We start from the raw sequence: 56,850 nt of genomic DNA, 5'->3' as shown, positions 1-56,850 counted from the left end.
CAGAATGAGAGGCAGGGCCGTCGGCGCGTGGGGGATTTCTTCGTAGATACCGAAAAAGTAGGGCAGATTGTTGACGAGCGGCAGGGTAAAAACCAGGGCTGTCAGGCCGCGCTCCAATCCCGACACAGCCAGCAGAAACACGGCCGCCAGGACCGGGGCCAAAAAAGCCTGGAAACCGGGGACGAGCGGAACGTACTTATAATAAAAAAACGCGAAGGCCGCCGCCCCGATCACGGCCACCGTCCCGGCCGCGACCCGTTTCCGGAGGCCGCCGCCCCCTCTGTCCGGCCGGTTCACGTCAAAACGCCCCCTCGCGACGCAGGATGGCTCTGACTGTCTGGAACAGAATGACGACATCCAGCCACAGCGACCAGTTCCGGACGTAGAACTCGTCCAGGGCCATGCGCTCCTCGAAGGTCAGCGTATTTCTCCCCCGAACCTGCCACAAACCGGTCAGGCCCGGCTTGACCTGACAGATGATGGCGGCCATGGGCCCGAGCTTCCGGAGCTCCCGCGGCAGGTAGGGGCGCGGGCCGACCAAACTCATGTCGCCCTTGAGGACGTTCAGGATCTGGGGCATCTCGTCCAGGCTCCAGGTCCGGAGGATTTTCCCGATCCGCGTCACCCGGGGATCGTCGCCTCGAAGCTTCTGGAAGGTCTCCCATTCCGCGCGGGCTTCGGGATTGTCCCGGAGATAGCGCTCGAGCCGCGCATCGCCGTCCAGATACATGGACCGGAACTTATAGATTTTGAATTCCTTCCGGCCCCGGCCCAGCCGTTTCTGGGAAAAGATGACCGGTCCCCGGGAGTCGATCTTCAGGGCCGCCACAATGACCAGCCACAGGGGCGCAAGCAGAATCAGAAGCGCCAGACAGATCAAATGCTCGAAAGTCCTCTTGCCGGCCGTATTCCAGGGCTTGGCCAGATTCCGCGGCACGGACAGGGCCAGGACGTCGCCGAGTTCGTCGATTCTCACGCCGGCCGTAAAGACGTTGCCGATCGAAGGGACGATCTTGATCGTCTCGACGAAAGGTTCGCAGGCCTTGACGACCTGGAGCAATTCGTTCTGGCGGTTGTTGGAGAGAGCGATGACAGCGTCTTTCACATCGTACTCCCGGACGATGATCTCGAAATCGTCAATATGTCCGAGAACGGGCAAGTCCCCGCTCAGCTTTTCATCAATATTGCCTCCGGCCTCAGACAAAAATCCGGCGATCTTATATCCCAGTATTTCGTTTTTCAGAATTTCTCCGGCCACCCTCTGGGCCGACCGGCCCGTGCCCAGGATGACGACATTTTTCCGCCAGAGTCCGCTCCGGGCCAGGATTTTTTTGACCAGAAGCCGGGTTATGGGAAAAAGCCCAAGGCTCAGAAGCCAGGCCAGAATGATGACCGTCCTGGAAAACTTAGCATACGTCTGGAAGATGAAAACCGTGGTCATGATCAGAATGAAAGCCAGTGTCGCGCCTTCGATCAGGCGTCGCGTCTCGTCCCAGAAAGACAGCCTCCGCGTGTAGAGCTTCTCGAAGGCGAAGATCACGACCAAAAACACCGCGCCTTTGAAAAACCCCATTTGGAGCTGAACACCCAGGGGGACGGCCTCGAAATCGAAGGCGGGCAGCGCCGTCAAAACGCGGTCTCTCAGGAAGAAGCCGGCGATGAAGGAGACAAACAAAGCCAGGATGTCGCCCGTGACGATCACGGCCAGGCAGGCCATCTTGCGCAGAAGGGTTGCGGCCTGAGTCATCTGTTCACTTCCGGGGCCGCCCTTCGATCATCCAACGGACGAGAAAGACCAGAAATTCAGCATTGCCGAGGATATACCGCCGCCACATTCTCCGCGGCTCCTGGATCAACCTGAAAAACCATTCGAGCCCGGCTTTCTGCATCCACTGGGGAGCCCGCCTCAGACGGCCGGTGATGAAATCGAAGGCCGCCCCGACGCAAATCGTCGCCGGAACCCCCATGGCCTCCAGGTTTTGGGAGGCCCAGATTTCGCCCTTCGGCGACCCCAGCCCGATAAACAGCGCATCCGGGCAGGCCGACCGCACGGCCGCGATCGTCTTCCGGCATTCTTCCGCACTTTGCTCGAAATCCAGGGGAGGGGAAAAGACGCCGGCCATCGTCAAACCGGGATTGGCTTTCTCCAGAATCTCCGCGGCCCGGGCCGCGACACCGGGCATCGACCCCATAAGAAACGGCCGGTACCCCTTGGCTGCGGCCAGAGGGCAGAATGCCGGCAGGATGTCGGACCCGGCCACCCGGGCTTTCAGGCGCCGGCCGAGTAGCCTCGACAGCCAGATCAAAGGCACACTGTCGGGAAGAACGAGAGAGGCCGAGGCGTAGGCGGCACGGAAGTCGGCATCCTTGCGGATCAGGTTGATGTGCTGGACATTGGGCGTCACCACAAGAGCCGGGCCGCCTCCGGCCATGAGACGTTCGATCTCGGCCAGGGCACCCGCCATGTCCAGGTTGTCGATGGACACGCCCGGAAGATCGGCCCGGTTTCGGCGGGTCGGGAGAGGCTGTTCCGTCCTCCGACGCTTCCCGGCCGCAAGCTCGGCGAAAATCGTGCGAACATTTTCGACCATTCGCTCGGCCCGGAATCGGGTTTGGACGCCGGCCCGGCCCGCCGCCGCCAGTCTCGCCGCCAAACCGGGATCGTCGAGAAGCCGGCCGACGGCCGCCGCCAGGGCCGCGGGATCGCCCGGCGGCACGAGCAGGCCGTTTTCCAAGTGGACGACGATCTCCAGGACACCCCCCACGGAGGTCGCCACCACCGGTTTCCCCAGAGACATGGCTTCCAGGCTGGAGACGGAACTGCCTTCGGTGTAGGAATGCAGGAAGAAAACATCCAGCAAATGGACGGCGGGAATCGGATCCGTCCGCTCGCCGAGAAAAAGAACATTCCCGGCGACGCCGTTCTTCTCCGACAGCGCTTTCAACTCGTCCTCTTTTTCCCCCTTCCCGATGATCAGGAACCGGCACTCCGGATGATCCCTGAGAATGAGGGGAACGGCGGAGATCAGAATATCGAATCCCTTCTCCTTGACAAGCCTCCCGGCCGTTCCGATCAGAGGTCCGGTCCAACCCTCGCCGAAAAACGACCGGATGGCCTTCCTCTCCCTCTCGACATCCCTGTCCCGGCAAACCGGGTCGGGAACGGCATTGGAGACGGTGCGGATGCGGTCCGGACGAACATGGAAGTCGTCGATCAAATAGCGGCGCAGATCCTCGCTCACGGCGATGACTTGATCGCCCCAGGATGTCAGGCGCTTTTTCCCCTGGATCCGGCTGTGACAATGAAAGACCAGGGGAATGTTCAGGGATTTCGCCGCGAATCCGGCTAAAAACGTCGTCCAGCGGTGGTGGGAGTGGATGATCTCAATCTCCCGCTCCCGGCAGATCCGTCTCAGCCGGGCCATGAGCCCGGGAACCTGGAAAAGGTTTTTCCTATCCTGGTCGAGGGGGAGACGGACCAAGTCCGCTCCGGCTTCCCGGAAATCCTGATCGAAGGTGCCGCTTTCGGCCGCGACGACGACCCGGTCTCCCGCTTCCCTGAATCCCCGGCTTAAAGTGAGCATGATTCTCTCGGCGCCGCCGACGGACATTTTGGGATTGACCATCAGAATATTCATGGCGAAGCGATCCCAATCGTCCTGTAGACGTCGAGATAAGCGGCGCCGATCTCCGACCAGCGGAAGGCGGAAACCGTTTCCAGTCCCCCCTGCCTGAGGCGACGCCGGAGATCGGGATCGGCCGCAAGGCGCCTCACGGACGCGGCCAAAGCCGAAGCGTCGCCGGGAGGAACCAGGAGTCCGTTTTTTTCGTGAATGACGATATCGGGGATGCCGCCCGCGGCCGCGGCGACGACGGGCACTCCGACCGTCATGGCTTCGAGAAGGGCCGTGGGCAACCCCTCCATCCGGGAGGGTTGGACAAAAATATCGGCCTCGGCCAGGAGCCGGGGCACATCTTCGCGGATTCCGGTGAAAACAACTCGTCCGGTCAGTCCCGCCGCCTCACAGTCACGGACATAGCGGGCCGTGCTCCGGGCCGGACCGTCTCCGACGATTTTCAGATGGAAATCGAAATCCCCGGTCTTCGCCCATGTCTCCGCCGCCCGGATCAGCAGATCGACGCCCTTGACTGCGTTGACGTGGCCCACAAAAATGATTTGCGCCGGCGAGGCGCCCGTATCGAGACGCCGGTTGGATCCGGCATATTTTTCCAAGAAAGCGTCGTCGATCCCGTTCGGAACGTAAAACCCCTTCGCGTTGTCGCGGCTCATATAGTCCAGGTTTCCCCTGCAGACCGAAGTCACGGCGGCGGCTCGGACAATGATCGATCTTATCAACTTTTTGAATATCTTACCGCGAGCGTTGTGAAGGGTCAACTCGGCGCCGTGGGACGTGTAAATATACGGAACGTTCAGGAGCCGGCTCAGAATGCAGGCCAGAAGAGCCTGGGGGATGGCGCCGTGGGCATGGATCAGGCAGATCTTTTCTCTTGAGACGAGGGCGATCCCCGGTCCGATTCCCATAAGGACATAGAGCACGGCCCGGACGAACGGGATACTGTCCGGCCGGACAAGAGTCGGCAGATGCCGGGCCTCGAAGCCCGTTTTTCGAAAATAATCCCCCCGGCCGCATTCCCAATAAGTCAGGGCCACGGGCCGAAAACCCCGGCCGGCCAGAAATCGCCCCAAACTGTGGGCGTGACGGGAGACGCCGCATCTCTGGGGAGGCAAAGGGGCCAGGATCAGAACGGCCGGCGACGTCATGAGATGTTCCTCTCCAGCCGGAAATTTCGGACCGCCAGACCCCCGATCAACCAGAGATGGGTTTGAAAGAGCGGCAGGAGAAGCAGGTTTTCCGTGAACAGTCCGACGGCGGCCGTGACAACGGCCGCGAACAGGACTTTGCCGGCGGCCCGGCCTTGCTCCGTGCCGGCGGTCAAAATGCCGTTGGCCGTGTCCAGAAGCCATTTCAAATGAAAGATGATCAGGACCACGGCCGCGGCCAGCCCCGCCCCGCTCCAGATCATGAGATAGTCGTTGTGGGCGGCAAACCCCGGAAAGTGGCCGTAGAAGTGAAACGTTCCCACTCCCCGTCCGGAATACAGATTGGGGAGAGACGAGATCAGGTCTCCGGCCGTCTCCCGCCAGTGGATCCATCGCCATTGCAGAGATCCGGCCACCCGGGGCTCCTGGATCAGGGAAACGATTTTCTCCCTTAGGGGAGCGGCCAGGACGGCCAGGGCCAGGATCCCGGCCAGACCGAGGCTCAGTTTTTTGAGGTGCGACACCTTGATGCCGAAGAGAAGAAACGTCATACCGAAAGACAGGACCAGGCAGATCCAGGCGCCCCGCGTGAAGGTGAATGCCAGGCAGATAAGCGAAAGGGCAAGCGAGGAGACAACCAGGCGTTTTTTCCATCCGGTAAAAACGGGAAGGAAAAACCAGCCGGCGGCGATGAGCAGCACAAGGTAATAGGCGAAAACATTGGGATGAACATACAGGCTGTTGATCCGGTGGGGAACCTCGAGCCGGCTCAGGCGCGTCAACTGAAACAAGCCGACGGCCAGGGGTAAAAACGAAACCGCAAGCATCGTGAAGAAGGCTTTTATGATTTCCTCGCGGGCCAGGGCGAGGTTGACGACGACGAGCAGGATCAGAAACCAGAAGGCCAGTTTGGCAAAGGAGCTGACGGTGAGGGAGACATGCTCGGTCGTGAACACGGAGGCGCCGGCTGCAAGGAGAAAAAGAAGATACCAGAGAAAGGCGCCGCCCGGCAGCACGATTCTTTCCTTCTCCAGGACGAATTTCCGGAACATAAAAAGAACGAAGGCCGTGATGAAGAGATTGTTGATGAAAATGGGCAGCTTGAAGACGATGGAAAAGACGGCAATATTCGTATAGTAAAATCCGCCGATCAAAGGCTGGGCGACGATGAAGGCCCAGAGGAGCTGCTTGGGATCCTTCCAGGTCAGGATGAAGAAAGCCGCAACGGCGGCGAGAAGCGGCGCAAAGGTCCAGACGTTCCCAATCGCGATGGTCGATATCGCCGCGTCGTTCATGATCCCTCAGGTTACCGGGACGATCCCAAACCCCAGCGGATGAGAGCTCGGCAGGCCTCCCTTTCGCTTGCGGCCCGGCGCCTCATTCGAGGTTCGGCCGCAAGGCTTGAAACCGTCCAGACGGAAAATCTCAGCATAGAGGATACCACAATCAACACCCGTGCTGCAGCTGCAATCGGCGGCGTCCGGTGCTTGCGCAGGAAGGCGTAAAGCGACAGACGGGACCGCACCTCGGACGAGACGGGCGTCAACCCGGCGCTGCGGCCGCCCAGATGAACGATCCGGCAGCCGGGCAGGCAATAAAGCGTCCGGCCCTGCGCCGCAATCCGCCGGCACAGATCGATGTCCTCGGCATAGAAAGGGAGGTCTTCGTCGAGAAGTCCGACGCCGTCGAGCACGCGGCGCGGAATCATCATGGCCGCTCCCGGAAATCCGGGGACTTCGAGGACCTCTTTCCCGGCCCGCCCCCGGATCCTGTCTCTCCATCCCCGAACGGCCGCGGTCCAGCCGTCGGAGAAAAAACCCTTGACGAAAACGCCGCCGAGTCCGGGCAGGCTCCGGCCGAGGGATTGGACGGTTCCGTCCGCATTCACGACCATCGGACAGACCCCGCCCGCTTCGGGGCGGCCGTCGAGAAAACGGACCATGGCGCCGAGCGCGTCGCCGATCGTGCGCGTGTCGGGATTGAGAAACAGAACGTGGCGGCCCCGCGACTCCCGGACGCCCCGGTTGTTGGCGGGGGCGAATCCCTGATTGGCGGCGTTGCGGATGAGCCGGACGGCGGGGAAATCGCCGGAAACCATGTCCGGACTGCCGTCCGTCGAGGCGTTGTCGACCACAATGACCTCGACCTCAAAAGCAGCCCGGGGCGTCTCCCGGAAAATCGACGCCAGGCAGTCCCGCAGGAGATCCCGCGTGTTCCAGCTGACGACGATCACCGAGAGGTCGATGCCGCTCATTCCGCGAAGCCTCCCGCTTTCCGGAAACTCGCGACATATTGCAGGGCGAGGATATTTCTGAAAAGCCCGCCCGTCAAGACGTCGAACGGACTGCGTTTTTCGGCCGTCATCCGGAAAAAGCGGGACCGGGATCCGCTGACGGCGGCCAGGCGTTCCGTCGTGAAGCCGGCCTCCTCGAACATGCGGATGATGTCCTTCCGGGCGAAAAAGCGCAGGTGGTCCCGATCGAGAACCCCGCTGTCTTCGTAGGCCCATGTCCCGGAAACGACCAGGCTTTTGAGGACCCGCCAGTGGCGCACATTGGGCAGTCCGGCCACGAGACTGCCGCCGGGTCTCAAATAGCCGCGGAGCTTTCGCACGACCGCCCACGGGTCGCGCAGATGCTCCAGAACATCGGCACAGACGACGCAGTCGAAAGTTGCCTCGAACGGCAAATCCGCCGTTTCGACATCCGCGTGAAGAACCTTGTCGAGCCGGCTCTCGGCCCGGGCGGCGCGGCCGGCGTCGATTTCCACGCCGACGATCTCGCAGGACCGCCTCAATTTCAGCTCTCGGCCCGTCGCTCCGGCCCCGCAGCCGACGTCCAGAATCCGGACGGCGTCGCCGGGGATGAGGGCCAGGATATCGTCCTTCGGCGTGTCGCGGTATTTGTCGCCGACTTTCGTTTTTTCGGCCGTATTTCTCATGCTTTTTTCTTCCGGCTGAACATCTCTTCGACCAGGACGGCCGGCCTCATGCCGCGGAAAAAGCCGATGCCGCGCGACGACAGGACGGCCATCATCGCGGCGGCGACGCAGCATTCGGCGAGGAGATAGGAAAGGGCCGCTCCGACATGCCTGAAGGCCGGGATCAGGATGATGCCCAGAACCAGGCTGACGGCGCCGCCGGCCAGGATGGAAAACGCGTACTCCCGGGCCATGTTGAAGGTCAGCAGGGTCTGGACGCCGAACACGTTGCTCATGCCGATAATGATGAAAGCGAAGGAAAAGATTTTCAGGACGACGGCGGCGCCCGTGAATTCAGGACCGTAGATGAGCCGGATCAGGGGACCGGAAAGAAGGAAGGCGGCCAGAGCCGCCGGGACGGCGACGGCCATGGTGACGAGGAAGGCCTTGTGGACGAGCCGCAAGGTTTTTTGCCGGTCGGCGTTTCGGGCGGCCTCGCGGGAGATGTGGGGATAGAGGGTCTGGCCGACCTGGCCCTGAAGCCCGATTCCGGCGTAATAGAGCTTTTCGGCCGCCGCATAAAACCCGACATAGAGATCGCCCGCGAAAAAGCCGAGGAGGATCGGCGGGACCTTGGTGTAGAGGCCTGAGGAGATGTTCGACAGAAACAGGACGAACGACCGGCTCAGCACCCGGCGGATTTCCGGCAGATCCGGAAGCCGGAAGGCGACTTTGAACGTGAGGAGGACGACGCCGACGCCGGCCAGGCCAATCATGATCTGGGAGAGTGAATGGAGAAGGGGGACATAGACATAGTGGGACGGCTCGCGGATGAGAGTGAAGACCGCGGCCGTGTAGAGAATGCGGACGGCAAAATGGCTGAGGGCGATGTAGCCCATTCTTTCGACGCCCTGGAAAAACCACAGGGGAAGCAGGATGTCCCCGACGACATATCCGAAAGTAAAGGCCAGGAGAAGGATTTCGGCTTGGAATCTGGGAACCGCGGCTAAAAGCAACGCGAACAGGACAAGGGCGACAAGACCCAGAAAGATCCGGGCGTAAAAAATGGACCAGAAGACGCGGCGAAGACGTTCGGGTTCCTCGCGGGCTGCGGCGATTTCCCTGGGGCCGTAGAGATTGAAACCGAAAACGCTGAGCATGATGAAATAGGCGACGACCGCCTGGGCGAAGGCGACGGCCCCGAATTTTTCGACACCGATGACCCGGGCCAGATAGGGCAGGACGATCAGGGGGAGGATGTAGTTGGCAACCTGGACGGAGGCCAGGGAAAAGAAATTCTTGATCAGGCGTTGCTTGGCCACATCCAAACCCTCATGCTTTGTCTTCGCGTGTCATATCCCCGAGGCGGCCGTAAGGTCCGGATTCAGCCTTGAGCCGCGCGCTTTCCGATCTCGATGAAAACGGCCGGAAAAAACGACAGAAGAAACCCCAGCGCCGCACCCAGGATGACGGAGGCCGGACTCCGATGGCTCACGGGTCGCGAGAGCGTGGACGGCGACGTGAGGAGATGGGCGCGGATGGCGCCGGCTTCAATATCCGCCTGCCGAGCCCGGGTGGCCGAGATCTTCGACAGTTCGTTGCGGAGCGATGCGACGCGGGATTCGAGTCGGCCGCGCTGATCGACGATTTCGGCGATTTTGCGGTTCAGGTCTTCGCGCAGCATTCTTTCGGACTTGACGCTTTCGGCATGGGTGCCAGCCATCATGGCGTGGGCCAGAATCAGGTTGGAGACGGTTTGTTCTTCGCGTGCGGCATCGGGGTCGCTCCGGCCGGTCAGGGCCGTCTGCCGCTCTTCGAGTCCGGCGATTTTTCCCTCGATCCCGCGGATCTTTTGAGACAGAGTGTTTTCCTCGTCGAGTGAGACCCGGGCACGGCTTTCGGCATCACGCCGCTCCCGCTCCAGGGCCAGGATGTCGCGTTCGGTTTTGCGGATCCGAGCCTCCAGGGTGGAAGCCTTGGTGTCGAGCTCGAAAAACACGGACTCGGCGGCCGCCAACTTCGCATCCAGCATGTTGTTCTGGTCGGTCTCCAGGATTTGGAGAAGTGCGGTCAGGGCGAGTTTGGAATTCTTAATGTCCGTGTCCTGGAGGTGAAACCGCACCTGGTTCGTTCCTTTGATTCGGGCGACGTGAAACCGGGGGATGCGTTCTATGGGCAGGCCGCCTTTTTTGGAGACATAGGGATCGAACTCGCGGTTTTCGAGCTGGTTGACCAGACTCGGGAAGGAGTGGACCATGGTGTTTATGATTTCGCCTTTTTCGTTGGCAGCCGTAATGCGCGCCGGATAGAAGACCGCCTCGATCTCCCAGGTGCGGGGACGGGCGAATAAGAAAACGGCGGCGGCCAGGGCACCGATGAGGGTCGCGGCGGCAATCGGCTTTTTATTCTTGCGGAGGACGGCCGCAAGATCGACGATTCCGATTTCATAATCGTTCATGGGGTTTCATGGTCATACCACACATGCCGCAAATCTGTCAATTTTACGGTGGCCGCGGGGGGGCCCCGGGGCGGACCTTGCGATCCCGGGAAGGTCTGATTATAATACCGGGACATCGATACTGCGGAAAAAACAGGAGACGCCATGAATATTCTCATCACCGGCATCACGGGTTTCGCCGGAAGCCATCTGGCCGAATACATCCTCGAACACCACCCGGAGGCCGGGGTTCACGGCATCGTGCGCTGGCGGAGCCGCATGGACAACATCCTCGGCATCCGCAACCGCATCCGGCTTCACGAGGCGGATATCAAGGATCTCGTCTCGCTGACCGCGGTGCTGTCCGAAGTCCGGCCGGAGCGCATCTTTCACCTGGCGGCGCAGAGCTTTGTGCCGGCGTCCTGGAAACTTCCGGCCGAGACCTTCGCCATCAACGCCGTGGGGCAGATCAACCTGCTCGAGGCCATGCGGACGGCGGCGCCGGAAGCGCGCATCCAGATCGCCGGGTCCAGCGAGGAGTACGGACACGTCAATGAGAACGAAACCCCGATGAAGGAAACCAACCCGCTGCGGCCGCTGAGCCCGTATGCGGTGAGCAAGGTGGCCCAGGATCTTCTCGGCTATCAATATTTCAAGAGTTACGGGCTGCACGTCGTCCGGACGCGGGGCTTCAACCACACCGGACCGCGGCGGGGCGATGTCTTCGTGACGTCGAGTTTCGCGAAACAGGTCGCCGAGGCGGAGAATGGGCGGCGCGAGCCCGTGATTCACGTCGGGAACCTCGATGCCCGGCGCGATTTCACGGACGTCCGGGACATGGTGCGGGCTTACTGGCTGGGGCTTGAGAAATGCGAGGCGGGAGAGGTCTATAACATCGGATCGGAACGGGCCTGGACCGTGCGGCAGGTTCTGGACATCCTGCTCGGGTTGACGAAGACCAAGCTCGAAGTCCGGACCGACCCGGACAGGCTGCGGCCGTCGGACGTTCCCATTCTGCTTGCGGATGCCTCGAAATTCCAGGCAGCGACCGGTTGGAAGCCGATCATTCCCTTCGAGAAAACGCTGGAGGATCTGCTCGATTACTGGCGGGGGATCGTTTGAAGCGAAGGCACATGCCCTCTAGCGCCGGGACGAGGTGACGTCGTGGCGGCGACAACGAAAACGCGCGTTCTCATGACCGGAGCGACCGGGTTTGTCGGCCGCCATTTGATGAGGGAGCTGGACGGCGGGACGTTCGAGATGGCGGGGACGTCCTTTCCCGAGGCGCCGGCGGAGGGTGTCGGGAACATCGTCCGGCTGGATTTGAGAGACCGGCGCGATCTCGACGGCTTTGTGCGGGAGGTCAAGCCCGAGTGGGTCTTCCATCTGGCGGCGGTTTCCAATGTGGGGGCATCGTGGGAGCGGCGCGAGGAGACCTTCGACACGAATCTGACCGGGACCTTCAACCTGTTCGAATCAGTCCGGCGGCATGTGCCGGAATGCCGGGTGCTTTATGTGAGCTCATCGGACGTTTACGGCATCGTCACGGAGAAGGGCAAGATACTGACGGAGGACGAGCCGGCCCATGCGGTCAACCCCTACGCTTATACGAAAGCGGCCGGGGAAATGCTGGCCCGGTTTTACGCCGAGGCGGATCGGATCGGTGCCGTCATCGTGCGGCCGTTTCCCCATACCGGGCCGGGTCAGACCGAGGACTTTGTGTGCTCGGATTGGGCAAGGCAGATCGTCCGGATCGAGAGGGGGGAAAGCGAGCCGGTGATCGCCGTCGGCAACCTGGATGTACGGCGCGATTTCAGCGATGTGCGCGACATCGTCCGGGCTTATCGGATGCTTTTGGAAAAAGGGCGGGCCGGGGAGATCTATAACGTGTGCTCGGGACGGGCGGTTGCGCTGCGCGAGATCATGGAGATGCTGCTGCGGCAGGCCGCACTGCCGGGTCCCGGGATGACGATCGGCGTCGAGGTCGATTCGGCGAAACTCCGGAAAATCGATGTTCCTCTACTGGTTGGATCAAACGCCAAGATCCGCCGCGAGACGGGTTGGGGGCCGGAAATCCCCCTGGAGCGCACCCTCTCCAACCTCCTCTCCTTCTGGCGCTCTGCTTTGGCTGCTGGATATTACAGATAACAAAAGAATTACAGCTAAAAAGGGTCTTTTTGGGGGGAGTTTTTTTGTATTTTATTTATAATCAGTAATATCCAGCAGCCAAAGCAGCGTTCCAAGAGACGGCGAGGGCGCGGTCGCCTTCGGGGGTGGGGTGAACGTCAGCCGGGCGCAGGAGCTCGGGGCGCTCGGCGAACACGGCGTGATTGTCGACAAGCGTCAGGCCCCGCTCGACGGCCAGGGCGCGCAGGGCCGGGTTGATCTCTCCCTCGACCCGGGGCCCGGATTCCGATGTGAACGGCCAGGACGTGCCTTCGGGAACATGCGGAATCGTTCCCAAAAAGATCGCCGGCGGCCTCCCCGCTCTCGACCGGAACTCGGCGAAGAGGTCGAGGATGGCCCTCATGTTGCGTTCGAAAGCCTCAAGCGGCGTGTGATCGCCGTCCATCCGGATGTCGTTCGTTCCGAGTTGAAGGAGGACGACATCCGGACGCACGGCTTTGAGGCGGGGAAGCTCTCGGCGCATGAAGGCCAGGTATTCGCCGCTCGTGTGCCCGCTTTTTCCCTCGTTGATGACGCGCACCGTTTTCCCCTCGGATCTCAACATGCGATTCAGAAAACGCGGATAGCCGTGCTCGGTGATGCTATCCCCGGCGCAAAGGATGATCGTCCCGGCGGGCCGCCTGGCGCAGGACGTGCCGAGCGTCACCAGAAGAGCAATTGCGAAAAGCGCTGATATTGAAATTGCTTTCATCTTGAGGGTCTCCCGAATTTCATTTCTATAATACCAATCCTGCCCCATTTTGTCTCTTTCATTAAAGCCAAGCAACCTCATCAAAGGCCCATAGAAAGACAGATTATTCTAAACTGATGAATTTTTCTAATTTATTTATTATCTTTGGTTTTCCAAAGCCAAGCAGCCTCATAAACAAGAGGGAGGACGAGGAGTGTCACGAGGGTTGAGGTCGCAAGCCCCCCGACGACCACGGTGGCCAGTGGCCGCTGAATCTCGGCGCCGACGCCCGTCGCTACAAGAAGCGGCAGCAGCCCGAAAATCGTGGTCAGCGTGGTCATCAGCACCGGACGGATCCTGGCCTCGACGCCCCGCAGCACGGCCTCGCTCCGGCGCATCCGCCCCTCCAGATGCTTGAAGTGCGACATCAAAACCAGCCCGTCCTGCAGGGCGATGCCGAAGACGGCGATGAAGCCGATCGATGCGGGAACACTGAGATACGCCCCCGCGATCTTCAGCGCGAGCACCCCGCCCGTCAGCGCCAACGGGATGTTGATCATGATCACCAGAACCTCGCGGAACGACGAAAAGGCCGCAAACAAAAGAAGCGCCACGAGAGCCAGCGTGATCGGCATGACGACCATCAGCCTGCGGTTGGCCTTCTGCTGCAGCTCGAACTGCCCTCCCCAGGCCACCGCATATCCGGGCGGCGTCTTGACCCGGTCCTCGACCAGCCGCTGCGCCTCGGCCACGAACCGGCCGATGTCCCGGCCCCGGACGTTGGCCTGCACCGTGATGAACCGGCGGTTGTTTTCGCGCTGGATCTGGCGCGGTCCCACGCCCTCCCGGATCTCGGCCAGCGCCCTCAGGGGAATTCGCCCTCCCCCTTCCCCCGGCAGACCGATAAGCAGCCCGCCGATGCTTTCGACATCGCTCCGATAGCGGTCGGCATAGCGCAGGAAAATGTCGAATTTCCTCTGCTCCTCGTAGACATGGCCGAGCACGACGCCGCCGACCGCCGCCTCGACGGTCTCCTGAATCTCCCGGATATTGAGGCCGTAGCGGGCCACCGCCTCCCGGTCCAGAACAACGCTGATATGATTCTGCCCCGTAAACTGCTCCACCTGGACATCCCGGCCGCCCGGGACGTGCTCGAGAATCTCCTGGATCTGCGCCGCCGCCTGCCGGAGCACATCGAAGTCCTCGCCGTAGATCTTGACCGCAACCTGCGCTTTGACCCCGGTCACGAGCTCGTCAAGATTATGAGCGATGGGCTGGGTCAGGTTGACCGCAACCCCGGGAAAACGCTCGAGGCGCCACCCGATCTCCTCGGACAGCTCCTCGCGGCTTCGCGCCTTTCCCCTTTCCGCCGCGATATACATCTTCACGTCGTTCACGAAATGGGCGTGTGACCCGACATCCCCCCGCCCGATCTGCGTCAGCACTCCGCCGACGCCAGGAACGGTCAGGATTTCCTTCTCCATGGCCGTCGCCAGTTCCACCGATTGTTCGAGACTGATATTCGGATCCAGGGTAGCCATCAGAAGCAGCGTGCCCTCCTCGAGGGTCGGGATATACTCCCGCCCCAGAAAAGGAAACAACACCGCCCCCGCCGCGAAAACCGCCGCCGTCACAACAAAGACCATCCGTTTCCGCCGCCGGCAGGATTCGAAAAACGGCATGTAGGCCTTCTTCACCGCCCTCAAAACGGCCGGCTCCCGCACCTCGCCCCGCTTCCTCTTCAGAATGATGAACGCCAGCGCCGGCGCAACGGCCAGCGTGAAAAGAAGTGATCCGGCCATGGCCGTCGATACCGTGACCCCCATCGGCCGGAACATCACGCCCTCGACCCCCGTCAGCGTAAAGATCGGCAGAAAAACGAGGATGATGATGGCCACGGCGAAAAAGAGCGGCCGGGCCACTTCGCGCCCGGCGTCCAGAATGACCGCGGCCCGGTCGCCCGTCTCCGACTGCAGGCGGCTGTGGGCGTTTTCGACGAAGATGATGGCCGCATCGACAAGCAGGCCGATGGCCACGGCCAGACCCCCGAAAGACATGAGGTCGGCCGGCAGGCGCAACAAATGCATCCCGATGAAGGCGAAGAGAATGGAAAACGGCAGGGCCAATACGGCCGTGACCGCCGTCCTCAGCTCGCCCATGAACACGAACAGTACGACAACGACGAGCAGCATGCCCAGGATGAGATTGTTCGAAACCGTCTCGAAACATTTCCGGACCAGGCCGGCCTGATTGTAGAACGGCACGATTTCCATGCCGGGGGGAAGGATGCGGTTGATTTCGGCCACCCGGTTTTCGATGCTTTCGATGAGGCGGGCCGTGTTGGCGCCGAAGAGCTTGAGGACCATGCCCGTCACGCGCGGGCCCTTGCCGTCGACGAGCGCCTCGCCCCTTTTTATGGCCGGGAGAATCCGGACCTCGGCGACGTCGCGGAGATAGACGGGCGTCCCGCCCTCGGCCGAAACGACGATCCGGCCGAGATCGTCCAATCCGCCGACGAGGCCCAGGCTGCGGACGACGTACTCCTCGGGCCCGCGGGTGATGAAGCTCGCCCCCACGTTCCGGTTGTTGCTCCGGACGGCATCAGCGACCTCGGACAACTGCAGGCCGTATTTCAGCAGAGCGTCGGGATCGACGAGAATGTGGAACTGCTTGACATCACCGCCGAAGCTCAAAACTTCTGTGACTTCGGGCACGGCCTTGAGCTCGAAGCGGACGATCCAGTCCTGGGACGTGCGGACGTCGATGAGCGGGGCGTCTCCGCCCTCCAGGTAATAGAGATAGACCAGCCCAAGCCCGGTGGCGATAGGCCCGAGCACGGGCCGCCCGGCCTGATCGGGCAGATCCTCGACGGCTTCGAGGAGCCTCTGAGAGACGAGTTGGCGGGCCCAGTAGATGTCGGCGCCGTCCTCGAAATAGACGCTGACGATGGACAGCGCGAAGGTCGAAACCGAGCGGATGGTTTGAACCCGGGGCAGGCCGGACATGACCGACTCCATTGGGTAGGAAATGAAGCGCTCCACCTCCTCGGGGGCCATGCCCTCGGCCTCGGTGAAGACCTGGACGAGGGTCGGCGAGGCGTCGGGGAAAACATCGATGGACAGGCGCCGGTAAGAGGCATAGCCGAGGGCCAGGACGGCCAGCGCGGCCGGCACGACAAACAGCCTGTGCTCCAGTGAGAAACGGATGATCCGGGCGATCATGATGCCTCAGTGGACGTGGCCGTGCTCGGCGAACGAGGCCTTGGCCGCCTCGGTTTTCAGGGCGAAGGCGCCGCGGACCGCAATCCGCGTTCCCGGCTTCAAGCCCTTGCGGATTTCGGTCCAGCCGCCTCCCGACTCGCCGGCCTCGACGTGCCGGACCGCGAACGTGACGTCGTTTTCGGCGACGAATACGACCCTTTCGCCGTCCAGATTCTGGACGGCCTCCGAGGGCACGGCCGTGACTCTCTCCCCGCCCTCCACGTCGACTTCGCCCTGGACATACATGTTGGGCCGGAGGAGGCCCTCGTTGTTCACGACCTCGGCCCGCACCTTGGCCGTCCTGAGCTTTTCGTCGATGACGTCGGCGACGATGCGGACGACGCCGGCGAATTCCCGGCCGGGGAAAACCGCCGACCGGACGGCAACCCGGGCGCCGGGTTGCAGATGGCGCAGGTCGGTTTCGTAGGCGTCAAGAAGGACCCAGAGCATCCGGAGATCGGAGACCGTAAATAAAACCTTATCGGGTCCGATCCGCTCGCCGACGACGGCGTCGCGAAAAATGACGCGACCGGCAACGGGGGATGTGACGGACAGGTTGGGATCGACGAGTTCGCAGAGCCAGTCGTCGCGGTCCAGGTCGTCGCACTCCTTGAGCCAGGCTTCTATGTCCTTATGTTCCAGGCCGTAGGAATGGAGCTTCGAACCCAGGACGCCGAATTCCGTGGCCGCATCCTCGAATTCCGCCTCTCGCCGCAGAAACTCCCTCTGCTCAATGGCGTTGTCGGCGACAAGCAGGCGGGCCCGCTCGACCTCGAGCCGGGCCAGGTTGAACCGGGCCCGGGCCCGCAGAAAGTCCGAGCGGTCGCGGGCGAATTCGGGGGAATTGACGACGGCCAGGGTCTGGCCCCTGCGGACGTCGCGGCCCAGGTCGGTCGCGACGGAGACGATCGTTCCGGCGGCGAGCGAGGACACCTGGGCGGTGCGGTTGAGATCCAGCCCGACCGTTCCGGTCATGCGGACCGCGACGGGGATTGTCATCTCGGAGGCAACGCCGATTTCGATTCCCCATTCCTTCTGTTTTTCGAGCGGGACATCGACGTGAATGTGGTCGTGCTTCGCCTCCTCATGGGCGGGATCGCCGGCCGGAGCGGCGGCCCGGCGTTCGCCCGGACCGCAGCCGGCCAGACTCAGCGCTGCGGCGAGTATCCATATGCTTTTCATGTTTTTCATGGTCGGGTTTCTCCTCGTGCCGTGCGGATTCCCAGGGTTTTTTCAAGCCCGGCTTTGTCGGCCTGCCACTGGAGCAGAGCCTCCTCGTAGTCGCGGAGGATGGAGAGATGCGTCCGTCGCGAATCGAGATAATCGAGAAGAGAGAGCTCCCCCTGCCGGTAGCTCACCTCGGCGATGCGCAGGCTTTCGTCGGCCTGCGTCAAAAGGCCGCCGAGAAAAAGGCCCAGGGTGCGGGCCGTAAGCCTCAAGCCGGCGACCCGGGTCCGGATGTCGGCGGCGACCCGGATCTTGACGGCCTGCAGGGCGTTTTCGGCGGCCAGGACGAGCCCGGCCGCTTCGGCGGTTTCGCGCGATCCGAAATTCCAGAGCGGGATTTCGAACGACAGACCGAAACCAGCTTTCCGGCCGTCCATCTCTTCGCCGGCGAAACCGGACAAGACGGGATCGGGCAGCCGTTGCCAGCGGACCGCGCTCCAGCGATTGCGGGCGGCCGCGGTTTCGCTTTCCTTGACCAGGACAAGCGGGTGGGAGAGAACGGCGCCGGTCAGAAGCGCCGCCTCATCGACATCTTCGGGTTCATAGACCAGGTCACCTGCCGTTTCGTACTCCGGAGGGAGGACGCCGCCGAGAAAATCGTTCAGGGCCTCGCGGGCCAGTTGGAGGTCGACTTCGACGCGATGAAGGACGTTCTTGGCGCGAAGCGCCTCGACTTCGATCTTGAGGGCTTCGAGTTCCCGGCTTTCGCCGAGATCGACGCGGCGACGGATGAGCGACAGCATGTCGTCGAGGGAGGCGGCGTCGCTTCGGGCGATGTCCATCAAGCGGCGAAAATGGAGGATGCGGGCGAACAATATTTTGATTTCGGAGACCAGAGCGGCCTCCTCGGCGTGAAGGTCGTGTTCGGCGGCCAGCCAGTCGCTTTCCATGGCCCGGATGCGGTGCGTTCTTTTGACCGGGTTTTCGAGGGGCTGGCTCAGGGAGACTCCGCCGATGCGAACAGACTCCGTCGAAGATCGGGGCCGTCCTTCTCCGGTCTCGACTCCGAGCGTCGGATTGTGCAGGAGACGGGAGGCCTCATAGGCCGCTTTGCGGGACTTGACGGCCTCGCGTTTGGATTGAAGGTCCGGGTTGTTTTCGAGGCCCGCGGCGACGACGGCATCGAGAGTGAAGATGCCGCGGACGGACGGGGCATCGCCGGACTTGAGGTGCGCGGGTGCGAGAGCGGCCAGACTCAAGACCGCCGCCAGAATCGGGATCTCTTTTCTCATCGCAGCCTCCTGAATGCCGTATTATAACATCCCTGCGCCCCGCTGAAGCCTCCTTGCTGAGGATAATAAGGTGCAACGAAGCCGACGCGGTAAGATCGGCACGCCCGAAGGGGTCCGCACAGCTTCCGAGCCGGGGCTGTACGCGAGTCGAACCGGCTGCAGATGCAAGGCGCGATCTTGACATCGTTCAAGTGAGAGGTATGATTCTCCGTAAGGGCCGAAAGGTTTTCATGTTGTCATTTGTACCGGGTTTTTTAAGAAGCAAAAGATGATCCATTGGACCATAAAAAAATTCCTTGAGAAAGTATTTTTAAGTCGGAGAGGGGGTTACATTGACAAACGTTTTTTGGAAAAAATCAATAAACAGCATGTCAAAACGATATTTGAGGTAGGGGCACGATTTGGAGATGAATCTATAAATCTTTCAAATGCTTACCCGAATGCCGCCATTTACTGTTTCGACCCGAACCCGTTAACTCATCAACAGTGTGAAAAAAATCTTGTCGGATTTAAGAATATTCATTTCTATAAGTATGCCCTTGGATCAGAAGAGAAATCACAAATATTTTATCCCTATCTTGTCGATAACAACCCAGGCGCAAGCAGTTTTTTAAAGAGAATTGACTTCGAGAAAACGCAACACCTTGAGGGCTTGGAAGTTCAAATACGGACAGCAAAAAATGTCATGCAAGAGTTAGGTATCGTCGAGGTTTCTCTGTTATGTATGGATGTCCAAGGCTTCGAGCTGGAGGTCTTAAAAGGATTCGGAGATTGCCTAAGGAAAATTCAATACATCATCATGGAAGAACCGGCACTAAAACCGTCGGAACGTTACCTTGAAAAAGGTTTGCACTCTAAATATATTGGGGCGCCAAGCCAAGAGGAAATTAGGCAATATATGAATCAAAATGATTTTTTTGAGGTTGTGAGACTCAAAGAAAACAAAATTGAAGATAATGTTCTCTATGAGCACAGAGAATCAATTCGTTAAAACTCACATCGGCGTTATGACGGGCAGCTTTCGAGCCGGGGCTGTGCGGAAAAAGCGCACAGTTCCGGCGCCAGACGGAGGCTGGCTTATTCACGAGTCGAGACGGCTGTAGATGCAAGGCGCGCAGGGTGAAGCGTGTGATGCGGCCCGATCGGCGCATATAAGGGGGACGCGGAAGCTGTGCGCGTGTCGAGGTTGCCGTAGCGATGAGGAGCGGACTGCGCAGGCGTAGTTGAGCTACGTCGAGCAGGCCGCGGTGAAATCGATGCGGTAAGATCGGCACGCCCGAAGGGGAAAAAGCGCCCAGTTCCGGCGCTAGACGGAGGCTGGCTTATTCACGAGTCGAGACGGCTGCAGATGCAAGGCGCGCAGGGTGAAGCTGTACTCCCGGTACTGCGAACCCTGCGCAACGCAGCAGATGCAGCTGGATCGGCTCGCCCGGAGGGTAAAAATACCGGAATTCAGAAAGAGTTAATAAACCGGTATTTTTATGAATAAGTCAGACTCGCCACCAGTAGGAGAACTTGATGAAATAATACTTCCCCCCGCTTCTGAACATCCCCTGTTCGTCGCGCGAGCGGGAGTCGTCGATGCCGAGGTAGAAGACCGTGCCGGGATTGATTTCGTAGCTGACCAGGCCACTCAGAAAAATCTGTCTGTAATAGTCGTTGTAGTCGGTGATGACCCGCAGGGAAAGCGGCCGGGACATTTGCCAGCTGAGGCGCTGGCTGATGATGTTGATGGAATAGACCCGTTCGCCTCCGCGACCCAGGGTGAAATTGTTGTTTTGAAAATTGTAAGACAAGGCGATGTTGGAGCGGGGTTGAAGAGTCATCCGGAGACTCTTCGAGGTTTTCCAACCCAGGTAGGGATCATCGCTGTAATAAATGCCGTCGCCGAAACTGAAGGAGACATGTCCGCGGATCCAGGCGAACGGATCGGAGAACAGGCTGGCCCGGAACTGGTTGGGCCGGAAATCCACGCCGTTGTATTTCTCAAAACCTTGTTCATAGTTGACCATGACAAAGGATTGCCGCCAGCCGCTGGCGAAAAGGGACAAGGTCACCTCATCGTCGGTCAAAATCCCTTTGTAGTCGTAAATCCGGCGATACGAAAGAGACGGCGTCAGTGAAACGATCAGAGGCGTCTGGGGCAGGAAGGAATAGCCGACCCGGGTGTGGAGGCTGTGGATGTCCTTGCGCCGGAAATAGCCGCCCGCGGCTTCGAACTCGGGGTGGATGCTTGTCCAGTCGGCCGTGATCTGGAGATGGCGGGACTGGCTGTTCAGCCCGACGTGCCAGGCGGGAACAAAGTCCGTCGTCCGCCCTTCGGCCCGGCTCTGCGACGTCAGGGCCTGGAAGGCCAGGCGATTGTAGCGCCCGAGTTTGAACTGGCCGTCGACGCCCGCCACCCTGTTGAATTCCGTTGAGATCGAAGACCCGGTTTCGCCCATTTCCTTGTCGGTCACGATGAAGCCCAAAAAGGACTCGGCGTAGAGATCCTGCCTCATCCGGAGGACGTGAAACAGGGAGCGGGACGGTTCGATTTCGGCGTAGGGATCGACACCGGGGATTTCGATGACCGGCGGATTATCGTCGAGGGCGCTCAGGAAGCCGAGCGTCGTGCCGCCCGTTTTACCGGAGAGCTTGGCGCCCCACTGGGGTTGGACGATTTTTCGGGTATAAAGGACCTCCAGGGGGGTGTCGTAGAAATCCTTGCCCTCAAGGAAGAAGGGCCGTTTTTCCTGGAAATAGAGGGCGTATCGCTGGTTGACGTCCACCTGGGGCATGTCCGCCTCGACCTGGCTGAAATCCGGGTTGAGGGCGATGTCGGCCGTCATGTCCGACGTGATGCCGTATTTGAGGTTGAGACCGGCCTGGGCGCCGAAGGATTCGCCCGGCGCCTGGGCACCGGTCAGGACGGGCATGATCTCGATGTTGCGGCCTTTTTCGATATCACCGGGAATATGAAGCTGCCCCGCCTGGAGGAGAAACCCGTTGACGCTGCGCGAGCGCGGATACCAGTAGATCTCTTCGTTTTTGCGCGGGATGGTCCGCATGATCTGGAGTCCCCAGACCTGTTCCGGACTGTTGGGAAAGCGCAGGCTTTTGAAGGGAATGGCCATCTCGACGGTGTAGCCCTCGTCATCCACGGTGGCGGCGGACCGGAAATAGGTGTCCCAACTTTTATCGACCCGGTCGAAGCCCATGCCCCGGCCCATGCGCCGGATCTCGGTGTAAATTCCGTCGGTTTGGACGCCGCAGGGGTTGACCTTGAAGACGAAGGCCCGCTTTTTGTCGTTGAAGGTGTCGAGATAGATGGTCACTTCGTCGTCGCCCTGAACCCTGTCGCGCTGCGTCAGGCAGGCCCGGATGCCCCGGGCGTTGGAATCGAAACAGCGGACGGCGATGTAAAGATACTTGGGGTCGTAGCCGATATAGGCGATGGTTCGCTCCGTCGGCGCCGCACCCTCGATGGGCTCGTACTGCGTGAAGGAGTCCAACGCCAGAGCGCCGTCCCAATGGGGATTGTCCAGGATGCCGTCGATAACGGGCGGAGTTTCCAAGGCGGGGATCCGGATGGCATAGTCCTCGGGATTGGGAAGGGCTCGGGAATCGCGCGGCTTGGAAGCCGAAACGGGCGACGCGGAAAAAACCACGGCCGTAAAAACAAGAGCCAACAAAGCCGCAAGTTTCTTTATTTTCACATCTGCGCTCTCTATCACCACTCAAGACATCCCTTGGCAAAATCCCGACCGGCCAGAATAGGCCGTCTTTCCATCCGGAAGTAAGCGTGTATTATATCACATATCAGAAGTTCTTTTCGTCTTTTTTGCATGACCGGACTCATCGGGATCGATCCATGCTTAGACGGATTTTTTGCGTTAATTGACTTTGACGTTTCGGGTCTCGAGGCTTACGCCGAGGGCCCGGTCGATGTTGGCCAGGGACAGGTTGTAGTCGATGACGGCCTTGAGCTCGGAGGTTCGGGCATTGGCCAGTTCCCTCTGGTACGTGAGGACGAGGAAGTTGGTGCTCAAACCGACCCGGAGCTTCTCCTCCTCGGCGGCCAGCTTCTGTTCGGCCAGCTCGCGGGCCACACGGTAGGCCTGGACCCGCTGAAAATCCGTATCCAGCGACCGGACGGCGTTGCGGATTTCGACCAGGATTTGCTGTTCCTGATTCTGGAGGTTCAGCGCAGCCTGTTCAAATCCGATTTTCGCCTGGGCATAGGCGGCGCGGGACAGGACATTGCTCAAGGGAACGCTGAGGCTCAGGCTGAGCGACCAGTTTTCATATCGGAAGCCGAAGGCATCTTTGAGGGCATCGGAAAAACCGCCGGGGATGACCCCGACAATGATCCCCGACAAGGGATTCCCGCCCTGGTAGAGGATCCTGTCGCCCGATATCCCCGGGCTCCAATAGCCGGCCGAAAGACTCAGGTCGGGAAGGAGCTGGTTGCGCGCGTAGGACACATTGAACCGCTCGGTATCGAGGCCGATGCGGGTGGCCTCGAGGTCGGGCCGCCGGGCCAGGGCCGTCGCGACGGCTTCCTCCAGGCTGATTGTCCGCTCCTGGAAGGTCGGCGTGTCGGCCGGGACGATGACGGCACCCCCCTTGTCCTTGTCATGAATGATGTTGAGGAGCGCTTTCAACCGGTCCTCGGCGCTTTTGACCTGGGCTTCGGCCTGCAGGATGTCCGCCTCGCGCGTGGCCACCTCGGCCTGGGCGCTCAGGACTTCGATGGGCGCCATGGTGCCGATCTCGACCGACCGCCGGTTCTTCTCCAAAAGGTCGCGGGCCAGGTCGAGCGACTGTTGCCGGACCTTGAGCGTCTCGATCGTGTAGACCAGATTCCAATAGGCATCCTCGACCGAATAGATCACATCCATGATGTTTTTCTTGAACTGATTGGTCGAGACGTCCAGGTTGTTGCGGGCCACGATGATGTCGCGGCGGCTGATGTCGCGGCCGAAGTTCCGCAGAAGAGGCTGGCTGAAGTTCAGGCGCAGGGTGCTGCCGTAGCGGGGATTGATGGTCTGGAAGCTGCGGTTCGAATCGCTGACATAATTGGTCAGGATCGCGTTCAGTTGTCCGCCGTACGGCAGGGTCTGGCCAATCTGGAAAGAATAATCGTCGTACTGATCGAGAACGGCGTCCGCCGCCTCAAGAAATGAGTACGAGGGGCTGTTCGTGTTTCTCTTTCCGGCGCTGAAGGACAGGCTCGGATAGTATTTTTCCCGGCTCCGCGTGAGGGCCGCCCCGGCCGCTTCGGGTCCGAGAACCTGGATCCGGACGTTGAGGTTGTTTTCCATGGCCCGGACGATGCATTCCTCGAGTGTCAGGGTGAGCGTTTCCTTCGCATCCTGACTCCAGGCCGGTATCAGACCCATGGCCAGACAGAGGATAAAGATGGCCGCCGTTTGCAGTCGTTTCATGGCGCGTCTCCTTGTTTGCATTCCTATTCTATCGACGTTTTTTTTGCCGTCTTTCGATCACTCGTACCGAAGCGCCTCGATGGGATCGAGCTTGGACGCCTTGCGGGCCGGGTAGAAGCCGAAGAAGATGCCGACGGCCGCGGCGAAGGCGAAGGCCAGAAAGATCGAATCCATGGAGACGACCGTATTCCACTGGGCGAAGGCGGGAACTTTCTGGACCAGCTTCGACCCGGCGATTCCGATGCCGATGCCGATCAGCCCGCCGATCACGCACAAGACGACGGCCTCGATCAGGAACTGGAGCAGGATGTCCCGTTCCTTCGCGCCGACGGCCATGCGGATGCCGATCTCCCGCGTCCGTTCGGTGACGGAGACGAGCATGATGTTCATGATGCCGATGCCGCCGACGAGAAGGGAGATCGAGGCGATGCTGCCCAGCAGGAGCGTCATGATCTTGGTCGACTCCGCGGCGCTTTCGGCGATTTCGGACATGTTGCGGACGGTGAAATCGTCGTCCGCGCCCGGGGCGATCCGGCGCCGGATGCGCAGAAGCTCCTCGATCTGGGCGCGGGCGGCGTCGGTCTGGGCCGCCGAGACGGCCGAAACATCCATGGATTGGATGTTGTCGGTGCCGATCAGGCTGCGCATGGCCGTTGTGTAGGGAACGGCAATCATGTCGTCGCGGTTGAAGAAGCCGCCCTGCTCGCCCTTGGATTCGAGGACGCCGATGACCCGGAAGGGGATGCGCTTGATCCGGATGATCCGGCCGATGGGGTCCTCGTCTTCGAAAAGGCTCTTGCGGACTTCGCTGCCCAGCACGCAGACTTTGGCGCCGGAGCGGACCATGGCCTCATCGAAGAAAACGCCGTCCTGGACAGGCCATTTGCGGACCTCGGGATAAGCGTGGCCCGTCCCCTGAATGGATGTGTTCCAGTTCTTGTTGCCGTAGATGACCTGGGTCCGGGTGTTGACGTTGGGCGAGATCTGGAGGACGGCGCCCAACTGCTGGATGGCCTCGGCGTCGGCCTCCTTGAGAGGGTTGGCCGATCCGGCGCCGAAATGGCGGCCGCCCACGGCCCGGCTGCCCGGGCTGACGAAGAGGAGATTCGTTCCCATGGACTCGAAGCGATCCTCGATGCCGCGCTTGGCGCCTTCGCCGATGCTGACCATGGCGATCACGGCACCGACGCCGATGATGATGCCGAGTGTCGTCAGGAAGGACCGCATCTTGTTCCGGCCCAGGGCCCTGACGGCGACCCGGATGGTTTTCAGTATATTCATGTCCGCCTCTCTTCGCCCGTGCTCAGGCCGGGCACTGCCCTTCGCTCGTCTCCTCCCGGATGATCTCGCCGTCCTTGATGTAAATCCGCTTCCGGGCGAAGGCGGCGATGTCCGGCTCGTGGGTGACCATGATGAGGGTGATGCCCTTATCCCGATTGAGCCGGCAGAAGATGTCCATGACTTCGGTACTCGTCACGCTGTCCAGGTTGCCGGTGGGCTCGTCGGCCAGGATCAGGGAGGGATTATTGAGCAGGGCCCGGGCGATGGCCACCCGCTGCTGCTCGCCGCCCGAGAGCTGGTTGGTCTTGTGGGATTCGCGGCCGGCCAGGCCGACCAAGGCCAGGGCTTCGCGGGCCCGGCGCGTCCTTTCCTTTCCGGTCACGTTCGAATAAAGGAGAGGCAGCTCGACGTTCTCGAGGGCCGTCGTTCGCGAGAGAAGATTGAAGGTCTGGAAGACGAAGCCGATCTTTGTGTTCCGGATTCCGGCCAGCTTGTCGCGGCTGAAGGTCGAGACTTCCTGCCCTTCGAGATAGTATTGCCCCGACGTCGGACGATCCAGACAGCCGATAATGTTCATCAGGGTGGACTTGCCCGATCCCGAGGCACCCATGATGGCCAGGAAGCCGCCGGCTTCGAGTTTGTAACTCACGCCGCGGAGGGCCCGGACTTGGGTTTCGCCCATGTCGTAGGTCTTGGTCAGGTCCGCAAGCTCGATGATGTTGCCGTTGGTGGTCATGAGATGTCTCCCGGGTCGGTCTCGCGGCCTCAACGGCCGATGAACATCACGTTGCCTCTTCCCGGGCCGCCCATCGTGGGGGTTGCGGCCCGGGCCGTCGCCGAGCCGGATTCATATCCGATGACGACCTCGTCGCCCTCCTTGAGTTCGCTCTGGAGGATCTCAGTGTAGGAGTTGTCGGTGACGCCTGTCCGAAGAAACATCATGGACAGCTTGCCGTCGGCGCCCAGGATCCAGACCCGGGAAGCCTGGCGGGCTCGGCCGCCGGGTCCGCCTCCGGCGCCCGCTTTCATCATGGCGCCGGGAACGCCCGAGCCGTCGCCGCGCTGGAAAACCCTTTGGGTCTGAGCGGAGGCGTCGGCGGAGGGACCGGAGCCCGGAGCGGCGCCTGTGTCTTTGCGCTGGGCCATCATCCGTTCCTGGGTTTCCTTGACGAGTTTCTGGAGTTCCTCGGGCGACAGGTTCGGAGTGAAGCGCAGGGCGGCGTTCGGGACGCGCAAAACGCCCCGGGCTTCGCCGACGATGATGGACACCGTGGCCGTCATGCCGGGCCTGAGCTTCATGCCGGGATTGTCGACGTCGACGATCGTCGTGTAGGTGACGACGTTCTGGGTGACGACGGGGGAATAGCGGACCTGGCGGACAAGGCCGCTGAAATTGTCGTTGGGGAAGGCGTCCACGGTGAAGCGGACTTTCTGGCCTTCCTGGACGCGGCCGATGTCGGCCTCGTCGACGCTGCATTCGACCTGCATCTTGGTCAGATCGTTGGCGATCTCGAAGAGCTTGGGAGCCTGGAAGCTGGCCGCCACGGTCTGGCCCTGGTTGATGTTTCGGGAAATGACGACGCCGTCGATGGGCGAGCGGATGATGGCATAGTCGAGGTCGACCCGGCTCGTTTCGAGCTGGGACTTGGCCTGTTCGAGGCGGGCCTCCGCCGATTGGACGTCGGTTTTGGCCGCCAGGTAGTTGGACTCGGCCGCGTCTTTTTCCTCGAAAGAAATGAGCTTCTTTTCGAAGAGACTCGTTGCGCGCTCGTATCGTCTTTTCAGGTTCTCTGTTGTCACTTTCGACCGCTCGAGAGATGCCTGGGCGCTCATGTAGTTGGCCTGGTTCTGCTCGACACGGGTCCGCAGCATGGATTGGTCGATCTCGGCGATGACCTGCCCCGCCTTGACCTGGGAGTTAAAATCCACATAGAGCTTTTCGATCTGGCCGGAGACCTGGCTTCCGACCTCGACAACGGTCACGGGGTTCAGGGTGCCCGAGGTGAGAACCATGGCCTCGATGTCGCCGCTTGTCAGGGCTTCCATACGGTACTTGACGGCGTTGTTTTTGCCGTTTTTGAGGGCGCCGAAGACAATGACGGCTCCGGCCACGATCAAAACGGCCGCGATGATTCCAATGGTGCGTTTTCTCATGGTGATTCTCCTGGGCCCGGGTTACGGGCTATAACGGCCGCCCGGAGGTTCCGGAAAAATCGGGAGAACGGGGGACCGCTTGGGGTTCGAGCCTCCCGAAGAGCCCCGGGGGGCCGGACGGGATTTTCTCATTTTTTCATCATAGGCCTTGCGGGCCTCGGTGTATTCGTCGATCAGGGCCTGGAATTTTTCGCGCTGCCCGGCATCGAGAACATCGTCGATTTCCGTCTTGAGCAGGGCGCGGATTTCACCGAACTGCCTGTGGAGGCCGGTCCGGACGTCCTTCATCCGCTCCTCGTTCCTGCGAAAGACCTCGCGAATGGCTTCGATCTGATCTTCGCTCAGGCTCATTTGTGTGGCCATGTAATCCAGGGTCAGGAATTGGGGGCGGTCTTTTTCCCGGCGCTCCCATTTCTTGCGCATGGAGTATTTGTCAAAACAGATCCCGGCGGCGAAACCGGCGGCAAACACGGCGATCAGGGAAAAGGCGATCCAGATTTTGGCTTTCAGAATTCTCATGGGCGATCTCTTCGTGCGGGGGGAACCTCGTCGATCGAGGCGACGAGAAGCATGAGCCCCCGGGTTTCGGGTTTTTCCTGCTCGAAAATGGTCCGCGCCTCCTCCATGGGGTTGATGTTCTGGAGAAGGAGAATTTCCGTGGAGGTCAGCGGTTCGTCGAATACCGGAACGACAAGAGCCAGGGCCAGGCCGACGACGGCGACCGCGGTCATGAGGACCGGGACGGTCCGCAGGCTCCACCTTTCCCAAAGGAGGAGAGGCGCGGGCGTGACGGGGCGCGGTTCGAGCCGGGGCATAATTCTTTGGGCCAGGCCGGGAACCGGGTCAGGCACCGGTGTGGGTCGAAGGGTCCGGGCGATCCGGGCATGCTGGGCGGCGCGACGCGCGCAGGCGGCACATGTCCGGAGATGGTCATCCAGAGCCGGCGCCAAGGTCTCATCCAGGCGGCCGTCCAGACGGCGGAAAAACAGGCGCTCCGCTTTTTTACAACGCATGAACCTCTCCTTCGCTCTCCAGGCCGGGCTCCAGAATCGTGCGCAGGCGGCGGCGGGCCCGGTGAATCCGGGAATCGACGGTCCCGGGGGAAATGCCGAGAATCCCGGCGATGTCCTCGTAGGACAGACCCTGGATGTCCCGGAGTGTCAGAATGACTCTGTGCTTTTCGGGAAGAGCCGCCAGCCCGCGCCGCACGAAGTCCCGGGTGGCCCGGGCCTCTTTCTCGCGCTCGCCGGCTTCGACGTTTCCGTCCACGGCCAGGGTCGCATCACCGACGTCCTGGAGAGGGACTTCCCGGACCTTCTTGTTTTTTCTCAGGAAGTCCTTGGCATGATTCACGGCGATCCGGTACAGCCAGGTTCCGAATTCCGACCGGAATCCGAAACGCGGCAGGGCCAGCCAGGCCTTGACGAAGACGTCCTGACTCAGGTCGTCCGCCGTCTCCCGGTTGCCGGTGAATGAATAAACCATCTGAAAAACCTTCCGCTGGTACTTTTCGATGAGGAGGGCGAAGGCCTCGCGGCTTCCCTCCTGTGCTTGAAGCACCAGCTCCTGTTCGTTCATGGGGCGTTGATCCCAGCGCCCTCTTTCACTTTTTTAGACGGAGGGCCCTGAAAAATCTTCCATTTCGGGAAATTCAGGAGTTTCATGTCTATATACTTGCCCATCAAGAATCCTCGATTCTTTAGACAAATCCCGGCTCCCGTCCTTTGTGGACGGCCGCGCCTTCCTTTTATTTTACGTCAAAACCCCCCATTCCGTTTCCCCGCTGCTTTGGCTGCTGGATATTATTGATAATAATATAATTACAATATTTTTGCCAGGTTTTTCCGGCTTTTTAGCCGCATCTTATTTATTATGTGTTACTTCCAGCAGCCAGAGTACGGAGGAGGGTAATGGCGTGGGAGGCGATGGCGGCTCGCCCCCCGATCTCCCCCAAGCCTTCGGCCGTTTTGGCCTTGATCCCCAGGTCGGACGGAGAGATGCCCAGGATCGGGCAGAGCACATCGCGGATCGCGCCATGGCAGGGCCCCAGGCGGGGCGCCTCGGCGACGACGACGGTATCCACGTTGACGACTTCGAATCCCTTTTCCCGGACGATCTCCATGACCCGGGCCAGAAGGTCCGTGCTCCGGGCGTCCTTCCATCGGGGATCGGTGTCCGGAAAATGGCCGCCGATGTCCCCGGCTCCCATCGCTCCGAGAAGCGCGTCGATCACGGCATGAATGAGGCAATCGCCGTCGGAATGACCGGCCGCACCGAGATGAAAGGGGATGTCCACCCCGCCGAGAACAAGTTTTCGGCCGGGAACCAGCCGATGCAGATCATAGCCGATGCCGATTCTATACATGGAGAAGCGCCTCCGCCAGTTTCAAATCCTCCGGCCGGGTGATTTTGATGTTGCCCGGCTCGCCGGGAACGACATGGACGGGATATCCCGCTCTTTCGACCAAGGCGGCCTCGTCCGTTCCGACATATCCGTCCCGGACGGCCTTGTCCAGCGCGGCCGCCAGCACACCCCGCTTAAAGCCCTGGGGCGTCTGAACCGCGGCCAGTTCCGACCGGTCCAGCGTTTCGACGACACAGCCGTCCTTAACCCGCTTCATGGTGTCGGAGGCGGGAAGAACCGGGATGGCCGCGCCTTTGGCCCCCGCCGTCCGGATGATCCGCCCGACGAGATCCGCGGAGGCGAACGGCCGGGCCCCGTCATGGATCAGGACGATATCCCCCATCTCCGCCGCGGCCCAGCCGAAACCGCGGAGAACGGAATCCTGGCGCTCCTTCCCGCCGGGCACGACGGTATGGATTTTGGGATACCGGCGCCGGAAATCCCCGCCGTTCCGCCCGGGCGGAAGAACGAGAATGACGGCGCCGACATCCGCATGAGCCTCGAAGGTTTCGAGCGACCAGTCGATGATCGGTTTTCCCCCCAGCATCGCAAACGGCTTGTTTCCGCCGAACCGCTCCCCCCGGCCTGCGGCGACGATGATGACGGTTGCGCTATTCACTCCGCGTCTTCGTTGTACCGGCCGAATATCATCTTGCCGACCGTGGTCTGGAGCACGGACGTCACGGTCACGGCGACGGTCTGGCCGATCATCCGCCGGGAATTGTCGACGACGACCATGGTGCCGTCGTCGAGATAGGCCACGCCCTGATCCCTTTCCTTGCCCTCCTTGAGAATGAAGACATGCATCGTCTCGCCGGGAAGCACGACGGGCTTGATGGCGTTGGCCAGCTCATTGATGTTCAGAACCTTGATCCCCTGGAGATTGGCCACCTTGTTGAGATTGAAATCGTTGGTGATGATCTTGGCGTCCAGATTCTTGGCCAGTTCGATCAGCTTGGAATCGACGTCCCGCACATCGGGGAAATCGACATCCGAAACCATGACCGGAACCTGGGAAGCTTTCCGCAGCCGGTCCAGGACATCGAGACCGCGCCGTCCCCGCTGACGCTTCAAGCCGTCGGCCGAGTCGGCGATGAGTTGAAGTTCCTTCAAAATGAACTGCGGCACGATGATCGAGCCCTCGATGAAGCCGGTGTCGCAGAGATCCGGAATGCGGCCGTCGATGATCACGCTCGTGTCCAGGATCTTGCGGCTGCGGCCCTCGTTTTTCTCGCGGAAAAACCGCAGGACATGCCCCGGATCGAGCCATTCGGACTTTTTTGTTCCGACCAGGAATCCGATGTACGGCAGGAGAACCAGAAAGAACATCCGGGTGAACGTGGCCATCTCTTCGGTCCGCACCACGGCCTGGTAGATGCCGCCCAGCAGCCAGCCGAGGAGAATGCCCAGGAGCGTGCCCGTCGCGGCGCTCCACATCATCTTGAAGGGCATGCGCCGGATCCGCGTCTCCAAAATCATGACCAGGCCGCCGAGAACGAAGGCGACCGCGGCGCCGGCCGGAGGCGTCAGATTAAACGGCGGATAGAAATATCCGGCTGTAACGACCAACGCGAGAACGACGATTCGAAAAACAATAAGGCCCATGACAACCGTCCTTATAAAAACTGATCATATATATTCAGAACATTTCTTGCAAGGCCCGGCGCACGGTCCGTACGCCCAGACACTTGATTCCGGCCCGCGAATCCTCATCCAAAACCTCCAGATTGCCTTCCGGCATCACCACCGTCTCGAAGCCGAGCGCCCGCGCTTCGCGGACCCGGGACAGGGCCTGGCTCACGGAACGGATTTCACCGCTGAGGCCCACTTCGCCGAAAAAAGCCGTATCCCGGGGCAGGGCCTTGTTCCGGAGCGATGAGACGACGGCCATGACCGCGGCCAGGTCGGCCGCCGTCTCGTCGACCGACATCCCGCCGGCCACGTTGAGATAGATGTCCTCCGAGGCGAAGCCGTAGCCCAGCTTTTTTTCCAATAACGCCAGAAGCATGGCCGCGCGCTGCGGGTCGAGCCCGACCGTCATCCGCCGCGGATTGCCGGAAAAGACCGACGAGGACACCAGGGCCTGGATCTCGGCCAGAAGAGGCCGGGCGCCCTTGATCGTGCAGACCACGGCGCTTCCCGGTTCGTCCTTCGGCCGCTCCTTGAGAAAAAAGGCCGAGGGATTGGCCACGGGCTGAAGTCCCGAAGACGTCATTTCGAAAACCGCCAGTTCGGACACCGGGCCGAATCGGTTTTTGAGGGCCCGCAGGATGCGGTGGCTGTGGTCCCGTTCGCCTTCGAACAGGAGAACGACATCCACCAGATGCTCCAGCGATTTGGGCCCGGCCAGGGATCCGTCCTTGGTGATATGGCCGACCAGAAACGCGGGAACCCCGCTGGTTTTGGCGAATCGAAAAACCTGTTGGGCGACTTCACGGACCTGGCTGATCGTTCCCGGGCTCGACGTCATCTTCGACGAAAACACCGTCTGGACGGAGTCGATGACCAGGACCTGCGGCTGCAGTTTTTCGGCCTGGACGATCACGCGCTCGCAGTTGGTTTCAGCCAGAAGATAGAGGTTTCCTCCGGCCACCCCGATCCGGTCGCCCCGGATTTTGACCTGCTCCAGCGATTCCTCGCCCGACACGTAGAGGACGGTTTCGCCGCGGGCGGCGGTGTCGCGGGCGGCCTGGAGAAGCAGGGTCGATTTCCCGATGCCCGGCTCTCCGCCGACCAAGACCAGCGATCCGGCCACGGCCCCGCCGCCGAGCACCCGGTCGAATTCGTCGATCCCCGTCGGCCACCTCGACGCCGACGTTTCCAGGATGTCTCCAAACAGGACGGGATCGGCCGGCGGGAACAGAGATTCGGCCGGAGCGAGGACGGGTTCGGCCGCCTCTTCGATCATGGTGTTCCATTCGGCGCAGCCGCCGCAGCGGCCCGTCCATTTGGGCGACCGGAAACCGCAGGCCTGACAGACGAAGACCGTCTTGTCCTTCATCCCGCCTCGACTGCAAAATCCATTTCGGCGAAGCGGGCGTATTCGCGGATGAAAGCCAGGTGGACTTTACCCGTGGGGCCGTTTCTCTGTTTGGCGACGCTGATTTCGGCGACGCCGCGGATCTCGAGGTTTTCGGGATCGTAGTAGTCCGGCCGGTAGATGAAAATGACGACGTCGGCGTCCTGCTCGATGGCACCCGACTCCCGAAGATCGGACAGTTGCGGCCGCGATTCGCCCCGCCGCCCCTTTTCCGGGGCCCGGCTGAGCTGGGAGATGCCGACTACGGGGATCTTGAGCTCCTTGGCCAATTCCTTCAGAGACCGCGTGACGAAGGACATCTCCTGGTTTCTGTTTTCGAAACGGCCCCCGGTTCGCATGAGCTGGATGTAGTCGATGAAGACGATGTCCAGCTTGTGCTCCATTTTAAGGCGCCGGGTCTTGGCCTTCATTTCCATGACGGTCAGAGCGGCCGACTCGTCGATGAAAATCCGGGCCTGGGCGATGGCCTCCCCGGCCAGCTTGATTTTCTCGTAGTCCCGGTCACTGATGAAACCGCTCCGCACCTTTTTGATGTCCAGATGCGATTCGGCACAGAGCAACCTCATGATGAGCTGCTCCTTGGCCATTTCCATGGAGAAGAACCCCGCGGAATAATCGGTCTTGAGGCCCACATGCTGGGCGATGTTCAGGGACAGTGCCGTTTTGCCCATCGAGGGCCGGGCGGCCACAACGATGAAGTCCGAGCCGTGAAACCCCGCGGTCAGGCCGTCCAGCGAACGGAACCCGGTCGGAATGCCCGTCACGGCTTCCTTTCGCTGCTGGAGTTTCCGGATCGTGTCCAGGGCTTCCTGGGTCAGGTCACCGACCGGGACGAAGCCCTGTTTAATGCGTTCCTCGGCCACGTCGATGATGGCTTCCTGGGCGGCGTTGAGCAGGTCGTCGGCGTCGTCTTTTTGATCGTAGCTCGAAGAGATGATTCGGGCGGATGACAGGATCAGCCGCCGCAGCAACGCCTTTTCCTTGATGATCCGGGCATAGTAATCGATGCTCAGGCTTTTGGGGACCCCGTCCATGAGGGAGGACAGATAGGCCGATCCGCCGATCTCATCGAGAACGCCGGCCCTCTGAACCTGTTCCGAGAGGCTGAGAAGGTCGACGGGCAGGCCCTTGTCGATGAGGACGATGATGTTTTCGAGAATTTTCCGGTGGGCGTCCTTGTAGAAATCCGCCGGCGAAATAATCGACAGCAGGACGTTCAGATTTTCGTTGCGGACGAGGATCCCGCCGAGGACGGTTCGTTCCGCCTCCATGCTGTGCGGAGGCGTTTTTTTCAGGAACATGAGATCCAGTTCCATATCCGCCCCCTTCCTTGCGATTCAGCCGGGCGCGGGACCGCCCGCGCCGTCTCAGGCCCGGATTATTCTTCCGGCACAGCCGGGACATCCGCCACATCCGGAGTCGCCGCCGGCTCGGCGGCTTCCGGCTTCTCCTCGGTTTCGCTGTGGACGACGAGCCGGATTTCGGCCTTGTCGTCGTGAAAAACCTTGATGGGGACAACGAATTCCCCAATCTTTTTGATGGGCTCGTCCAGAAGAATTTTCTTGCGGTCGATCTCGATGCCCATGCGGTCGAGCTCTTCCTTGATATCCGCCGCCGACACCGAACCGAACAGGGTATCCTTCTCCCCGGTTTTCCGGGTGAAGGACAGGGTCGTCCGGTTGAGCTGTTCAATGACGGACTGGAAGGACTGCCGTTCCTTATCCACGCGCTTCCGAATGGCCCGGCGTTCGATCTCGACGGCCTTCATGTTTCCGGACGTAACTTCCATGGCCAGCTTACGGGGCAGGAGATAATTTCTGCCGTAGCCCGCCGCGACCGTGACGATATCGCCCCTCCGTCCGAGGGATTCCACATCTTGTTTCAGGATCACTTTCATGTCAGCTCTCGACATAGGGGATGAGAGCCATGAGACGGGCTCTCTTGACGGCAGTCGTCAGCTTTCTCTGATGATAGGCGCACGTTCCGGTGACCCGGCGCGGCGTGATCTTGCCCCGGTCGGGAACATAGCGGCGCAGGATGTCGGCCGCCTTGTAATCGATGTTTCTGAGGTTCTTCTGGCAGAACCGGCAGAACTTCTTCTTGGGGGGGAAAAACTTCCGGTAAGATCCCCTCTCGGGCCTTTTGCTATCCCTCGACATCGGTGCTCTCCTCGGTTTTTTCGCCGGTCTCCGCAGGCGCCTCGGAACCCGAGGCGGTCTCAGCGGGAACGGCCTCAGTGGGAACGGACTCGGTGGTTTCGGCGGCCCGGTCCTCGGACGGCCGGTCTTTTTTCTTCTTTCTCAGAGGATCCCGCGGATCCTTGATGACCGTCAGGAACCGGATCACGGCTTCGGACTGCTTGAAGCGCCGCTCGAGTTCCTGGGAGATGTCCCCGCCGCCTTCATAATGGAAGAAGACGTAGAGGCCTTCCTGGAATTTCTTGATCGGATACGCCAACCGGCGCTTCCCCCAGATATCCTTCTTGATCATCCGGCCGTTTTTCTGGTCGATGATCTCGGTCATCTGGGTGATGAAGGTTTCCGCGTCCTCTTCGGACAGGTTGGGGGCCATGATGAACCCCGTTTCATATTGCTTCATGCGAACCTCCTTATGGTTTTGGCAGCCCCTTCTTTCCGGAGAAGGAGCAAGGAGCATGACTCCACTATTGTAACCCATACGTCAAGCCCCCGCCGCTTTCCGGTTGAACATGGACATCGCAGCGGTTATGTCGCCGGAGAGGATGAGGTCGAGGGCTTGGGCGGCCCGGGGCAGCGCGGCGTCCACGACCGCCCTCTCCTCCGGATTGAAGGGGGAAAGGACGAAGTCGGCCGGGTCAACCCCGTCCGGGAGCGGGCCGATGCCGAGCCGGATCCTCGGGAAATCCGTCCCGCCCACTTCGGCCGTGACGGAGCGCATGCCGTTGTGCGTTCCCGGTCCTCCCCGCGGCCGGACCCGGATCTGGCCCAGCGGCAAATCGAGATCGTCATATGCCACGACCAGGTTTTGCAAGGCGATATGACGGCGCTCGAGGATTTCGCCGACGGCCCGGCCGCTCAGGTTCATGTAGCTCCGGGGCTGGGCGATCATCACGCTCTCTCCGGAGCGCACGGCCTCGGCCGCCCGGGCCAGGCCTTTCCAGCCTTTCAAGCGGAGACCCCAGTCGGCGGCCAGGCGGGCGACAAACAGGAAGCCCGCGTTGTGGCGAGTTCCGGCGTACAACTCTCCGGGATTTCCCAACCCGGCGACAAGCCACACGGACATCCCCGATCCGGAACAAGGTCCGGTTATTCTTTCTCTTCCTCGGAGGCCCTTTCTTTCTTGATGACCTCGGGTTCCTGTTCCTCAACACCTTCCTCGATCTCCGCCTCTTCCGGCTTGACTTCCTCAGTACGGGACATGCCGATCAGAACCAGAACCGTGGACGGATCGGTGACGATTCGGACGCCCGGCGGCGGCGTGACGTCGGCCACCTTGAGGGAATCGTTAAGGTGGAGATGACTGATGTCGATCTCGATGCTTTCCGGAATGTCGCCGGGAAGACATTCAACCTCGACTTCGCGGGTGAGAGGATCGACAAAGCCGCCGTCGACCTTGACGCCCACGGCTTCGCCCACGGGAACGATCGGAATCGTCACCTGGAGAAGCTTGTCCATGGCGATGCGGACGAGATCCGCATGCAGAACCTCGTGGGTGACGGGGTTGAGCTGGAGCTCCTTGATCATGGCATCCCCCGTCTCGGAGCCGACCGCGACTTTGAAAAGGGTGTTTTCCCGGGCTTCCGTTTTCATGATGCGAAAGATGTCCTTCTTGTCGAGAACAAGCGGCATCGATTCCGCCGAGCCGCCGTAGAGGACGGCCGGCATCTTGCCGTCTTTCCTCAGCCGGCGATTGTTGTTTTTGCCGAAGACATCGCGTTTTTCCGCTGTGATGGTGATGGTCATCGTCTCCTCCTTAGTCGAACAGGGAGCTGACGGACAGCCCCTCATTGATTCTGCGGATGGCTTCGCCGAAAATTTCGGACACGGAAAGCACACGAATTTTTCCGCAGTCCCGGGCTTTATCCGCCAGGGGAATGGTGTCGGTCACAAAAAGCGTTTCCAGGCTGGACGATTCGATTTTCTCGACGGCCCGGCCGGACAACACACCGTGGGTGCAGGCGGCGAAGATCCGCTTCGCGCCTTCCTCCTTGAGGGCCTCCACGCTGAGAACCATGGTTCCGGCCGTGTCGGTCATGTCGTCGAAAATGATGACGTTGCGGCCCTCGACCTCGCCGATCACGTGGAGGACCTTGGCGATGTTGGGCGCCGGCCGCCGCTTGTCGATGATGGCCAGGGACGCCTTCATCCTCTTTGCAAAGAGACGGGCCCGTCCGACTCCGCCGGCGTCGGGCGAGACCACGGTCAAATCCTCGAGATTCAGCGTCTTGAGATAATTGGCCAGAACCGGAGCCGCCATCAGGTTGTCGACCGGAACGGAAAAGAAGCCCTGGATCTGCGGCGAATGAAGATCCATGGTCAGGACCCGGTTGGCCCCTGCTTTTTCGAGCAAATCGGCGACCAGCCGGGCCGAAATCGGGACGCGGGGACGATCCTTCCAATCCTGGCGGGCATAGGGGAAATAGGGAACGACGGCCGTGATGCGTTCGGCCGAGGCCCGCTTGAAGGCGTCGATCATCAGGAAAAGCTCCATGAGGTGCGTATTCGCGTCGGCACAGCCGGATTGCACGATGAAGATGTCCTCGCCCCGGACATTTTCGTCAATGTAGAAATGGATCTCGCCGTCGGAGAACCGGTCCAGGACACAGGCCCCCAGCTTTGTTTTCAGCCGGCCGGCGATCTGATGCGCCAACTCCCGATTGGATGAACCCGAGAAAATTTTCATCGTGCCTTCCTCACCACTATCGGATTTTCCGTCCTAAAAAACTGGGGCGGGAGGATTCGAACCTCCGATTGACGGATCCAAAGTCCGTTGCCTTACCAGCTTGGCTACACCCCAGCACGAAGCGCCGTCCAATACGCCTCCCGGGACAGGGTTCCCGCAAGGACGGAGGCCGTCCCCGCCGGAAGGGCCGCCCGGACCGCCTCGGCCTTTTCCCGTTCAGGAAAAAGCCCATAGACCGCCGATCCGGATCCCGTGACCATCGCGGCCGCCGCGCCCTGTTTCTTGAGGAAACTCTTCACGTCTTCGAGAGACGGGTGGAACCTGAAAATCGTTTTTTCGAGCTGATTTTCCAGCAACTCAAAGTCTTTGTTATCAAGAAACTGAGAAATTCTACCCGGTTCGCCGCCCGAAGTCAAGGCCGGCCGGCAATGGGCATAGATCTCCGCGGTCGATATCGGAAACGGCGGGAGAACGATGAGAACGGCCGTTTCCGGAAGATCGGGAAGGGGGTCGAGCTCGTCGCCCCGGCCCCGCCCGAGGCAGAGTCCGCCTTCCAGAAAGTACGGCACATCGGCGCCCAGCTCCCGGCCCAGTGCCTGAAGAGCCCTCCGGTCCAGTCCGGATTGCCGAAGCTCGTTGAGCGCCCACAGCGTCACGGCGGCGTTGGCGCTGCCGCCTCCCAGGCCCTTTCCCGCCGGAATATGTTTCCGGACATCGACGGCCGCCCCCGTCCGGGCGCCGGTTGTCCGGCCGAAAAGCCGGGCGGCTCGATGAATGAGGTTGGTGTCGTCCCAGGGGACTCCGGGATCGTCGCCGGTCAGGCGGATCTCCGGTTCGGACAGGGTCCGGAATGTCAGGATGTCGCAGAAACTCACCGTTTGAAAGAGGGTCAGGATCTCGTGGTATCCGTCGGGGCGGCGACCCCGCACTTCAAGGCCGAGATTGATCTTGGCGAAGGATTTAACGGTCAGACCGGAGCCAGGCATCCATGTCCTCCCAGGTTGCGGGCTTGAAGCGTTTCAAAAATCCGGTGTCCGCCGCCCGCTCGACCGATCCGGTGTTGAAGCGGATATCCAGAAGCCGGATCTTCCCCGAGACGTCGGAGCCTGAAAAATCGAAGATTCGGGGCACCCCGGTTCCGGAGAAAAATTCCCGGACGATAAAGGCCGCCTCCCCTTTTCCCCCCGAGATCACCCGCCCGCCCTCGTCGCGGCGGAGAATCCAGGACGGGTCTGCTTCGGAATGTCCGCTCCAGCGGCCGCTCATGAGGCGAAGAACCTCGCCGGGCAAAAGAGGCAGCCCCAGAAACCTGTCCATCATCCCGACGGGAGTGTCCACGGCATAGGCTTTGCGGGAAGGCAGGATGAAAAAGGCCCGGTCGTCGGCAAAAAGGAGGATGAAACTCGTCCGGCCAATGGCATCGAGAGCTTCCACGCGGCCTCTCCCCGACACATGAAAAGAAAAGGCGAAGCGGCCCTTCAAAGCTGTCCGTTCGCCCTGAGCGTCGGCCTGCCCATATCCCTCGACGGACAGGATTTCGGAAGGAGGGGGCTCCAAATGCGGGCTTCCCGTCCGGCAGGAGATGACCCCGGAACCGAAACAAAGGAAAATCGTCAGGAGGCGGCCGGCCCGGAAAATGCCGGGTGTCATCAATCGAGCCGGAAGCCGTAATCTTCCGTATTCTTTTTCTTCCGGTCGGTCGGCTCGACCTTTTTTTCCGGAGGTCGTCGTTTTTGATCTTCGGGATCGACCAGGTCGAATTTATAATCCGTGAGTTCGGTTTTTTTCCGCTTGGGCCTCAGAAAAGGCCGGAAGGGGGATTTGATTCTCTTTCCGAAGCAGGAAATGTTGGGATTCAGAATGAGAAGAAGGACAAAAAGCCCGAAAATAATAATGATGCCATAAGCACCGAAACTCATATCCGCTCTCCGCCGGAGGCTTGGCCTTACTCGTCCTGGAACTTGGGGATTTTCGCTTTTTCCTTCTCCATGCCCACGTAAAAGCCCAGAAAGAAACCCGAACCCAGCGCCAGAAGCGTTATCAAGGATCGCACGAAGCTTTTCATCTCAACCTTTCTCCATTAGATTATCGCGAAATTGCGAAAAAAGTCAATCATTCTTGTTAATTTCCGGTACCCCCGGTAAGATAGGTGAAGAGGATGTCATGAAAAAAGCGGCGTGTTGTCTTTTGGCGATCTGTTGTGCGGCGGCCGCCGGAGGCGACTTCCGCCCGGCCGTCTGGGCCGGGCTGTTCTACGACGAGGACCCGGCCCGGCTTTCCATGCAGATCGATCTTTTTCTCAGCCAACGGCCGACGGATTCTCCGTCGGGATCCCTCAAGGCCATCATCGCCCCGCATGCCGGATACGGATTTTCGGGTCCGATCGCCGGACGGGCCTATGTTGCGGCCCGGGGAGAGGACGTCTCTTCCGTCGTCATCATCGGGCCGTCTCACCGCCACGGTTTCGAGGGCTGTTCGATATACCCTCGCGGCGGGTTTGCCACGCCTCTGGGGGTTGCCCCGATCGACGAAGCCCTGGCCGCCGAGCTGTCCCGGGCTTCGGGGTTCGGATTCGTTCCGCAGGCCCATGCCGAAGAACATTCCATTGAAGTTCAGGTGCCGTTCATCCAGAAGGTCTTTCCCGGCGCCTCCATCGTCCCTATCGCCATGGGCTATCCTTCGTCCCGAACGGTCCGGAGGCTGGCCGCGGCCCTGACCGAAATCCTCCCGAAACACAGCGCTCTCGTCGTCGTCTCGACGGATATGTCCCACTTTCTTTCCAGGACCAAGGCCCGGGAGGCCGATGCCCGGACGACGGAACTCATCCGGACAATGAACGCTTCCGAACTGTTGCGAAAACTCGATCGCGGAGAAAATGTTCTCTGTGGAGGCGGGGCGGTGGCCGCAGCCCTTCTTTACATGGAATCCCTGGAAAACCCCCGTGTCGATATTCTCGGCTATGACGATTCGACCTCCGGCGGCGGCGATCCGAACAGCGTGGTCGGTTATTTGTCTGCGGCGCTTTATGCCGAAGACGGAGGCGCACCCGCCGGACTTTCGGATGACGACAAGGCGCGTCTCCTGGTCGTGGCCCGGGCGGCCGTCCTGCGTTTCATCCGGCATGGCGATATTCTCGTTCCCGCCGATCTGACCCCCGCCCTGAAAGAAAACAGCGGCGTTTTTGTCACCTTGAAAAAGAACGGCCGCCTCCGGGGGTGCATCGGATTCATCGAGCCCGAAATGCCTCTGGCTTTTGCGGCATCCCGGGCCGCGGTTCTGGCGGCCTCCGAAGACGCACGATTTGATCCCGTGACCGAAGACGAGATTCCGGGCCTTTCGGTCGAAATTTCGGTTTTGACTCCCCTCCGGCCCGTGTCCGACGTCGGCCGGATCGAAGTCGGCCGTCACGGCCTCGTCATTCGGCAGGGAGACAAAACGGGGATTCTTCTCCCCCACGTTGCCGTCGACAACCGATGGTCCCGATCGGCTTTTCTGCGCCAGGCCTGTCTCAAGGCCGGACTGCCGGCCAATGCCTGGAGAAGAGGCGCCGAAATCCTGGTCTTCAAAACCGAAACTTTCGGGGAACGCGATCCTGTGCTATAATTCTTCTCTTGATTTCCTGAGGTGATTCAGAATTTCCGAGGTTAAAAATGCCTTTATATGAGTATCGATGTTCGAATTGCGGCGCAGTCTGCGAGATTCTCCAGAAAGCGGGCGATCCGCCTCCGGCCTCCTGCGGAGCCTGCGGCGGCCCCATGAAAAAACGCATCTCCGCCCCGGCCATCCAGTTCAAGGGAAACGGCTGGTATATCACCGACTACGCCCACAAGCACACGCCGTCGGGCGAACACAAACCCAACGGGGACAAGAAGCCCGCCGCCGTCGAAACCAAGAAGGAACCGGCGAAAGACGCCGCCAAACCCGCGGCGGCCGATTCTTCTCCCAACAAATAAAGCGTTATGACATGAAAATCGCCCTCCGGATGCCGAATTGGCTGGGCGACGCCGTTCTCGCGCTGCCCGCACTTCACAGTCTCCGCCGGGCTTTTCCAGAGGCCGAAATTCACGCCGTGACGCGAAGCTGGGGTCCTGACCTTCTTGAGGGGCATCCCTCCCTGAACGGCGTCATCCCTCTCCCCGAAGCCCGCGATCTCAAGGCCCTGCGAACCTCGGGCACGGCTCTCAAGACGTTCGGATTCGACCGGGGGATTCTCCTGACGAATTCTTTTTCCTCCGCTTTCGTTTTTTATCTGGCCGGCATCCCCGAACGATGGGGCTATGCCCGGGACGGACGGGGGATTCTCCTGACGCGCGCCGTCCCCTTTAAAAACCGGGACGGCGTCCGTCACCAGGCCGATTTCTACCTCCATTTGATCCAAGCCCTGGGAATCGAACCCGCGGGATTAGGACCAGGGCTCATCTCAAACGAAAACGATACCGCCTGGGCCGATGAGGTTCTGGAGAAATGGGGAGACGCCGTGGACCGCCCGCTTGTCGTCCTCTGCCCCGGCGCCGCCTACGGTCCGGCCAAGCGATGGCCGGCCGACCGTTTCGCAGCCCTGGCCCGCAGGCTGCGGGAAGAGGCCGGGGCAGCCGTGGCCGTTGTCGGCGAATCCGGAGACGCGGCGGCGGCGGCGCTCATCCTCGAGGCTCTTGACGGACACGGTTTGGATCTGACGGGTCAAACCACCCTGAGCCGGCTGATCGCCGTCCTCAGGCGCGCCCGCCTGGTCGTCACCAACGACTCGGGACCTCTGCACATCGCCGATGCCGTGGGCGTTCCCCTTGTCGCGCTCTTCGGTCCCACCAATCCGGCGGCCACGGGTCCCCGGCGCGGACCTGCGGCCGTCCTGAAAAAGGAGGTCCCCTGCTGGCCGTGCCTCTATCGCTCCTGTCCCTATGACCATCGATGCATGACCCGCATCGAGGTGGAGGAAGCCTTTGAGGCCTGCCGGCAACTGATCGCATGATGGGACATCGGGCCGTTTTTCTCGACCGGGACGGGACCATCAATGAAGACTGCGGCTATCCCGGCCGTTTCGATCAAATCCGGATTTACCCTTACAGCCTCGAGGCGGTCCGCATGATCCGGGAAGCCGGTTTCAAGGCCGTCGTAGTGACCAATCAGTCCGGGGTGGGTCGGGGATTCTTCACCGAGGACGATCTCCATCGTCTCCATGACCGGATGGCCGAAGTTTTCGAGGCGGAAAACGCCCCCCTGGACGCCTTCTATTACTGCCCCCATTTCGAAGGATCCGTCCTCCCGGAATACGACACGGCCTGTTCGTGCCGGAAACCCGCAACAGGAATGATCCGCCGGGCCGCGGAAGACCTCGGCCTGGATCCGGCCGCCTCCTACATGATCGGCGACAAGGTTGAAGACATCCTGCTGGGCGTCCATGCCGGTGCCCTCCCGATCCTGGTTCTCACCGGCTACGGCCGGGAATCTCTGGCAACGTTGAAAGAGCGGGGCATTCAACCCGCGTTTGTCGCCGAAACGCTTCTCGAGGCCGTCCGATGGATCGTCCGCCGCGAAAAAGGGGACCTCGACCCTCGATGATTCGATTCGACGACATCATCGAAAAGGCCTCCTATCTCGGCGAAAAAGACATCCTCCTTCTGCAAAAGGCCTATATCTACGCCGCCAAGGCCCACAAGGGGCAGGTCCGCAGGTCGGGCGAACCTTACCTGAGCCATCCCCTTGAAGTCACGGCCATGCTGGCCGACATGCGGCTGGACACCCCAACGCTCGTCGCGGGCCTCCTCCACGACGTCATGGAAGACACCGACGTCCCGCCTGGGGAGCTGCGGGAGCTTTTCGGCCGGGAGGCCGCCGTTCTGGTCGAGGGCGTCACCAAGATCGGCCGGGTTCAGGACGCATCGACGGAAACCGGGCGGGCGGAGACCATCCGCAAAATCATCCTGGCCATGACCGACGATCTCCGGGTGATTTTCATCAAGCTGGCCGACCGCATTCACAATCTCAAGACGTTGAAGTTTCTGGACGAAAACAAACAGCGGCGCATCGCCCGCGAGACGCTGGAGATCTACGCCCCCGTCGCCAACCGCTTGGGAATGGGGCGCATCCGGGCCGAACTGGAAGACCTGGCCTTCCGGTATGTGGAGCCCGAGGAATTTTTCCGCGTGGCCGCGCTGGTCGATCCGAGGAGAAAAGCGGCCGAGAAGAGTCTCGCCCGGTTCAAGAAAAAACTCGAAGCTCTGATGAAGGACCACGGCATCCCGGCCGAAATCGAGTTCCGGATCAAGCGGCTCTACAGCATCTCCAGCAAGATGAAGCGCCGGACCATCGATTTCGATCAGGTCTATGATTTTCTAGCCCTTCGCTTGATCACGGACACGGAGAGAAACTGCTATGCCGCGCTCGGACTCATCCACCAGACCTGGTCCCATTTGCCCCAGAGATTCAGGGATTTCATCGCCATGCCCAAACCCAATCTCTACCAGTCCCTGCACACGACGATCATCACGGGCGAGAAGCAGACCTTCGAAATCCAGATCCGGACCCGCGGCATGCACGAATTGGCGGACAACGGCATCGCCGCCCACTGGAAATACAAAGAGGGCGCGCCGCCGGAGATTCAGAAGGACGACAGGCGGCTGACCTGGCTGCGGGAACTGGCCGCGCTCTACCAGGAACAGAAAAACCCCCGGGAATTTATGAAAACCCTGAAATCCAATCTCATCCCGGAGGAAGTCTATGTCTTCACACCCAAGGGCCATGTGATCACCCTGCCTCCGGGAGCGACGGCTTTGGATTTCGCCTTCAAGATCCACACCGCCGTCGGGCTGCACGCCTCGGGCGCCCGCATCAACGGAAGCCTGGCCGCTCTCAAGACCGTCCTGAAAACGGGAGATATCGTCGAGATCCTCACGGATCCGGCCAAGACGCCGTCGCGGGCCTGGCTGAGCGCCGTGGCCACGTCCGCGGCCCGGCAGCAAATCCGGCGATGGCTCAGCCTGAAAAGCCGAACCACCAGCCTGACTCTCGGGAAGAAGCTCTGGCAACGGGAGATCCGGAAATACGCGCTGCCTTCGGCTCTCCTGGAAAATAAGGAGCTCCTCATTCGTCTCGGCCGGGCCCTCAAAACGAAACTCAAGCATATGGACGAATTCTTCCGGATGGCCGGCACCGGGCGCGTCGTCGTCGACAAGCGTTTTCTGGAAGCCGTTTTTTCAGGGGAGACTCTGGAGCCGAAAAAAGCCACGTTTTTCGACAAGGTGGTCTCCCGCGTCCGGAAAGATCCGCCGCCGGGACTGGCCTTGACCCATATCGAGGAACAGATGGTGTCCATGGCGAAATGCTGCTCTCCCATCAAGGGGGAACCCATCATCGGGTATCTCACCGCCGGCAAGGGGATTACGGTTCACGCCGTTCGCTGCCCGCTTGTCGCCAAGGAAATCCTGGATGCCCACAGGATGATGGATGTCCATTGGGACCCGGCTTCGGGAGGGACATTCAAGGCCGGGCTTGTGATCCATACGGAAAATTCTCTGGGCGTTCTGGCCGGGGTCGCCGGCGTGATCGCCAAGCTCGAAGGAAACATCGTCAAGGCCGAAGTTAAGACCCTGCCCGACGGAAAGGGGAGGATTTCTCTGGAGCTTCACATCCGCGACATCGACCACCTGGAAACCATCCGCGGACGGTTGGCGGCACTTAAGGACGTCATCTCCGTACAGTCCCGGTGACAAGACTGTGCGTTAAAAGAGCCTTATCTTGAATGAAGCGCGCAAAACCCCTTGAGGGTTTCTCGCAAGATCTGATTGCCGGGGCTGTGCGCGAGTCGAGATTGCCGCAGCGATGAGTTCCGGACTGCGCAGGCGTAGTCAAACTACGTCGAGCAGGCCGGGACGAAATCGGTGTGGTGAGATCGGCTCGCCCGTAGGGTCATAACGTCGAATAGGAAAAGAGGATAAACTCGACGTTATGACGCACAGTCCCGGTCAAGCGGTTTTGGTGACGCGCCCGGACCGGAGACAGCGCGTACAAACCCAGATCTTGCGAACGCCGGTCGAAGTCACGGCCTTGACGTTCTGAAGATTGGGTTTCCACTTTTTCGATGTCGCTTTGTTCGAATGGCTGATGGAGTTCCCGAATATCGGCCCTTTTTGGCAAATTTCACATGTTTTCGGCATAACAATCTCTCTTCAGGTCACTTAAGGACATGTTTTATATCATACTGCGCCTGGGAATGCAATCATCATGGCGAATCCATTTCTGATGATCGGCTTTGGAGACAGCCGGCCGCTGCGGATGACGCCGGGCCCGGCCGAGTTCTGGGGATAAGGCCGGGCACGATTCTTGCATTATCATTCTTCCCGGCCCTGATCGACTTGACGGACGGGAGATAAACCGCTACTTTGAGTATCAGGTGTCCATGAAAAAACTTTACAACGGTTTCATTCTTTTGACCTTCCTAGCCGCGCTTTCCTCTTCCTGCGCCCCCTCAATGACCCAATCCCAGCTCGCTTTCGGCGTCTGGGCCGCGGAAAAGGATCTCTGGAACGAGGCTGTGTTCCGGTGGACCCGGGTCCTTGAAGAAAACCCCACGTCCATCGCCGCGCTGAACAATCTGGCCGTCGCCTACGAAAAACAGGGGCTGTGGGGGGAAGCGGAAAAAGCCTATCAGGCCGCGCTGAAAATCGCACCTAAAAACCCTTCCATCAAAGCCAATTACGAAAAATTCCAAAAAGGGTGGGCCGAAGCCGCGGAAAAAACCGGGGAAAAAAATGAAAAAAAGTAGATGGCTCCCGGTCGTTCTGATCGCACTCTCCGGAGCCTGCGCCCTGGAATCGACACGAGTTCTGAGGTTCGATTTGCCGGTCCGGACTCCGGTTCAACTCGAGGCCTTCGACCATCTCGCCATTCTCGGGTTCCGCGAGGCGGAGCCGCTGAAGGACTTCGAAGCCCGGAAAGAATTATCCGAGCATTTGGCCTACGAATTCGGGCTGCGCCTGCCGGACAAAGTCACCCGAAAAAACGAGCTTCCGGACAAAGAGGCGGCGTTCGATGACCCGGACCTTTGGAAAGACGCCGAAGCCGGAAACACCCTGTTCCTGACCGGAACCGTCAGGTTCACCGAGGAAACCCGAAAAGCCCTGTCGCTCGACGAAAGAGAGATCGACGGCCCCTTCAAAAGCGAGGCTTCCGGTTTTCGAAAAAGAAAGCTGTTCACCCTGACTTCCACGCTGGTGTTTATCGATGCAGACACGGGAAAGATCGTTTTCCAGCGCGAATTCAAGGAAGTCAAGGCTTATGAGAATGTCCGCCAGCCGGCCGAATTCGCCTTTCACGAGTTGGCCGTGCGCATGCGGGTCAAGCTCTTCGCCGCCCTCTTCGGCGAAGAACGTCCCCAGGAACGAACCCTGCTCCTGAGGGATTGAGAGGAGACGCCATGAAATCCCGATTGCGCCTCTTTGCGCTTATTCTCGCCGTCTGGGCCTTCGCGGCGCCCGCCGCGGCCCAATGGCAGTTTTTCCCCTATTATGGAAAAAACAGGGTCCAATATGACCGTTTCGACTGGAAGACATACGATACCGATCATTTCACGATCTATCATTACACCGACGATCTGCAGACGCTCAGAGAAGTGGCGGCGGCGGCCGAAAACGCCTACGAGCGCCTCTCCCGTTTATTGAAGCACACGCTGTCCAAACGTGTTCCCCTGCTCTACTACCGGACATTCACCGATTTCCAACAGACCAATCTTTTCCAGGTCCCCGAGGGGGTCCTGGGCGTCGCCGAGCCCGTCCTGCACCGGGTGGCCCTGCACGCCGACATGTCCTATGACGAATTCCAGCTTCTGGTCAAACACGAGCTCATGCACATCTTCCAGTTCGATATTCTATGGGGACACCAGGGCGCCTCGCTGTATGCCGTCACCCAACCGCCGCTCTGGACGTTCGAAGGCCTTTCGGAGTACGCCACCCGCCAGTGGTCGTCCTGGTCCCGGCTCATCGTCAAGGACGCCGTCCTGAATGACCGGATCCCGGAATTTTCCGAGTCCGGAGAACTCGTCTCGCGCTACCCTCTTCCCCGCGAGCCCGCCTATGATTTCGGCCACGCCATCTACGAGTTCATGGAAAAGGAATTCGGCCGGAACGCCATCCCGGATTTCTGGAAAGCCCTCAAGAGCCCCGGGCTTTTCGGCCGGCGCGATCTCCTGAAGCAGACTTTTAAAATCGATCTCAAAGAGTTCCATTTTCGCTTCAAAAAGCACCTCCGCGAGGAATTCAAGGATTACCTGACACGGGAAAACCCCGAGGACTACAGCTTTCCGATGGGGCCCGAATTTCCATCCAATCCCTATTATTTCGCATTCTCCCCGGATCTCTCTCCGTCGGGGGATCTGGCCGCAGTCATCACCTACAACGTCCGCGATTTCGACCTGGATGTCGTGATCATCTCCACGCGCGACGGATCCGTCGTCCGCAATCTCACCAAAGGCTACTCGAGACAGTATGAATACATCAAGTATGCCGTGGATCCGTCCGACGGCCGCAGCCTGGCCTGGTCGCGGGACGGCGATACGATCGCCTTCTTCGCCCGGGACGGCCGCCGGCACGCCCTGGTTCTCATCGATCCCATCTCCGGCCGGATCCGGCAGAAGATTCCGATCCCCCTGGATCAGCCTCACTCTCCGAGTTTTCTGCCCGCCAACCGCGAACTTGTCTTCACCGCATTCGACAAGGGCATCCACGACATTTTCAAAATCGACATCGAGAACAAGGCCCTCGTCAATCTCACCCGGGACCGGCTCTTCGAAAAAGCGCCCGTCGTGTCCCCCGATGGATTATCCGTGGCCTACGCTCTCCGGATCGGCGGGAAAGACAAGCTCTTCATCTCCCCGCTCGCGGACATGGCCCAAAAAACCCAACTGACCTTCGGCGACTCCGACGATATCGCTCCACAATTTTCACCCGACTCCAAGACGCTGTGGTATTCGAGCGACGACCGGGATTCCTTCAACATCTATTCCCTGGATCTCGAAACGGGCGAGACCCGGCGCCATACCGACGTCCGAACGGGGAATTTTTTCCCCGCCCCGATGGCGGAGGATCCCGAACGTGTCGTCTTTGCCTCATTTAACAAAGGCTCCTTCCAACTTTTCAAATCCGCCTTCGACCCCGTGATCGAAACGACGGCCGTTTTCAAGCCTTTCAAGGCCGACCCCGAGGCCGCCGAAGCCGAACTTCCCGTAGACATCGAAATCGACGAGAGCCGAATCACTCCACGGGAGGGTGGCGGAAAATTTTTTGTCACCAGCCGCCCGCCCATCGACGCCGTCGTTTCGACGAGCGGGGCCATCTACGGCGGTTCGGCCATCTCGCTGTCCGACATGCTCGGAGACCGGACGCTGTTTTTCATGGCTTATCAGGCCAACGCATTCCGGTCTTACTACGGCGCTTATCTGAACCAGACCCGACGTTTCAATACCATGGTCAGCGCCTTTTCTCTGACTCAGTTCTACTATCCTCCGTTCTATTACTATAACCCCGAACTTTACTACCGGATGAGCTATCAGGACGCCATCGCCACACGCAAAATCATCGGGCTCTCAGCTCAGGGCCTCTATCCCTTCAGCCGCTACACCCGGTTTGAAGCCGGCGTCGGCCTGTCCCGCTATGAGGAGGATTTCTCCGACCCGTATTCGCTGGGTTTCGGAGGCGGCAGCCGGTTCGGCTATTTCTGGAACGGCAATCTCCTATCCGGTTCCGTGGCCCTCGTGGGAGAAACCACGCGATTCAAACCTTACGGGCCGGCGGCGGGAAGCACCTTCCGCGCATCTGTGTCTCAGTCAGTTCCCGTCTCCGCATCTTTCTTTTCCAACACGACGCTGGAGCTGGATGTCCGCCGCTACCTGAACATCGGGGCGGATTTTCTGTTTGCATTCCGATTTCAGGGTTACTACAGCGGAGGCCGCAATCCGTTCCTTTCCTACTGGGGCGGAAACAACCAGGTGCGGTCCGTCAATTTCTACAATATTGTCGGGACCGAGGGCTGGTTCGGAAACGCCGAGTTCCGCTTCCCGCTGATCAGCGTCGCTCAGACTGTTCTCGGACCGATCGGCCCCGTCCGCGGCGTTTTATTTTTCGACATCACCCGTTCCAAGCTCCCGGGTCGCGAGGCCAAGTTTTACGAATACCTGGATATCTTCGGGCTGAGATACAACGCTTACGACGCTCTGGGCTCCGTGGGTTACGGATTCCAGGTGTTTTTCATGGGTTTCCCGATCCACTTCGAATTCGTCAAGATGTTGAAATTTCCGGATATCTCAAAACCCTGGGATTTTGTCCGGGAATCGGGGATGCGGTCCATCCTATGGATCGGCTTCGACTTCTAACACGCAGAGGCTGTGCGTCGTAACGCCTGGTTTTGTTTCTTTATCCGATTCGGCGTTACGACCCTTCGGGCGTCCCGATCTCACCAAAAAACACCAGGGTTTTCTGCAAATGCCAGAATTTGAAGGAAATAGAGAAAACGGAAATTGGGGGCCCAACCGGCCATAAAAATTATTTTTAAAAAAGCTTGACGTTATCTTTCTAAAACCATTTTATGTTATTCATTACAATATATTTAATAATTTTCCACAAATTTAAAAAAATCCTTGAAATCCCCGCTCCGGTTTGTTATGATTCCGTAGCCTGATCCGCTGGAACCAAACAAGACGGACGGTTTTTCCACGATTGTGGATATTTCTGTGGAAAAAAGAAAGCAGTAATGCAAATCAAAGATATGGAAAACCCTTGGCATCGTATCGTCAACGCCGTCAAGGGCAAAATCGATCCCAGCAGCTTCGAGACCTGGTTTGAGCCGACGGTTTTCATCGGCCGGGAAGACGACACGCTCTATGTCAAGGTTCCCAATGCTTATTTCCGGGATTGGCTGTCCTTCCACTATTCCCAGATCATCAACGAATCCAGTCATGAACTTTTCGGAAAACCCTGCGAGATCAAGTATATTTTTGACGAAAATCCTTCGGCCTTCATCCGGCGTTCTCCCGAAGAACGAAAGACCAAACAGGGTCTTCTTCTGAACCCGAATCTCAACCCCAATTACACGTTCGAAAGTTTCGTCGTCGGATCCTGCAATCAGTTCGCCCATGCCGCCTCCCTGGCCGTAGCCAAAATCCCCGCCAAATCCTACAATCCCCTGTTCATTTATGGAGGGGCGGGGCTCGGAAAAACCCACCTGATGAACGCGATCGGCCATCAGACCCTCCTGGCCAATCACAAGCTCAAGCTGCTGTATATCACCACGGAAAAGTTCATGAACGATCTCATCAATCATCTCCAATATGGAAAAGTCCTCGATTTCCGGCAAAAATACCGAAGCGTGGACGTCCTCCTGATGGACGATATCCACTATCTCTCCGGCCGGGAACGAACCAAGGAAGAATTTTTCCACACCTTCAATCACCTTTATGACAGCCAGAAACAGATCGTCATCACCAGTGATTGTCCGCCCAAGGAAATTCCCCAACTGGAGGAGCGATTCCGAAGCCGTTTTGAATGGGGATTGATCGCCGATCTCAAGCCCCCGGATATCGAAACCCGGATCGCCATCCTCAGGAAAAAGGCGGAAATGGAGAACGTCGCCCTGTCGGAAAGCGTCGCTCTTTACATCGCCGATAAAGTCCAGTCCAATATCCGGGAACTCGAAGGCTATCTGCGCCGCGTTGTCGCCTATTCCTCGCTCAAAGGCGAACCCATGGATCTTGATCTGACGAAGGAGGCGCTCAAGGGACTTCTGGACGCTTCGGCATCCATCATCACTGTGGAAAAAATCCAGAAAATGATCTGCCATCGGTTCAAAATCAAGCCCTCCCAGCTCAAGGCGAAAAACAACTCTCCCAAGGTCGCGTTCCCCCGGCAGATCGCCATGTATCTGGCCAAGGAACTGACCCGGAGTTCCCTGCCCGATATCGGCAAAAAATTCGGTGGAAAACACCATACGACGGTCATACACAGCATTCGGAAAATCGACAAGATGCGCAATGACGATCCCCAGTTCAACAGAGAAATCAACACGCTTGTCAGCTTCCTTCAATGATGCGGATCAACAACTTGCCCGAGTTCTTCACATATGCACAGTCCATTCTTATTATTCTTGCAATTCAATTTGTATTCTTCAATAAATAAGAATATGATTAAAGTATCCTTTCAAGGAGAGGCTGTTCGATGAAATTCTCAATTCCCAAAACATCTTTCCTGGAAGAACTTCAGCTTCTTCAGGGAATCGTCGAGAAACGCAACACGATGCCCATTCTGGCCAATATCCTGATGACGGTCTCGGTTCGCGAGATCGAACTCACGGGAACGGATTTGGAAGTCGGGATGAAAAGCCATTTCGAGGCTCAGGTCGATGAGCCCGGAGGCAACACCGTCAACGGTAAAAAGCTTTATGAAATCATCAAATCGCTTCCCGAAGACCTGCCCGTCACACTGGAGGAAAAAGAGGGTCAAATCGAGATCCGGTCCGGAGCCAGTGAATTCAAGCTTCTCTGTCTGTCGCGCGAAGATTATCCTTCCGTGCCGGAGGCCTCTTTCGAAAAAAACATCCGACTTCCTCTGCCGGATCTGCGAACCATGATCGAGCGCGTCTCCTATGCCATCACTCAGGAGCAGAGATATTACCTGAACGGCGCTCTCCTGACTCTCAGGGAAAGGGAGATGGAACTGGTCAGTACGGACGGCCATCGTCTGTCTTTCACGTCATGTCCGGTCGAAGGACTGAAGCCGGAATCCGAGATCAGCGTCATCGCGGCCAAGAAAACCCTGTCCGAGCTCAAGAAACTGGATGACGATTTTGTGGAGTTCGACCGGGATGACAACAATCTGTTTTTCAGAGCCGGAAACAGGACCCTCATATCGCGGGTCATCGAAAGCAAATTTCCCAATTACCAGGCCGTCATTCCCAGGGAAAATCCCCACCAACTGATTGTTGCCCGCGAGGATCTGGCCGGTGCCGTCCGCCGCGTTTCTCTTCTTTCGGCCGAGCGATCCCGGGGCGTCAAATTCAATCTGGAAAATGACAAGATCCGGCTCTTCTCGTCCAATCCTGAAATCGGCGAAGCCCGAGACAAGATTTCCGTGTCCTACAAGGGTGAGGATATGGAAATCGGATTCAATTCCCTGTACATGCTGGATTTCTTAATGACCATGACCTCGGAAAACATCATCTTCGAGATCAAGGACGAAAACAACGCCGTGCTTTTGAGACCGGAAACCGAGGACGCCGTCAAGAATCTCTACGTTCTCATGCCCATGAAAATTTAAGGGCTTCACCCTCCGACGGCTTTCTCAGAGATCCCCCCTGCGCCCCGTGGAAGCCCTTCCAGAGGAAAAATAAATGTAAGGGCTTAAGTGGAAAAGCGGGTGGAGGCGGCGGCGAGAAAACGGCTGATTTGAAGAGCGGCTTCCCGGACGGCATTTGTCATGGGCGCGCCGAAAGCCAGGCCGTCCGGTTGGATGCAGACAAAAACCACGCGGCAGCCCACGGTCTTTTCCAGGTAATCCGCGAACCTTGAGAGAGGAACCCGGTGCGTGGATAAGCCTTCGTCCTGGATATCCATCTTGTCGACAAGAACGATGGACCCCGGTTCTTCGCCGGCCAGAACGGCGTCGACGACGATCACAAGATCGGGACCGAAGGTCCGGATGACGCCGGTGAAGTTTTCCGGGACGTCATGAGCCGTGACGGAACGGAAAACAGACTCGACATCCGGAGAAAGTTTTTCCGCCAGGTCCTCCGAACACAGCGATCCCGCGCCGTCGTCGCCGCGCATGGCGTTTCCGATCCCCAGAACAAACACTTTCTCGGCCCGCCTGATCTCGTCCTCCAGATACTTCTTCCAGCCTGATTCAGCAATCTTCATGTTTCAAAAACCTTTCATGGGGAAATATTCTGTGTGGGGCTGCGGGGTGTTTTTCGCGTACGGTCCCGGAGCCGGAGTGGACGGGACTCGCCGGTGCCCGGACACGTCTTTCGAAGAGATTCACCCGAGCCCAAAGAGCGGAAGCCGGAAGCGCGGACGATATTTGCCGCGAAAGGATCCGTGCTCTTCACGCTTCCGGCGGCGCGGCCGGCTTGGCCGGCGCAGCCTTGGGTTTGACGACGGCCCGGACATATTCGTAGGCATGTTTCAGGTTGTGGCGGTCGAAATCGGCCAATTCGAATTCCTGATCCATCTCCATGGCGTCCGTGGGACAGGAGTCGACGCACTGGGCGCAGTGGATGCAGCGGTCGTTGTGAATGACCATCTTGAATCTTTTTTCGGCCTCGTTAACCGATGTGATCTCGATGGCCTCGGCCGGGCAATCGCGCTCACAGGCCCGGCAGACGATGCACTGATCGGGATGCAGGATCGGGGTGCCGCGAAAATCCTTCGGGACGGGCGTTTTAACGAACGGATAGTCCACCGTGGCCGGTTTCTTGAACAGGTGGCGGAGGAGTTCAGGTAAAAAAATTCCGAGTCTCATTTCAGGAACCCCTTGACGAGAATGACGATCAGAAGCTGGAGCACGGCCAGCGGGGCCAGGTATTTCCAGGCCACGTGCACGACCTGGTCGACCCGGATCCGGGAGGTCATCGCCCGCAGGGCGGCCAGGAGAAAGATCACGAACAGCGTCTTGACGACGAAGTTCAGGAAGCCGATAAACGGCCCTCCGGGAAACCCGCCCAGAAAAACCGTCGCCAGCAGCCCGCCGCTGACGACCATTTCCATGTCGATCATCAGACGGAAGAAGGCCAGCTTCTTTCCGGAATACTCGGTGAACGTCCCGCCGACGATTTCGGTTTCGGCGTGGGGGATGTCGAACGGCGTCCTCTCCAGCTTGGCCTGGACGCAGACGACGGCGATCAGGAATCCGAGAAGATTGACGAAAAGAAGAAGCGGATTCTCCTGGAAGAATTTGGCGATCGAGGCGAGCTTCCAGGAATCGGCCAGGATGGCCGGGCCGAGGACGACCAGAAACAGCGGCACCTCGTAGCCGAACAGCATGGTCAGGACTCGAGTCCCGCCGACGATGCCGAAGGGGTTGGTCGATGCCCAGCCGGCCAGGAAAAAGAGAAGCGTGGGCAGGGTCAGAAGATAGAGAATGACGATGATGTCTCCGGAGAAGGAGACCGGCCCGGAGACCTCGGCATCGACATGCCACAGGGGGAGAAGGAGCATGGCCGTGGCCACGACGGCGATGCCGACGACCGGAATAAGCGTGAACATCGTCTTGTCGGCCTTGTCGGGGACGATGTCCTCCTTGGACATGAGCTTGATGAAGTCGGCCACGGGCTGAAGCAGCCCGAAACGGCCGGTGTGCGTCGGACCCATCCGGTTCTGCAGCCGGGCGTAGACCTTTCGGTCGAACCACTCGGCGAAGGTGGAAAACACAAAGAGGAAAAGAAGCCCCGGATAGACGAACAGGAAGAGCAAAGGATTCAGAACGGCCATACCGCATTCCTTTTCTGTGAGTCTGAGGGCCGGCGCCCGAGGGCTTGAGCCCGAAGATCGCTGAAGCGGACGACCCGTTCGGCGCCCGACCGGGAATCGACCAGGGTCACGGCCCGCTCCGCGCAGCAGATGCAGGGATCGATGGCGGCGAAGATCAGGGGGATGTCGGCGATGAAGCCGTTCTTGAGCATGGCGACGGTCGCCGCGTAGTTGCCGAGAGTCGGAGCGCGGACCTTGAGGCGCTCCGGCTTGTCGGAGCCGTTGGACTTGATATAGTGGATGTTTTCCCCCCGCGGCGCCTCGTAACGGCTGACGACCTCATTCGGCTTGGCCTTGCGGGGCGCCTTGACCTTGATGTCGCCGGCGGGGAGATTTTGAAGCAGGAAGTCGCAGATCTTGTACGATTCGAAAAGCTCCAGGATCCGAACGACCGCCCGGCCCAGCACGTCGCACGTGTCCGCCGTGCAGACATCAAAAGGAACCTCGGCGTAAATCCCGTAGGGATCGTCCCGGCGGATGTCCTGGGGAACGCCGGAGGCGCGGAGCGTGGGACCGACCGCACACAGGGCGATGGCGTCTTCTTTCGAAAGCCGGCCGACATCGGCCAGCCGGGCGACGAAGCTCGGCTCGCCGATGCTGATTTTTTTATAATAATCGGTCCGGCTCCAAAGGGTTTTTATATCGCCGAGAATCCTTTTGACCTGCAGATCGTCCAGGTCCCGGCGGACACCGCCGATGGTGTTGATGGCGTAGTGAACCCGGTTTCCGGAAATCGTCTCCAGGATGTCCATGACGATTTCCCGGTCCCGCCAGGTGTACATGAAGAGCGAGTCGAACCCGGCCTCGTGGGCGGCCACGCCGAGCCACAGGAGGTGGCTGTGGACGCGCTCCAGCTCGGAGACGAGATAGCGGATATACTGTCCTCTCTTCGGGGCCTCGATCTCCATAAGCTTCTCGACGCCCTGGACATAGCAGGTCGAGTGGGAATGGGAACAGATCCCGCAGATCCGCTCCGTGAGATAGATGTTCTGGGTCCAGTTTTTCTGCTCGGCCAGCTTCTCCACGCCGCGATGGTTGTAGCCCAGTCGGATGTCGGCGTCGCGGATGACCTCGCCTTCGAGCGTCATGCGGAGACTGATGGGCTCCTTCAGGGCCGGGTGCTGGGGGCCGATGGGGACTTGGTATTTCATGATCGGCCTCCCGGGATGATCTCCTCAGGCCGTTCGAAAGACCAGTCTTTTCTCAGGGGATATTGGCCGTCGGGCCAGTCATCCGGAAGATTCAACCTTCGGGGATCCGGAATGCCGTCCACCGTGATGCCGAACATTTCCTGGATTTCCCGTTCGTAGAGAATGGCCCCCGGAATGACCGGCGTGATGGTGGGGACATGGGGCTTGTCCCGGGGGACTTGCGTCCGAACGGTCAGGGCGCCTTGATGCCGGCCGAAATGATAGAGAATTTCGAAAGCCTCCCCTAGAT

General features: G+C 59.8%; 54 protein-coding genes and 1 tRNA gene (2 of these 55 running past the window's edge). 13 read left to right on the top strand and 42 right to left on the bottom strand.

Features of this window, described 5'->3' with window-relative positions:
- From SCM96_09620 to SCM96_09580, 9 genes are all read right to left on the bottom strand, one after another.
- Positions 1–297, bottom strand: the 5' portion of a protein-coding gene (locus SCM96_09620; protein MDW7760883.1) for an O-antigen ligase family protein. 2,385 nt of this gene lie to the left of the window's left edge; 297 of the gene's 2,682 nt are visible here — the first part of the coding sequence; its start codon is at positions 295–297; its stop codon lies beyond the left edge, outside the window.
- A gap of 1 nt (position 298) precedes the next feature.
- On the bottom strand, positions 299–1,747 hold the full coding sequence (gene wbaP / locus SCM96_09615) for an undecaprenyl-phosphate galactose phosphotransferase WbaP (GenBank protein ID MDW7760882.1): 1,449 nt from the start codon (positions 1,745–1,747) through the stop codon (positions 299–301).
- A gap of 4 nt (positions 1,748–1,751) precedes the next feature.
- Positions 1,752–3,638 (bottom strand): WecB/TagA/CpsF family glycosyltransferase, encoded by a 1,887-nt coding sequence (locus SCM96_09610; protein ID MDW7760881.1) that lies wholly within the window; start codon positions 3,636–3,638, stop codon positions 1,752–1,754.
- Entirely contained in the window at positions 3,635–4,783 is a 1,149-nt protein-coding gene (locus SCM96_09605; protein ID MDW7760880.1) for a glycosyltransferase, read from the bottom strand. The genes SCM96_09610 and SCM96_09605 overlap by 4 nt, the downstream gene beginning before the upstream one ends.
- Positions 4,780–6,078 (bottom strand): hypothetical protein, encoded by a 1,299-nt coding sequence (locus SCM96_09600; protein ID MDW7760879.1) that lies wholly within the window; start codon positions 6,076–6,078, stop codon positions 4,780–4,782. The genes SCM96_09605 and SCM96_09600 overlap by 4 nt, the downstream gene beginning before the upstream one ends.
- 11 nt (positions 6,079–6,089) lie before the next feature.
- Positions 6,090–7,037 (bottom strand): glycosyltransferase family 2 protein, encoded by a 948-nt coding sequence (locus SCM96_09595; GenBank protein ID MDW7760878.1) that lies wholly within the window; start codon positions 7,035–7,037, stop codon positions 6,090–6,092.
- The gene (locus SCM96_09590) at positions 7,034–7,723 is read right to left on the bottom strand and encodes a class I SAM-dependent methyltransferase (GenBank protein ID MDW7760877.1); all 690 of its coding nucleotides are present in this window, start codon (positions 7,721–7,723) and stop codon (positions 7,034–7,036) included. Before SCM96_09590 ends, SCM96_09595 begins: the two co-directional genes overlap by 4 nt.
- Positions 7,720–9,024, bottom strand: a complete 1,305-nt coding sequence (locus SCM96_09585) for a flippase (GenBank protein ID MDW7760876.1) — start codon at positions 9,022–9,024, stop codon at positions 7,720–7,722. Before SCM96_09585 ends, SCM96_09590 begins: the two co-directional genes overlap by 4 nt.
- A gap of 62 nt (positions 9,025–9,086) precedes the next feature.
- Positions 9,087–10,160, bottom strand: a complete 1,074-nt coding sequence (locus SCM96_09580) for a Wzz/FepE/Etk N-terminal domain-containing protein (protein MDW7760875.1) — start codon at positions 10,158–10,160, stop codon at positions 9,087–9,089.
- Positions 10,161–10,304: 144 nt separating this feature from the next.
- Between SCM96_09580 and SCM96_09575 the strand changes: the two genes are divergently transcribed.
- The gene (locus SCM96_09575; protein MDW7760874.1) at positions 10,305–11,261 is read left to right on the top strand and encodes a GDP-mannose 4,6-dehydratase; all 957 of its coding nucleotides are present in this window, start codon (positions 10,305–10,307) and stop codon (positions 11,259–11,261) included.
- Between the two features lie 42 nt (positions 11,262–11,303).
- Entirely contained in the window at positions 11,304–12,287 is a 984-nt protein-coding gene (locus SCM96_09570) for a GDP-mannose 4,6-dehydratase (GenBank protein ID MDW7760873.1), read from the top strand.
- A gap of 61 nt (positions 12,288–12,348) precedes the next feature.
- Here SCM96_09570 and SCM96_09565 read toward each other — a convergent pair whose 3' ends face one another.
- The 4 genes from SCM96_09565 to SCM96_09550 form a co-directional block, all read right to left on the bottom strand.
- Complete coding sequence (locus tag SCM96_09565; protein ID MDW7760872.1) at positions 12,349–13,017, bottom strand: SGNH/GDSL hydrolase family protein; 669 nt, start codon at positions 13,015–13,017, stop codon at positions 12,349–12,351.
- A 131-nt stretch (positions 13,018–13,148) separates the two neighbouring features.
- Positions 13,149–16,217, bottom strand: a complete 3,069-nt coding sequence (locus tag SCM96_09560) for a CusA/CzcA family heavy metal efflux RND transporter (protein MDW7760871.1) — start codon at positions 16,215–16,217, stop codon at positions 13,149–13,151.
- Between the two features lie 6 nt (positions 16,218–16,223).
- Complete coding sequence (locus SCM96_09555) at positions 16,224–17,447, bottom strand: efflux RND transporter periplasmic adaptor subunit (protein MDW7760870.1); 1,224 nt, start codon at positions 17,445–17,447, stop codon at positions 16,224–16,226.
- Positions 17,444–18,715, bottom strand: a complete 1,272-nt coding sequence (locus tag SCM96_09550) for a TolC family protein (protein ID MDW7760869.1) — start codon at positions 18,713–18,715, stop codon at positions 17,444–17,446. Before SCM96_09550 ends, SCM96_09555 begins: the two co-directional genes overlap by 4 nt.
- 268 nt (positions 18,716–18,983) lie before the next feature.
- Here SCM96_09550 and SCM96_09545 point away from each other — a divergent pair, with 268 nt between their 5' ends.
- Positions 18,984–19,706 carry an FkbM family methyltransferase gene (locus SCM96_09545; protein ID MDW7760868.1) on the top strand — a complete coding sequence of 241 codons (723 nt, stop codon included), beginning with the start codon at positions 18,984–18,986 and terminating at the stop codon, positions 19,704–19,706.
- Positions 19,707–20,205: 499 nt separating this feature from the next.
- Here the strand turns inward: SCM96_09545 and SCM96_09540 are convergent, their stop codons facing one another.
- The 23 genes from SCM96_09540 to SCM96_09430 all read right to left on the bottom strand — a co-directional run bounded on the left by SCM96_09540 (position 20,206) and on the right by SCM96_09430 (position 39,823).
- Positions 20,206–22,413, bottom strand: a complete 2,208-nt coding sequence (locus SCM96_09540; GenBank protein MDW7760867.1) for a DUF5916 domain-containing protein — start codon at positions 22,411–22,413, stop codon at positions 20,206–20,208.
- Positions 22,414–22,590: 177 nt separating this feature from the next.
- Entirely contained in the window at positions 22,591–24,144 is a 1,554-nt protein-coding gene (locus tag SCM96_09535; protein MDW7760866.1) for a TolC family protein, read from the bottom strand.
- A 57-nt stretch (positions 24,145–24,201) separates the two neighbouring features.
- The gene (locus tag SCM96_09530; GenBank protein ID MDW7760865.1) at positions 24,202–25,425 is read right to left on the bottom strand and encodes an ABC transporter permease; all 1,224 of its coding nucleotides are present in this window, start codon (positions 25,423–25,425) and stop codon (positions 24,202–24,204) included.
- 22 nt (positions 25,426–25,447) lie between these two features.
- The gene (locus SCM96_09525) at positions 25,448–26,161 is read right to left on the bottom strand and encodes an ABC transporter ATP-binding protein (GenBank protein MDW7760864.1); all 714 of its coding nucleotides are present in this window, start codon (positions 26,159–26,161) and stop codon (positions 25,448–25,450) included.
- Positions 26,162–26,190: 29 nt separating this feature from the next.
- Positions 26,191–27,579: an efflux RND transporter periplasmic adaptor subunit gene (locus tag SCM96_09520; protein MDW7760863.1), complete on the bottom strand. Its 1,389-nt coding sequence runs from the start codon at positions 27,577–27,579 to the stop codon at positions 26,191–26,193.
- Positions 27,580–27,600: 21 nt separating this feature from the next.
- Positions 27,601–28,098, bottom strand: a complete 498-nt coding sequence (locus SCM96_09515) for a hypothetical protein (protein MDW7760862.1) — start codon at positions 28,096–28,098, stop codon at positions 27,601–27,603.
- The gene (locus SCM96_09510) at positions 28,095–28,592 is read right to left on the bottom strand and encodes a zf-HC2 domain-containing protein (protein ID MDW7760861.1); all 498 of its coding nucleotides are present in this window, start codon (positions 28,590–28,592) and stop codon (positions 28,095–28,097) included. Before SCM96_09510 ends, SCM96_09515 begins: the two co-directional genes overlap by 4 nt.
- Complete coding sequence (locus SCM96_09505) at positions 28,582–29,157, bottom strand: sigma-70 family RNA polymerase sigma factor (GenBank protein MDW7760860.1); 576 nt, start codon at positions 29,155–29,157, stop codon at positions 28,582–28,584. The genes SCM96_09510 and SCM96_09505 overlap by 11 nt, the downstream gene beginning before the upstream one ends.
- A gap of 292 nt (positions 29,158–29,449) precedes the next feature.
- Positions 29,450–29,944, bottom strand: a complete 495-nt coding sequence (gene ispF / locus SCM96_09500) for a 2-C-methyl-D-erythritol 2,4-cyclodiphosphate synthase (protein MDW7760859.1) — start codon at positions 29,942–29,944, stop codon at positions 29,450–29,452.
- On the bottom strand, positions 29,937–30,602 hold the full coding sequence (gene ispD, locus SCM96_09495; protein ID MDW7760858.1) for a 2-C-methyl-D-erythritol 4-phosphate cytidylyltransferase: 666 nt from the start codon (positions 30,600–30,602) through the stop codon (positions 29,937–29,939). The genes ispF and ispD overlap by 8 nt, the downstream gene beginning before the upstream one ends.
- A complete protein-coding gene (locus SCM96_09490) occupies positions 30,599–31,588 on the bottom strand; it encodes a TRAM domain-containing protein (protein ID MDW7760857.1) in 990 nt (329 codons plus the stop codon). Before SCM96_09490 ends, ispD begins: the two co-directional genes overlap by 4 nt.
- 34 nt (positions 31,589–31,622) lie before the next feature.
- Positions 31,623–32,984, bottom strand: coding sequence for a DNA repair protein RadA (gene radA / locus SCM96_09485; protein ID MDW7760856.1), 1,362 nt, complete (start codon positions 32,982–32,984; stop codon positions 31,623–31,625).
- Positions 32,981–34,339 (bottom strand): replicative DNA helicase, encoded by a 1,359-nt coding sequence (gene dnaB / locus SCM96_09480; GenBank protein MDW7760855.1) that lies wholly within the window; start codon positions 34,337–34,339, stop codon positions 32,981–32,983. Before dnaB ends, radA begins: the two co-directional genes overlap by 4 nt.
- A gap of 62 nt (positions 34,340–34,401) precedes the next feature.
- The gene (gene rplI, locus SCM96_09475) at positions 34,402–34,920 is read right to left on the bottom strand and encodes a 50S ribosomal protein L9 (GenBank protein ID MDW7760854.1); all 519 of its coding nucleotides are present in this window, start codon (positions 34,918–34,920) and stop codon (positions 34,402–34,404) included.
- 1 nt (position 34,921) lies between these two features.
- Positions 34,922–35,182, bottom strand: a complete 261-nt coding sequence (rpsR, locus tag SCM96_09470) for a 30S ribosomal protein S18 (GenBank protein ID MDW7760853.1) — start codon at positions 35,180–35,182, stop codon at positions 34,922–34,924.
- On the bottom strand, positions 35,169–35,621 hold the full coding sequence (gene rpsF, locus SCM96_09465; GenBank protein ID MDW7760852.1) for a 30S ribosomal protein S6: 453 nt from the start codon (positions 35,619–35,621) through the stop codon (positions 35,169–35,171). The genes rpsR and rpsF overlap by 14 nt, the downstream gene beginning before the upstream one ends.
- 81 nt (positions 35,622–35,702) lie before the next feature.
- The gene (pth, locus tag SCM96_09460) at positions 35,703–36,284 is read right to left on the bottom strand and encodes an aminoacyl-tRNA hydrolase (protein ID MDW7760851.1); all 582 of its coding nucleotides are present in this window, start codon (positions 36,282–36,284) and stop codon (positions 35,703–35,705) included.
- A 23-nt stretch (positions 36,285–36,307) separates the two neighbouring features.
- Positions 36,308–36,964: a 50S ribosomal protein L25 gene (locus tag SCM96_09455; GenBank protein MDW7760850.1), complete on the bottom strand. Its 657-nt coding sequence runs from the start codon at positions 36,962–36,964 to the stop codon at positions 36,308–36,310.
- A 10-nt stretch (positions 36,965–36,974) separates the two neighbouring features.
- The gene (locus tag SCM96_09450; GenBank protein ID MDW7760849.1) at positions 36,975–37,904 is read right to left on the bottom strand and encodes a ribose-phosphate pyrophosphokinase; all 930 of its coding nucleotides are present in this window, start codon (positions 37,902–37,904) and stop codon (positions 36,975–36,977) included.
- 41 nt (positions 37,905–37,945) lie between these two features.
- Positions 37,946–38,018 (bottom strand) — tRNA-Gln (locus SCM96_09445).
- Complete coding sequence (ispE, locus tag SCM96_09440; GenBank protein ID MDW7760848.1) at positions 38,009–38,890, bottom strand: 4-(cytidine 5'-diphospho)-2-C-methyl-D-erythritol kinase; 882 nt, start codon at positions 38,888–38,890, stop codon at positions 38,009–38,011. Before ispE ends, SCM96_09445 begins: the two co-directional genes overlap by 10 nt.
- Positions 38,865–39,554: a hypothetical protein gene (locus SCM96_09435; protein MDW7760847.1), complete on the bottom strand. Its 690-nt coding sequence runs from the start codon at positions 39,552–39,554 to the stop codon at positions 38,865–38,867. Before SCM96_09435 ends, ispE begins: the two co-directional genes overlap by 26 nt.
- Positions 39,554–39,823: a hypothetical protein gene (locus tag SCM96_09430; protein MDW7760846.1), complete on the bottom strand. Its 270-nt coding sequence runs from the start codon at positions 39,821–39,823 to the stop codon at positions 39,554–39,556. The genes SCM96_09435 and SCM96_09430 overlap by 1 nt, the downstream gene beginning before the upstream one ends.
- Positions 39,824–40,067: 244 nt before the next feature.
- Between SCM96_09430 and amrB the strand changes: the two genes are divergently transcribed.
- The 5 genes from amrB to SCM96_09405 are packed head-to-tail and all read left to right on the top strand — an operon-like array spanning position 40,068 to position 45,610.
- The gene (amrB, locus tag SCM96_09425; protein MDW7760845.1) at positions 40,068–41,507 is read left to right on the top strand and encodes an AmmeMemoRadiSam system protein B; all 1,440 of its coding nucleotides are present in this window, start codon (positions 40,068–40,070) and stop codon (positions 41,505–41,507) included.
- Between the two features lie 47 nt (positions 41,508–41,554).
- Positions 41,555–41,857 (top strand): FmdB family zinc ribbon protein, encoded by a 303-nt coding sequence (locus SCM96_09420; protein ID MDW7760844.1) that lies wholly within the window; start codon positions 41,555–41,557, stop codon positions 41,855–41,857.
- A gap of 11 nt (positions 41,858–41,868) precedes the next feature.
- On the top strand, positions 41,869–42,873 hold the full coding sequence (gene waaF, locus SCM96_09415; protein ID MDW7760843.1) for a lipopolysaccharide heptosyltransferase II: 1,005 nt from the start codon (positions 41,869–41,871) through the stop codon (positions 42,871–42,873).
- The gene (locus SCM96_09410) at positions 42,870–43,463 is read left to right on the top strand and encodes an HAD family hydrolase (protein MDW7760842.1); all 594 of its coding nucleotides are present in this window, start codon (positions 42,870–42,872) and stop codon (positions 43,461–43,463) included. Before waaF ends, SCM96_09410 begins: the two co-directional genes overlap by 4 nt.
- Positions 43,460–45,610: a bifunctional (p)ppGpp synthetase/guanosine-3',5'-bis(diphosphate) 3'-pyrophosphohydrolase gene (locus tag SCM96_09405; protein ID MDW7760841.1), complete on the top strand. Its 2,151-nt coding sequence runs from the start codon at positions 43,460–43,462 to the stop codon at positions 45,608–45,610. The genes SCM96_09410 and SCM96_09405 overlap by 4 nt, the downstream gene beginning before the upstream one ends.
- A 255-nt stretch (positions 45,611–45,865) precedes the next feature.
- On the opposite strand, the gene rpmB is transcribed toward SCM96_09405, so the two are convergent.
- Entirely contained in the window at positions 45,866–46,057 is a 192-nt protein-coding gene (rpmB, locus tag SCM96_09400) for a 50S ribosomal protein L28 (GenBank protein MDW7760840.1), read from the bottom strand.
- A gap of 242 nt (positions 46,058–46,299) precedes the next feature.
- Between rpmB and SCM96_09395 the strand changes: the two genes are divergently transcribed.
- From SCM96_09395 to dnaN, 5 genes are all read left to right on the top strand, one after another.
- Positions 46,300–46,665 (top strand): tetratricopeptide repeat protein, encoded by a 366-nt coding sequence (locus SCM96_09395; GenBank protein MDW7760839.1) that lies wholly within the window; start codon positions 46,300–46,302, stop codon positions 46,663–46,665.
- Positions 46,652–47,305: a hypothetical protein gene (locus tag SCM96_09390; GenBank protein MDW7760838.1), complete on the top strand. Its 654-nt coding sequence runs from the start codon at positions 46,652–46,654 to the stop codon at positions 47,303–47,305. The genes SCM96_09395 and SCM96_09390 overlap by 14 nt, the downstream gene beginning before the upstream one ends.
- 11 nt (positions 47,306–47,316) lie before the next feature.
- Positions 47,317–50,265: a hypothetical protein gene (locus SCM96_09385; protein ID MDW7760837.1), complete on the top strand. Its 2,949-nt coding sequence runs from the start codon at positions 47,317–47,319 to the stop codon at positions 50,263–50,265.
- 377 nt (positions 50,266–50,642) lie between these two features.
- Positions 50,643–51,974, top strand: a complete 1,332-nt coding sequence (gene dnaA / locus SCM96_09380; GenBank protein MDW7760836.1) for a chromosomal replication initiator protein DnaA — start codon at positions 50,643–50,645, stop codon at positions 51,972–51,974.
- Positions 51,975–52,102: 128 nt separating this feature from the next.
- A complete protein-coding gene (dnaN, locus tag SCM96_09375; protein ID MDW7760835.1) occupies positions 52,103–53,200 on the top strand; it encodes a DNA polymerase III subunit beta in 1,098 nt (365 codons plus the stop codon).
- Between the two features lie 83 nt (positions 53,201–53,283).
- Here dnaN and SCM96_09370 read toward each other — a convergent pair whose 3' ends face one another.
- The 5 genes from SCM96_09370 to SCM96_09350 form a co-directional block, all read right to left on the bottom strand.
- Positions 53,284–53,799: a hydrogenase 3 maturation endopeptidase HyCI gene (locus tag SCM96_09370; GenBank protein MDW7760834.1), complete on the bottom strand. Its 516-nt coding sequence runs from the start codon at positions 53,797–53,799 to the stop codon at positions 53,284–53,286.
- A gap of 187 nt (positions 53,800–53,986) precedes the next feature.
- Entirely contained in the window at positions 53,987–54,403 is a 417-nt protein-coding gene (locus SCM96_09365; GenBank protein ID MDW7760833.1) for a 4Fe-4S dicluster domain-containing protein, read from the bottom strand.
- On the bottom strand, positions 54,400–55,371 hold the full coding sequence (locus SCM96_09360) for a complex I subunit 1 family protein (GenBank protein ID MDW7760832.1): 972 nt from the start codon (positions 55,369–55,371) through the stop codon (positions 54,400–54,402). The genes SCM96_09365 and SCM96_09360 overlap by 4 nt, the downstream gene beginning before the upstream one ends.
- Positions 55,359–56,561 carry a nickel-dependent hydrogenase large subunit gene (locus SCM96_09355; GenBank protein MDW7760831.1) on the bottom strand — a complete coding sequence of 401 codons (1,203 nt, stop codon included), beginning with the start codon at positions 56,559–56,561 and terminating at the stop codon, positions 55,359–55,361. The genes SCM96_09360 and SCM96_09355 overlap by 13 nt, the downstream gene beginning before the upstream one ends.
- Positions 56,558–56,850, bottom strand: partial view of an NADH-quinone oxidoreductase subunit C gene (locus SCM96_09350; GenBank protein MDW7760830.1) — the 3' portion only. Its footprint extends 181 nt past the window's final position; only the last 293 of its 474 coding nucleotides appear in the window; its start codon lies beyond the right edge, outside the window; it ends in the stop codon at positions 56,558–56,560. Before SCM96_09350 ends, SCM96_09355 begins: the two co-directional genes overlap by 4 nt.

It is taken from the genome of Acidobacteriota bacterium, assembly GCA_033549365.1.
GTDB lineage: Bacteria > Acidobacteriota > Aminicenantia > Aminicenantales > Saccharicenantaceae > JAWSUF01.
The sequence above is the reverse complement of the archived record's forward strand: the minus strand, read 5'-3'. Positions and strand labels throughout refer to the sequence as shown.

What these genes read in the sequence shown, in the direction of transcription:
- wbaP (MDW7760882.1), bottom strand. Translation starts at nt 1,747, where the DNA reads ATGACTCAGGCCGCAACCCTTCTGCGCAAGATGGCCTGCCTGGCCGTG.
- SCM96_09610 (MDW7760881.1), bottom strand. Translation starts at nt 3,638, where the DNA reads ATGAATATTCTGATGGTCAATCCCAAAATGTCCGTCGGCGGCGCCGAG.
- SCM96_09605 (MDW7760880.1), bottom strand. Translation starts at nt 4,783, where the DNA reads ATGACGTCGCCGGCCGTTCTGATCCTGGCCCCTTTGCCTCCCCAGAGA.
- SCM96_09600 (MDW7760879.1), bottom strand. Translation starts at nt 6,078, where the DNA reads ATGAACGACGCGGCGATATCGACCATCGCGATTGGGAACGTCTGGACC.
- SCM96_09595 (MDW7760878.1), bottom strand. Translation starts at nt 7,037, where the DNA reads ATGAGCGGCATCGACCTCTCGGTGATCGTCGTCAGCTGGAACACGCGG.
- SCM96_09590 (MDW7760877.1), bottom strand. Translation starts at nt 7,723, where the DNA reads ATGAGAAATACGGCCGAAAAAACGAAAGTCGGCGACAAATACCGCGAC.
- SCM96_09580 (MDW7760875.1), bottom strand. Translation starts at nt 10,160, where the DNA reads ATGAACGATTATGAAATCGGAATCGTCGATCTTGCGGCCGTCCTCCGC.
- SCM96_09575 (MDW7760874.1), top strand. Translation starts at nt 10,305, where the DNA reads ATGAATATTCTCATCACCGGCATCACGGGTTTCGCCGGAAGCCATCTG.
- SCM96_09565 (MDW7760872.1), bottom strand. Translation starts at nt 13,017, where the DNA reads ATGAAAGCAATTTCAATATCAGCGCTTTTCGCAATTGCTCTTCTGGTG.
- SCM96_09560 (MDW7760871.1), bottom strand. Translation starts at nt 16,217, where the DNA reads ATGATCGCCCGGATCATCCGTTTCTCACTGGAGCACAGGCTGTTTGTC.
- SCM96_09555 (MDW7760870.1), bottom strand. Translation starts at nt 17,447, where the DNA reads ATGAAAAACATGAAAAGCATATGGATACTCGCCGCAGCGCTGAGTCTG.
- SCM96_09550 (MDW7760869.1), bottom strand. Translation starts at nt 18,715, where the DNA reads ATGAGAAAAGAGATCCCGATTCTGGCGGCGGTCTTGAGTCTGGCCGCT.
- SCM96_09545 (MDW7760868.1), top strand. Translation starts at nt 18,984, where the DNA reads ATGATCCATTGGACCATAAAAAAATTCCTTGAGAAAGTATTTTTAAGT.
- SCM96_09535 (MDW7760866.1), bottom strand. Translation starts at nt 24,144, where the DNA reads ATGAAACGACTGCAAACGGCGGCCATCTTTATCCTCTGTCTGGCCATG.
- SCM96_09530 (MDW7760865.1), bottom strand. Translation starts at nt 25,425, where the DNA reads ATGAATATACTGAAAACCATCCGGGTCGCCGTCAGGGCCCTGGGCCGG.
- SCM96_09525 (MDW7760864.1), bottom strand. Translation starts at nt 26,161, where the DNA reads ATGACCACCAACGGCAACATCATCGAGCTTGCGGACCTGACCAAGACC.
- SCM96_09520 (MDW7760863.1), bottom strand. Translation starts at nt 27,579, where the DNA reads ATGAGAAAACGCACCATTGGAATCATCGCGGCCGTTTTGATCGTGGCC.
- SCM96_09515 (MDW7760862.1), bottom strand. Translation starts at nt 28,098, where the DNA reads ATGAGAATTCTGAAAGCCAAAATCTGGATCGCCTTTTCCCTGATCGCC.
- SCM96_09510 (MDW7760861.1), bottom strand. Translation starts at nt 28,592, where the DNA reads ATGCGTTGTAAAAAAGCGGAGCGCCTGTTTTTCCGCCGTCTGGACGGC.
- SCM96_09505 (MDW7760860.1), bottom strand. Translation starts at nt 29,157, where the DNA reads ATGAACGAACAGGAGCTGGTGCTTCAAGCACAGGAGGGAAGCCGCGAG.
- ispF (MDW7760859.1), bottom strand. Translation starts at nt 29,944, where the DNA reads ATGTATAGAATCGGCATCGGCTATGATCTGCATCGGCTGGTTCCCGGC.
- SCM96_09490 (MDW7760857.1), bottom strand. Translation starts at nt 31,588, where the DNA reads ATGGGCCTTATTGTTTTTCGAATCGTCGTTCTCGCGTTGGTCGTTACA.
- radA (MDW7760856.1), bottom strand. Translation starts at nt 32,984, where the DNA reads ATGAAGGACAAGACGGTCTTCGTCTGTCAGGCCTGCGGTTTCCGGTCG.
- dnaB (MDW7760855.1), bottom strand. Translation starts at nt 34,339, where the DNA reads ATGGAACTGGATCTCATGTTCCTGAAAAAAACGCCTCCGCACAGCATG.
- rplI (MDW7760854.1), bottom strand. Translation starts at nt 34,920, where the DNA reads ATGAAAGTGATCCTGAAACAAGATGTGGAATCCCTCGGACGGAGGGGC.
- rpsR (MDW7760853.1), bottom strand. Translation starts at nt 35,182, where the DNA reads ATGTCGAGGGATAGCAAAAGGCCCGAGAGGGGATCTTACCGGAAGTTT.
- rpsF (MDW7760852.1), bottom strand. Translation starts at nt 35,621, where the DNA reads ATGAAGCAATATGAAACGGGGTTCATCATGGCCCCCAACCTGTCCGAA.
- pth (MDW7760851.1), bottom strand. Translation starts at nt 36,284, where the DNA reads ATGTCCGTGTGGCTTGTCGCCGGGTTGGGAAATCCCGGAGAGTTGTAC.
- SCM96_09455 (MDW7760850.1), bottom strand. Translation starts at nt 36,964, where the DNA reads ATGACCATCACCATCACAGCGGAAAAACGCGATGTCTTCGGCAAAAAC.
- SCM96_09450 (MDW7760849.1), bottom strand. Translation starts at nt 37,904, where the DNA reads ATGAAAATTTTCTCGGGTTCATCCAATCGGGAGTTGGCGCATCAGATC.
- ispE (MDW7760848.1), bottom strand. Translation starts at nt 38,890, where the DNA reads ATGCCTGGCTCCGGTCTGACCGTTAAATCCTTCGCCAAGATCAATCTC.
- SCM96_09435 (MDW7760847.1), bottom strand. Translation starts at nt 39,554, where the DNA reads ATGACACCCGGCATTTTCCGGGCCGGCCGCCTCCTGACGATTTTCCTT.
- SCM96_09430 (MDW7760846.1), bottom strand. Translation starts at nt 39,823, where the DNA reads ATGAGTTTCGGTGCTTATGGCATCATTATTATTTTCGGGCTTTTTGTC.
- amrB (MDW7760845.1), top strand. Translation starts at nt 40,068, where the DNA reads ATGAAAAAAGCGGCGTGTTGTCTTTTGGCGATCTGTTGTGCGGCGGCC.
- SCM96_09420 (MDW7760844.1), top strand. Translation starts at nt 41,555, where the DNA reads ATGCCTTTATATGAGTATCGATGTTCGAATTGCGGCGCAGTCTGCGAG.
- waaF (MDW7760843.1), top strand. Translation starts at nt 41,869, where the DNA reads ATGAAAATCGCCCTCCGGATGCCGAATTGGCTGGGCGACGCCGTTCTC.
- SCM96_09410 (MDW7760842.1), top strand. Translation starts at nt 42,870, where the DNA reads ATGATGGGACATCGGGCCGTTTTTCTCGACCGGGACGGGACCATCAAT.
- SCM96_09405 (MDW7760841.1), top strand. Translation starts at nt 43,460, where the DNA reads ATGATTCGATTCGACGACATCATCGAAAAGGCCTCCTATCTCGGCGAA.
- rpmB (MDW7760840.1), bottom strand. Translation starts at nt 46,057, where the DNA reads ATGCCGAAAACATGTGAAATTTGCCAAAAAGGGCCGATATTCGGGAAC.
- SCM96_09395 (MDW7760839.1), top strand. Translation starts at nt 46,300, where the DNA reads ATGAAAAAACTTTACAACGGTTTCATTCTTTTGACCTTCCTAGCCGCG.
- SCM96_09390 (MDW7760838.1), top strand. Translation starts at nt 46,652, where the DNA reads ATGAAAAAAAGTAGATGGCTCCCGGTCGTTCTGATCGCACTCTCCGGA.
- SCM96_09385 (MDW7760837.1), top strand. Translation starts at nt 47,317, where the DNA reads ATGAAATCCCGATTGCGCCTCTTTGCGCTTATTCTCGCCGTCTGGGCC.
- dnaA (MDW7760836.1), top strand. Translation starts at nt 50,643, where the DNA reads ATGCAAATCAAAGATATGGAAAACCCTTGGCATCGTATCGTCAACGCC.
- dnaN (MDW7760835.1), top strand. Translation starts at nt 52,103, where the DNA reads ATGAAATTCTCAATTCCCAAAACATCTTTCCTGGAAGAACTTCAGCTT.
- SCM96_09370 (MDW7760834.1), bottom strand. Translation starts at nt 53,799, where the DNA reads ATGAAGATTGCTGAATCAGGCTGGAAGAAGTATCTGGAGGACGAGATC.
- SCM96_09365 (MDW7760833.1), bottom strand. Translation starts at nt 54,403, where the DNA reads ATGAGACTCGGAATTTTTTTACCTGAACTCCTCCGCCACCTGTTCAAG.
- SCM96_09360 (MDW7760832.1), bottom strand. Translation starts at nt 55,371, where the DNA reads ATGGCCGTTCTGAATCCTTTGCTCTTCCTGTTCGTCTATCCGGGGCTT.
- SCM96_09355 (MDW7760831.1), bottom strand. Translation starts at nt 56,561, where the DNA reads ATGAAATACCAAGTCCCCATCGGCCCCCAGCACCCGGCCCTGAAGGAG.